Here is a 57,671-nt window from a genome sequence, read left to right as displayed (position 1 = left end):
ATTAGGTCAGCTTTTTTGATGTGCGACACATCAACCTCACCAAATGTGGGTAAAAGTCTCTTATCAAGAATGTGACGGATGGAATCTATATAACTTATCCGCCAACTCCCCTTCATCTCACTGAACCATTGTTCAGTAAAGTCTTTGAACAATGGGGTGTCAGTTTGAAGTTGCCGCCGCTTATTCTGAATTGATTCAAACTTAGATAGCATTGTGCTACTCGGAAACGTTGCTCGGTAATCAAACTGATTCAATAAAATTTCAGCCTCGATGCGATCTAGCATTTTCTCAAGCTTCTTTCTGTTGGGCGCCGTGTCTAAGAGGTTGGTTTGCTCACGGCAACGAATGTTTTGATACTTAAAATCAAAATACAATTTGCCAGTTTCTTTGCGCGCTCTAATATGCCCCATTGCTTACGCCTCCATTCGCCATCGGAATTGCAAAAGCACTTGCGGAATATGACTTCATGTCTTTTTGGATCGGCTCCCATAGGTAGAGAATTTTGCGGCCGCCGAATGGCCGTATGTAGTGGATACCTTCGAGAAGGACTGAGTCTTTCAGTCTTTCTCGAATGGTGCGTGAATCGTATTTGATGAGTTTGGATAACTCTTCTGTTGTTAAATAAGTTTGTGACGTATTCATCGATCTGATCCTATTTTAGTGATAATCTAAAATGACTGAATTTGATATGTGAACTCAATTTGTCATCTTGGATAACATAATAACATCCAAAATGCATTTTTCAATAGCTTTTTGTCATTTAAAATGACATTAATTTGTTTAAGGTGGATTTACGTGTGATTAAATGTCATCTCGCTCGTTTAATGGGCGAACGAAAAATGAAGATAATGGATGTAGCAAGGGAAACTGGGTTGAATAGGAATACTGTGACTTTGTTGTATAAAGAAACTGCTCAGCGAATAGATTTAGAGGCTATTGATAAGCTTTGTGATTTGTTTGAATGTGAGGTTGGGGATTTGTTGGAAAAAATTAAATCTGAATAATACAGAAGTTCGGGATAGCCGTTATGATCTAATAGATATCAAATATGATTAACACAAAGGGCACTCTTTAGTTATGATCGAATTCTTACAAGCTAGCAAGCAAGATGACGATTATAAGCAGTTGGTGGCTTTTAGTTATCTTTGGTTAGGGGTTTATAACAAGTTTTCTAAACGCTGGGACCTTGAAAAGTCTACAGGGGAAGATTTTCAAATATAAAAATCAAAAAACCGTTTTAAATAAAGAAAAAACTTCTTCATAGCCGAGCAATAACTGTTTTAGAAAAAATTGTTGATAGAAAATTAAGCTCAGTTTGTTATAGAAAGATTTGAACTAATGAATGTAAGAGTATTCCAAGAATATTTGAAATAGATATATTAGCAAAACTACCACTAAGCTTTTGGGCCAGTGCTGTAGTTGACAATACTTCAAAAAAAGAAAATTTTAGATGCAGATAGAAGATAATTTGTTGTAATAGTGCTAGCAATCGTTCTTTTTTATCGTAACTAGCGCGCTCTTGAACGTGCCGCTTTATCTTCAAAATCAGAGAAGCTTATTATTCTCTAAAAACTCATTTATTTGCTTTTGCGAGATGGTGTTGATCATTTCTCTTATAGAATTATGCGCGACCGAGAGTCCTAACTCCTCTTTAAGCATATTAATAACCTCTTGCTTACAACCGTTATGATTAGTTTCCAGCGTAAGTATTAACTTAACCAAAAATTGTTTTTGCTTTAATTCCATAATCTTGCCTAGTTAAATATTTTGATAATCGTAAAAAGTATTTTTATGAAAATAGGTACTGTTTGCCACTAGCTGTCTATGTAAATTTTGATTACAATAACAGAATGCGGCGGAATAATAAGAATAGATTTTAATGAAAACTCAAATTTATAAAGACTTCACATTTGAAGCGGCACACAAATTGCCAAATGTACCGTCGGGTCATAAATGTGGAAGACTGCACGGCCACTCGTACAAAGTGCGTATCCATATGAAAGGAGAAGTCGATGAGACAAGTGGTTGGTTTATCGATTTCGGGGATATTAAAAGAATTTTTAATCCTATCTACACTCAATTGGATCATCACTACCTAAATGATATCAAAGGTTTAGAGAACCCTACCGCAGAAAATATCGCAAAATGGATTTGGGTCCAGCTAAAACCCTTACTTCCCATGCTATCTGCGATCGAGTTAATGGAAACATGCACTTGCGGTGTTATTTATAAAGGTAAATAAGCATTGAAAGTTCATCTAATAACGAATTGCACAAGCAAGAAAACCAATTCACTAAACAGTTGCGTTAGCGTTTCCGAAATCGGTTCTACCGAGGAACTAGCCGCACATGACTGGGCTAACCGACTCAACCAAGAAACGACCAAACTTAAAGCCAAGGATGTATATTTAGGTGACCACTGGTCTCGTGTCCTAGAACTAATAAATTCAGAAACTGTTGTTAATATAATATCAGCCGGATATGGCTTCATAGAGTCAAACACTCCAATATGTCGATATGACGCAACATTCAGTTCTCAGAATGCGAATTCTGTTTCGAACCTGTATAACTTTTCATCTACCACAGCGTGTAATCAGAAATGGTGGAAGGATATTAACAGTTTCCTAAACGGATACGAAAACCCTATTGAAGTTCTTTACAATGCGAACCCTGAAGATAAATTTATAATTGCAACTTCTCCGACATACTTAAAAGTAATTCAGCCTGAATTAACATATCTAGCTCAAATTGGGCGCTTGAATAAAGAGAACACTGTTATCTTATCCACTCGACAATCAGTGCCACAAGAGTTGAACTCTGTTTTTTTAACGGTTAAAGATGAATTTACTGCATTAGTTGGAGGGAGTCATGTTTCACTCAATATAAGAGTTGCTGCTTTTATTATCGAACACGCTCAGAAGGGAATCGATTTTTTAACGCAAGTTAACACTGCATATAATATTCTTTTGAAAGAGGGAAGACCAACCTTAAAATATAAGAGGAAGAAGCTCACAGACGATGACGTTAAAGAATTTATAAATAACTTTCTAAAATCTACAAAACAAGCCTTACCGACAGCATCGCCGATCTTGAGAGAACTTAGAAACCAAGGGATGGCTTGCGAACAAAAAAGATTTAAGAAAATTTTTGAGTCTGTTTTACAAACTGCTCCGCAATAGAAGGGCATTAAAGTGGTAAGCGTAAAATTCTTCTTCCCAGATAGTCATGATTTTGTAGACCCAAGTTTCGATTTTGAAACAGAAAAAAATAATGAACACCGAGTAATTCAGCGTGATGACCAATATGCACATGAAATTTTCACAACGCCAGTTTACGATGGAATATTAGTATCAAAAGCAATCGTAGATGGCATCACTGGTGTCAAAGGGCGCTATTCTATTGCACAAAGACAGCGTTTTTTCAGAGAGGGAATTTATCGTTTTTTCAGACTTCCGAAAAGTTACCAAACAATGGGAGATTGCGGGGCATTCAGTTATGCTCGAGAGTATGAACCAATTTACAGCATTGATGAAGTCAATGAATTCTATGAGAACTCGGGTTTTACGTATGGCATTTCCTTAGACCACATAATTTTCGATTTCGAAACGCCAAAGAAAAAAGTAACGGGGGAGCAATTAATCGAATGTGAGAGAAGGCAGGAAATAACTCTAGACCTGGCAAACAAGTTTTTGAAGTCAAACAAAGGGCTAAATTTCACACCGTATGGTGTAGCCCATGGCTGGAATCCAGACTCATATACTGAGTCGGTTATTAAACTGCAAAAAATGGGTTATAAACGTATCGCGCTTGGTGGGATGATCCCTCTAAAAAGCCATGAAATTATGTCCGTACTTGAGAAAGTCAATGAAATACGTTCGGCTGAAAGCCAATTTCATTTATTAGGAGTAAATCGACTAGATCATATCGCAGAGTTTTCTAAATTCGGTGTTACATCTTTTGACAGCACATCGCCCCTTATGCAGGGCATAAAGGATGACAAAGACAACTACCATACTCGAAATGGAAATTATACATCAATTGGAGTGCCCCAAGTTGACGCTAACAATACGATGAGAAAACTAGTAGCAAGCGGAAGCATAGACCAAAATGAGGCATTTGATTTAGAAAGAGAATGTATGGATGCAGTGATAAATTTTGATAAAGGGATATCTTCTAAAGAAGCAACTTTAGATTGTTTACTAAGGTACGAACGGCTGTTCAATCCCACAAAGACGAGATTAGAGGCTATTGAAAAGGTATTAACTGATCAACCTTGGAAGGGCTGCAAGTGTGATATTTGCACTGATATTGGTATTCACGTTCTCTTAAAGCGAGGTGCTGCAAGGAATAGAAGACGTGGATTTCATAACCTGTATATCGCTTATGAAAGACTGAAACAAGAACTAAAAAACATTCAATAGGACGAAAATGAACTGTATTAAAGTAGCAGCACTTAAAATTGAACAAGGCCCTGGAAGAGCCTTGTTCAGCTTTGCAATAAGAGGTAAGGACTTACAAAAAGTGGCCTCAATCTCAAGAGTAAAGCGTGACCAAAATCAACTCTTAGGTTATCAAAGACCTGAAGTATCAAATCATATTGGCGAGATTAAACGTTATCTAGAGTCAGATAACCCAATGATCCCAAACTCTTTAGTAATAGCCTTTAATAAAACGGTAACTTTTACTCCATTATCAGAAAATGGAAATCTGGGTGAATTGACGATTCCCATCGTTTCGGAAGGTGAGGAAAAACCAGGGTTGATTGTTGATGGTCAGCAAAGAGCAGCAGCGCTGAGAGAAGCTGCCATCGATACTTTTCAAATGCCGATAAATGCCTTTATTACAGATGATGATCAAGAACAACGAGAACAATTTATTTTAGTAAACTCTACAAAACCCTTACCTAAAGGACTGATATACGAATTACTACCCTATACAGAAACGAGACTTGCAGCAGGACTACAAAAAAGACGTTTCCCAGCTACGATTTTGGATGAGTTGAATCAGCGCAAAAGTTCTCCGTTTTATCAAATGGTAAAAACAGCGACTAATCCTGCAGGCTTAGTTAAAGATAATTCTATTTTGAAACTAATTGAGGCCAGCATTACAGAAGGTGCATTGTATAACTTCAGAGACCCTGTGACAGGTAAAGGGGATATCGAAAAGATGATCGTGCTCTTATGTAACTACTGGAAAGCTGTGAGTGAAGTTTTTCCTGAAGCTTGGGGCGTTAACCCGAAAAATTCAAGGCTCATGCATGGCGCGGGTATGACAGCATTAGGTCATTTAATGGATGCTATTTTTGATAGATATTACGATACGGAAAGTGAGCGAATAGTATCGTATGAGCAATTCAAACAAGACTTAGAACAGATAAAGCCATTTTGTAAATGGACTAACGGATACTGGGACTTCGGAGCAGACGATAAGGTAAAATGGAATGAATTGCAGAACATTACAAGAGATATACAAAAACTATCTAATCACCTGCTCCGCAAATATCGCAATGAAGTTTGGAGATAAGAATTGAAAAAACTAGTAGTAATATACTCAGGCGGAATGGACTCTTTTACAGTACTAAACAAAGCCATTAAAGAGGGCTATGAAGTGTATGCTTTATCGTTTGATTATGGTCAAAAACATAGTAAAGAGCTGGATTATGCAAAACTAATCTGTGAAGAATTAGGGGTTAATCACAAGATATTGAACATAACAACAATATCAGGTTTATTTACAAGCTCTTCGCTAGTTTCAGATGATATAGATGTTCCTGATGGGCATTATGAAGAAGAAAACATGAAGTCTACCGTGGTCCCGAACCGAAACATGATTTTAATATCTCTTGCAATTGGATATGCCGTGGATATTAAAGCTGAAGGAGTTTGGTATGGAGCACATTCTGGTGACCATATGATATATCCGGATTGCAGACCTGAATTTGTAAAAATAATGGACCAAGCTTCAAAAACAGCAAATTTCCAGCCTGTTTATGTTCACGCTCCTTATCTCGATACTGATAAAATTGGAATTTTGAAAGATGGCATTCTAATGGGCTTGGATTACTCTAAAACTTGGACTTGTTATAAGGGGCGCAAAGAGGCCTGTGGAACGTGTGGCTCTTGCGTAGAAAGACTTGAAGCATTCGAAGAGAATCGCATTAAAGACCCAATTAACTATTACAATACAACTGAACAATAAACCTATCTATTATTGATTAAATCTTTTTATTGTATTGTCGATAAACTGGAGGATTGTCTATACTTAAGTCTAGTGTGAGAAGAATTCACTTAGATTTAAGCAGCAATAAAGAGCAATATCTATTAGAAAAGGAGAATCTATTGAGATTAGTTGTAGGCTCATTGGTAGAAAGCCAAACGCACTTTAAGGGTATAGGGAAAATACTTTCGATTTCAGTCGAAAATAAAACAGCAAAGGTCGGTTTTTTCACCTCTCCAAACAATCCGTATGATGAAATCATTGAAATAGAAGGTTCAGACCTTAGGGGAAAGCAGAGCCTTTTCGAGAAAACAGTTATCTTTTGTAAGTTTGGCGCTAACCAAAATTGGCGGATGGGGTTCTATGACGGAGAACGACCAAATAACAAACATCTGATTTATTTCGATAAATCAGAATCTGATATATTCGATATTGAGGATTTGTTTGTTCCCAATACTCTAAATAGAAAATATTTTTCAGCACTTGACTTTCTTTCATCGAGAGCAACCACCTCAGTAAAACACTACCTGAATAGAACAGAGTTTATTAAAGCATACATAGAACAGAGACGGTCATGTAGGTCTATTTCTTCAATACCTAGTAGTGCCGTCAATTTGGAAGTTCATCAACTTTCAGTAGTAATGCAAGTTCTCAACGATCCAGAACAAAAATATCTCTTAGGTGATGAGGTAGGCTTAGGAAAAACGATAGAGGCAGGCTTTTTAATTAGAGAGCATATTCTAGAAAAAAAGGACGCCTCCGCAGTTTTAGTTATTGCTCCTGATTCTCTTGTAGAACAATGGGGTGTCGAGTTATCTACAAAATTTCATCTTGAAGATGTGATGGAAGACGCGCTCGATGAAGAAGAACAAAAATTATTGATCACCCCATTTTCTAAAATTTCTGCACTGCCAGATTATTTTCAAACGCCTACAATGGTAGTCATAGATGAAGGTCACAATTTAGCAAAATATGCTTGGGCTAGTGATTCCAATATTTATGAACAAATATCTAAGTTATGTCAGATGTCATCCACTACTCTCATCCTTTCTGGAACTCCTATAGCAGGGAATGCCAAGCCATTTCTAGCGATGCTTCACTGCCTTAGCCCAGAAAACTATCATCTCACACCAAAAGGAATAGAAGAATTTGACTTCAAAGTAGAGTCAAGACAAAAACTTGCGGGTATATATGAGGCTTTATCTATTGAAACTGATGACTTCACCTTGGAAGGTATAATCACGGATATTGAAGACTTAGTGCTAGATGATGGCTATCTAATAGAATTACTGGAGAAACTAAAGCCAGAAATAGATTTCTTTAATGAAGAAAAGGACAACGATTTAAGAAATAGCTTAGTTGTTAAGATCAAGCGTCATTTTGGTGAAAAGTATCGATTGTTTCAAAGATTTATCAGGAACCGACGAGGAGCAAAAAATAGCAATATCGAACAGTTGTTTCCGGGCTTAGGAAAAATAGACATTGTGGAATGGGAAGTCAAAAAAGATACACCAAGCCTTGATAAACAATTGGACGACTTCAGAGGAGTTGTTATTGATGAGAACGAACACCTAGACAATCAATTCATCCTCGAACTTCTTGATTCATTGCTAGATTCCCCTGCTTCATTAGCAAATAAGCTTCAAAGCTTCAAAAATACAAAAGAATTTCAAAGGTTTATTGAAATAATAGACTTTGCTCTTGATTGTGTCGGTAATGAACAACTCTCAAAAGACAACTCAACCAAACATTACATAGAAGAGTGGTTGCAAGAAAATCCGAACGGCAAGATAACAGTGTTTTGTGGTGACTCTTATACCGCCGACAACTTTTTTCAAACACTTAATCAATCAAGATCTGACGTTGAACGACACAATCCTGTAAGCACGCCTAAATTTGTTGAAAACGACGAAATAAAAATTCTCGTTCTCGATGAAAGAGGAGAAGATGGTTTAAATCTTCAAGGCCCCAGACGTTTAGCTATTCACTACAGTCTTCCTAGGTCACTTGTAAGGATAGAGCAACGAATTGGAAGATTGAACAGATATAGTGCTACTGACATCGGAATAAAGCCAATAGAAAACATGATTCTCGTTCCTTCTCAAGAAGGCTTTATCAGTAGGTGGGCGAGTTTGTTAAAAAACACTATTAGGGTGTTTTCTGAGACTACCGCTAGTATTCAACTAGTTTTAGAAGACGTTCTTAAAAAAGAAGAGCCTTCCCTGCTTCTTAATGGGTTTCAGCAACTAGAAAAAATAGAAAACATGCTAGGGGGTGATGGAATCATAGCTAAAGAAAAGAAGAAAGTAGCTGACCAAGAAGTCTGGCAAGAAATGAAATATGGTATCGCCGAAATAAAAGAATTCTCCTCAAATCTGCAAGCGAGCGACTCTGCTGCAGAAGAAAATCATCACCAAATTCAGAAATGGATTAAAGAAAGTCTAAAATTTGGAGCGAAAAAAACTGAAGATGCGACCTTTGTTTACCAATATGTTTTGGGTAGAACACGTTTAAACATTGATGAATTTTTAAAGCATTGTATTTTAGGTATGGATTTTAATAGTGGACTGAGGAATCCATCAACTAAGCCGATGACTCCAGATAGGCAAACAACTTCAAAAACAGGTGCTTATCCATTGAGGTTTGGGCAACCATTCTTGGATACTATATTTAATTTCACTTTAGCCACCCCAATGGGTTTATCTAGTGCGGTAATAAGAAAAATTAATATAAAATTTGGAGAACCTAAGACATTTGTGAAACTAAACTGGTTATGCTCGCTTGAATCAACATTTTCAGTAGAGCAAAGAAATTTAGATAGTATATTTGGTCCAACAATAAAAAGTGAATGGATAGATTCTCGTGGTAATGTCGTGGAAAACACAGCATTACTAAATTTATTGGAAAAACCGATCAAACTGTCACCCAAGGGTACTGATAATTCTTATCAGGATTTTGAGATTCTCGTTTCTAGTCAACAAGATGTATGGACTTTAGTTGATCAGTTCATTGACGCAAATGAATGGATGGAATTAATTGAAAAAAACATAGGAGACAGGGAAGCGGAAGTTATTGAAGAACTAATAACTGAAAATCAGAATAAAGACTACCTTTCCAAACTGTCAGTCGTTTTAGTATCTGCAATATCAGTTACTTTAATTGGGGAATGAGAAATATATGGATTCTCTAGCGACTACACCTTTCTCTGTTCATGAGTATGAAAATATACTCAACGAACTGCGCCCACTACAAAGAGACTTTGATGAAAACTTATTCTTCAATCGTTTAATTGCATCTGTTGAAAATAAAGCAACTACAAGTATTGAGTTTTTGTGGCTTTTAAAAGACTTCATGATTTCGATACAAAACCAAGTAGGGCTTCAATACACGACTTTTAATTTTTGTAGAAAGCTGAATGAATCTGAACTTAATATTGCTGAGATCTTGGGTATTGCTCAAAAAGAAGTGGGAAATCAATTATATTTACTCGAAAGCACTGTGCTAGAAGCAGACTTAGATGTTTATCATTTTAAGAACACTAGAAATACAATACCAAAGCACATGGATGTATGTTTAAAACAAAAAGTAAAAAAAAACGGGTATTCAACATACAAAACAGAAGGTCAACAACTAGCAGTAAGGGCTTGCCTTACTGCTAAAAAAGGGTCAACTATTTTTGTAAACCTCCCAACTGGATGTGGCAAAACCCTAATTGTCCACTCGTTAGTTCTCTTTCAAAGAAAGTTTTCCAACACGATAGTTTTAATGCCTACTGTAGGATTGGCGATAGAGCAGGCTCAGAGAATGAGTGAGTTATTACCTAATTCTTCACAAGAGAGTTTCTGTTGGCATAGTGGTTTAGACGAGAATGAACGCAAGAAAATACGGAGTGACCTACTAGCGGGGACCCAAAACGTTCTATTCACATCTCCTGAAGCCCTCACAACTAGCTTATTAAATACCTTGTTTATACTTGCTAAAAAAGGGCAGTTGTCAGACTTAATTATAGATGAAGCGCATCTCATAGACTCTTGGGGTGCCAACTTCAGACCAGAATTTCAAAAGTTCGGAGCGCTAGTTTCTTCTCTCCGAAAAGTAACGACTACTCCCTTTAATCTAATATTTCTATCGGCCACCTTTACACAAAACAATATAGAGAAAATACATAAAATCTACGGTGAACCAAGTTCCTTGCCAACTATAATTAATGGTAACTTTTTGCGACCCGAAATCAAAACCTCATTTGAAAAGGTTCGTTTACAAGATCACTTTTCAACGATATTCACAAAAGCTTTGAAATTTCCAAAGCCCTTAATTATCTATACAACTAAAAAAGAAGATTCAAATCATATATTTAAGTATTTCAAAAGTCTGAAAATTAAGAGGATCGCACTATTCACAGGCGAAACTTCTTACAAAAATAGAATGGAAGTGATCAGTGGATGGCAGAGTGATGAGTACGACATCATTGTTGCAACATCAGCTTTTGGTGTAGGGATGGACAAAGATGATGTTAAATCTGTTTTGCATGTATCAATGCCAGAAAACATTGATAGGTACTATCAAGAAATTGGCAGGGCCGGGCGAGATGGAAAAGCAGCAACAGCTCATCTGATTTATCATGAGCAGCAACTAGATACCGCTCAAAGTTTAAATAGTGACAAAATCATTACTATAGAAAAAGGGTTGAGTCGATGGACAGATATGTGGAGACAAAATCAAGAGCCACGCCATTCATTTTTTAATGATAAGGGTTTTTACGAACTAAATGTCGGTCTCTTTGGAAATAATTTAGCGAAAAAAACCGCAACAAATGCAGATTGGAATTGGGCTACTTTGTTATTTTTGCAAAGGAATGGTGTAATCAGAATTTATTACGATATCCCTGAAACAACTACAATTAACGAAGATGGTTCTGTAACTCAAGCTGATTCAGACTATTGGAAACATTATCAAGAAAAGATAATTGTGGAATTAGTCGATCCTAGAGTTAGCAACAAGACTTTTTGGGAGAATGAACTTAAGGCATCAAGAAGCAAAGAACTCGATATGCAACATAAAAGGTTCGATGAGTTACGAAACTTATTTACATCTTCTGGCATTCCACTGTGCGAGCGTTTAGCTAGTTATTACTCAATTTTTAATCAGCGGCCAGAGAGAGCATGTCGCGGATGTCCTGGTTGTATTGGCTTTTTACCAACATTGGGAACAGCCCCGACTATACAGAATTTTGAGCCCGAAGTGACCGCTAATGACGATATAGAAAAACTCCTTTCAATCGATAATGTCTGCGCCGTATTTTTTGAAAAATCGGAACCGTACAATACTAGTTGGCATTGGGCACAGCTAGTGAAATCGCTCGTTGAAAAAAAGTTAATTACACGGATTGTTAGTGATGAAAGCACCCTTTTAGAAATACAAGAAAATCTTCCTCCTGGTTTTACACACTTTTGGATCTCTGAATCAAACGCAGATAATCAAAGCGACTGGCCCTCTCTCTTTTTATATAAAGATAAAAGCATCGTGCATCTGCCTAAACTGCAAGAACATTTAACAGTTGTAGTCGCAGATAAGAATGCAAAAGAGAATTCATCAAGCCTCAGAAATTGGTATCAAAACAATCATGATTCAATATCCCTGAATAACTTCAAACTACTAGTGGGTATATAACGATGTCGGTTATCAACAACGCCAATCCCGGAAGCCATATTGCTTCACTTATTTTTATTGACCGTTTATTAATCAGAAGAATAAAAAAAGGGGTGCCTGAATATCTAACTTTTGAAGATATACTTGATAAGTATAGACCCGATTATCTATTTAGAGCTGAAACAAAAGAAGACAATGGTGACTTTAAATTTATGGAGAATCCATACAAAAAACTCAGAGAATCTTTGAATTTTTGGTCAGATTTAGGGTTATGGGAACGAAGTAACGACAAAATTCGAGCCAAGGATACTAATGCTTCAGAGCTAAATCTACCTACTCGATTATGTGAATGTATATTTGATAAAAAAGTGGATGTTATTGATGGCAATGGTATCGAACCTCTTATTCGTTCAATGGCGCTCTTTCTATCGCTCGGTCAATATACGCTTGTTGGAAATAAACCCTTTAAATCAACAGATATAAGTAGTATCGCTTCAAAATATTTTCCAAGCGTTTCAGAAAATCAAACTCGTTTAAGTATAAACAACTCAGACAGTCCAGTATTGACCGGTTATGGATTATTTTTGGGTTTTTTTGAAAGGCTTGATAAATCTCATTTCACTGTTGACCCAACGCGTCTTTTAAAGCCATTTATTCAGAAAGTGCTTTCGAAAGAGACCGCAAGAGATTGGCTTTCAATAAATGAATTCTTGATCGCGTTAAGTGAAGAAATACCTGTAGTTGATGGTGGCGAATATAGAATAACCGTAGAAAAACTAATAGAAAAAAAACAAAGTGAATGGACTAAACAACAAAGTCACCAAATTTCAGCAAGCCTTTCAATTGCGCTTCATAGACTAAAAGTAGATAGAACGATAAAACTAGATAATAAATCTGACTCCGAATCAGCAATGGATATGGTTTTACCAGGGAATACAGTAGAGCCGATAAGTCACATTAAATTGGGAGATATGTAATGGGACTAGAGTATTACTGGCCTAAAAAAGACAACGTATTAGCCTGCATAAAAACAGAAGCAGAAGAGTTATCTGAAGAGACTTTACTTGCAGTTCATGAGCCAATGCAGTTAGTGAAGTTTAGCCCAAGTACTGATGATGAAATCGCTTCAGAAAACGATTTACTGAAACACTTTTTGCAAATTGACCGCCCGATTCCAATTGTTGCTGATGCGGGCTTAGGTAAATCTCATTTAGTCAGATGGTTACATGCGAAATTAAAAACACAAGAAATCGTAAAAGAACAAAAATGGCAGATTGTCCGAATACCGAAAAACGCTAGTCTTCGGCAAACCCTTCATCTTCTCCTAAAAGGCTTAGAAGGCGATGTTTTTGAAAGTGCAAGAAAAAAAATTGACGAGGTAGGAAGCAGCCTAGTAGCCAAAGAAGTAGCAGACCTTTTTGTTACTTTCTTAAAACATCGCATAGAAGAAATAGGTGAAGAATCAAAAAATACTATGCGCAGTATTGGAAGAGATGGGGACCCGGAACAATTAAATAAGCTGAGGGAAAGAGCAAGCATTGCGGGTATGCTTCCTTTACTGGTAGACGACGTAGAATTTAAAAGGCACTTAATACATCCCGAAAGCTATGTTTATAAAATTGCTACTAGGTGGATAAAAGGAGTTTCTGAAAAAGAGTTAGAGTCTAAGGAGTTTGAACTATCTATCGCAGAATTCGAAAAAATCATCAATAGCTTTAGTATTGACGACCTATCTATCACTAGTAGAAAAGCCATTAAATCGCTTCAATTGGACACTGTCGCAGATAAGAGAATTAAAGCGCTCCAAGTAATAAATGATGGAATTATCAAAGCAACGCAAACAACTTTCCAACAATTGTTTCAGTTTAACAATGGTAATTTTCAAGACCTTTTCAAGGAAATTAGAAGGCATTTAAAATCTTTGGGTAGAACTCTAGTAATCTTAGTCGAAGACCTTGCTGCTGTATCAGCGATTGAAGATGTATTAATAGACTGCTTACTTGAAGAGGCACAAGATGAACTATGTACTCTGAAGTCTGTACTTGCTGTCACAAGCGGTTACTCTGGTTACACCAAGCGTCAAGCAACTATCAGAACACGGGCAAGATTTGAGTGGCAGATACGTAATAATAATGGTACTCAAGAAAGTATACAAAACAGAATTGTAGACTTCTGCAGTAGATATTTAAACGCAGCAAGGCATGGGAATGCTGAATTAAAAAATATAGTGCAAGACAATTTGCAATCAGACACTGTAGCCATTTGGAATACCCAGCTTGATGAAGTAGAAGCGAATCAACTTGAAGCCTTTGGTCAATCTTCTATTGGTATTCCGCTATTTCCATACAACAGACAATCAATAATCAGGCTTTCATCTTGGTACTGTCGAGATAATACAAATGAAATAGTGTTTAATCCTAGGGATATACTAAATGACATTTTACTTAATATATTAAGGGATCATCGAGAAGACTTTCTAAATGGTAAATTTCCCTTAAATGTAGAGTTAAAGGAAAGACGGCCTTCCTTAATCGATGGTATAAATCAACTTGCATTAAATTCTCCGGAACAAGCAACAAAGCTTGCTATGATTTGGTCTGATGTGAGGTCTGTGGGCGAACTTTCCTCTTCAACTCCTAAAGAAATTGCACAAGCCTTTAACTTAGAAGACTTCGCAGAACGCTTTGGAACAAATATAAATATTGAACCTAACCCTAAACCTGATTCACCTAAAAGAAAGGGTAATACGCCAACACCATTTGAAAATAAACAAGACGACTTAGAAGCTGAATTATCTGCTTGGTTTAATAACGAAACAAAATTGTCGCAAAAATATGCAAATCACTTCAGGACACAGTTGTATGAAATGATAAAAGAGCATTCACCGACTGATTGGTTTGGATTTAAGAACAGCAAAATTTTTGGAAAAGGTAATACTAAAAACGATGTATTCGAATCTACGCTTAAATCTGGCTCGCGATACTTAATTTATATTCCCGGTTCGAATACAAACGAAAAAACAAACATTATTGAATTTTGTACCGAAGATGCTTTTTTTGGCGGAAACGAGAATTCCGCAATGTTACAACGAACTGCTCTATCAATCCTTAGATATAGACTTAATAACTCAGTAGATGACCAGAAGAGTGGATGGAAGTACCAACAAGGATTTGAAGATTATACATATTATAAAAACTTTGAATCCAATTGGGTTTCATCCCAAATAAGAAAAATCGTCAAAACTGTACAAAAAAATTATTTAGTAGAAGCAGTTGCAAAACATACCGCCTTGCAGGAAGGGCTTGGCTTAAAAGTTAAAAAGGATATTCTCGATACTTTTTTAATGAAAAGTGTTCACATTGAAACCGCAAGCGGAGAACCCTTGAATGAAAGCTTCAGAGAATATAGAACTGCACTACTTGAAGAGTGGAATGCAAACCAAAGTGTGTGGAAAGATCTTCTGTCCATAAGTAACGTTGCAATAGATCGAGATAACTTTGACATTGCCTTAAAACAAGCGAAGAAAAAAGAAAACAATCTACTACCGAGTAATCTTCGAAGACTAAAAGATACTGCGATGAAAGAACTGAAGCCTATTCTTTCAACAATCAAGGAATACTTAAGCGAAACAGAAAGTATAGAAGAACTAAATGGTATTCTCGATGATATCTTAGACTCATATAAGGTGTCTGAAAAACTAGGTTTGTATCCTCAGAATTTGCTTACTTTCAAAACGACGAAGCAGCATATCACCAAGCTAAAAGAGAATCTAAAATGGGCACAGTTGAAAGACATTATACAATTGCAATCAACAAGTGAAGACAGGAGGGAAATGGAGGTATTGTCTAATATCGATGGTTCAATGATTGACAATATTTACAATGTGCTTACCCAGTGGTCAGATTTTATAAAGGCGATAAGTCCAACTATAAAACAACGATTAAGTTCGATTGATGAGCAGCACATAGAAGAGTTAAATACCGCTGTCCTACAAAGCAATATAAAAATCGAACATGCATTCAGCGAACTTAAAAAGTTCAAAGGTGAGGAGTCATGAGTAACCTTTCAGTTCAGGTCAGCAACTTCAAAAGACAACTAAATAGAATTAGAGACGATCAAAAACATGAGATAATTATCGAAAGCACTAACATCATTGTTCGAGAACTAAAAAAGTTATCCTCAACTTTAAGTTCACAGTTGCAATTTTTAAATGCTATTAGCTTTATAAATCGCCGATACGAAAACTCACCGTCACACAGCGAGATTTTCGACAATAATAGTGACTACAATGCTTATGTCGGAATGTTATCGTTTAAAGAAGAGCTTTCATCAAAATTAGAGTTAGTTATTTCTAAATTCGAAACGTTTCGTAAAGACTGGGAAGCACTTGAGTATAAAGTTCAGCAGCAAGAGTCATATACTGATGCGAGAGATATGTTAAGTTCACTAATTAGTACTCTTTCAGACAACAACAGCGAACACTGGAACAAGTGGTTAGCAATAATAGATGCAGAAATTAAAATAGAAGATGAATTTTTAGAAAAACAAAAATACAACCCTAGTCAATTAGTAAATTACAACGAGTTTCACTCTAAGTCCTCCTCATTTAAAAATAAGCTTAAAGAGCGGGAGAAAACCCAAGAACTGGCTCAAGATATTCAGCGCCTGGCGAATGAATTAGCTGATATTAAGGCCAATTTTGATCTTTCTGACTTTCCAAAAGAGGTAGAAAGATTTTTTAAATCTGTAGATAGCAGGTACGAAACTGCAACGCTTGAGCATCTAACTCCAGAGGTTTTGAAGTGGATGACTGAACACAACTACTTAAAAAACTTTAAGATAGAGCGCAAATAGGAGCGCTTTTTCAAACATGATAGATAAACAAGAAATACAAAAATGCTTAGATGCAATTGAGGAGAAGGAATATAAACTCCTTGCATGGGGCGATACAAACGTTCAGCACACCGAATCTGAATTAATAAACCTATTTAATAATGTGTCTTCAAATGCTTCTGTCGCTTTATTTCATGAGTTACGAAAGCGAGCCTTGATTGTACCTGTTCCATCTACTATTGGAGAGACCTTTTATCGTAGTCGCATGGCAGAAACGGTAAATCTAAGTAAGAAGCTTCGTCAATGGTTTCATAAACAAAAAATTCAAAACACAAAGACTCTTGTTTCTGACTTTAGATTTGTTCGACGCCCTAGATTTTATCCAAAAAGAGAGCTTGAATCTCATTTTGTTATAAATGAGATAAGCCAAAGAGTTCAATTAGGCGATAGTCAAAAAGAAACGTTACACCAAATTTTGGGTGATAATAAGGAGTTTAAGTTATCAGGATTCCAGGTCAGAGCAACAGAAAGAATATTGAGTGCCTTATTAAATAAGACTCGCAATATGTCCTCTGGAACGATCGTCTGTTCTGGTACTGGTAGCGGTAAAACTCTTTCGTTTTATATGCCCGCAATCTCGAACCTTGCGGAAAATTTGATATCAGACTCTTCTTGCAGAGTGAGAATATTAGCTATTTACCCGCGAAAAGAACTGTTAAAGGATCAATTTAGAGAAACATATCAACAAGTGAGAAAGCTTGACAACTTTTTGCAAAATAATGGCTCACGAAAAATTCGAATTGGAACGTTGTTTGGCGATACTTTTAATGCGGACTATTTGAAGAATGAGATGGCTAAAGGTGGTGCGATTTATGACATTCTAAATTGTAAATGCGGTGGTCAACTCGTATGGCGAAAAGAGAATTACGAAAGAAAGGAAGAGACCCTTGATTGCAAACGATGTAATCGCAGCATTGATCCTACAGAACTTTCAATTACTAGACAGTCAACACCGCCTGATATCTTATTCACTACAACAGAGATGTTGAACCAACACCTTGGTAATTCTAACTACAATCATCTTTTCGGTGCTCGGTATGGCCAATCAATTCCTCTAGTGCTGCTAGACGAAGTCCATACATATGAGGGGTCCACCGGCGCACAAACTGCTTACCTATTAAGGCGGTGGGTGCAAAAAACGAATGCACGACCACACTTTGTTGGCTTGTCGGCCACACTTAGCAATGCATCGAAATTCTTCGCATCTTTTGTTGGTATTCATGAAAATTTAGTAGAGCAAATTGAACCGACCCCCTCCGAAATGATAGAAGAAGGTGCAGAATATATGCTTGCACTGAGGGGTGATCCAGTCTCGCAAACTGCTTTGTTGTCAACTTCAATACAAGCAATAATGCTATTAAGAAGGATGTTGGATAATGAAAACAATGTAGTTTCTGAGGGAACTTACGGAACAAAGTCTTTCGTATTTACCGACGATCTAGACGTAAATAATAGGCTCTTCGAGATGATCGCCGATGCGGAAGGATGGGATCACGGATTTGGTAATCTTAGCCCAAGCAAACCACCACTCGCATTTCTAAGGAGTAGTTCTCATCCCGAATTCAGCCAACAAAAAAACATTCTTCGTCAGCTAGGGCAAGACTGGTCGTCAGCTGAATCTATTGGGCACAGAATGGATGAACATGACAGAGCTATCGTGTCGAGAACATCGAGTCAGGATACCGGGGTCGATACTAACGCCAATGTTATAATTGCTACTGCCTCGCTAGAAGTTGGTTTTAACGATGCAAGTGTTGGTGCAGTGATACAACATAAAGCCCCCCGTGGAATGGCTTCCTATGTTCAAAGAAAAGGAAGAGCAGGAAGGTCAAGAGGTATGCGCCCTTGGATGGTTACTGTTTTATCTGACTACGGTAGAGACAGGGTTGCATTTCAGCGCTATGAAAGCCTTATAGATCCAGAGATAAAACCTAGCAAGTTACCTATAAAGAACAGTCACATTCAAAAAATGCAAGCTTGCCAGGCCACACTTGATTGGTTGAGCAATAAGGTTGGAAAAGGCAATATCTGGTGGAGTCTTAAAAATCCTGAAGGAAAGCAAGATAATCAGCTTTTTATAAAATTGAGGAATGAAGTTAGCAAATTAATTGAAAGTGAGAGTGCAATAAAAGAGTTGAAAAACTACTTGTCTTCATCACTAAAAGTCAGTCTAGATACGGTTGAGCGAATATGTTGGCAAGGGCCAAGATCACTGTTGATGGACTTTATTCCTAGCCTGCATCAGAAACTTTCGACCAACTGGGCTTCAAATGGGCAGGAATGGAATTCAATAAGCAAGCAAGGGTCACCTTTTCCTGAATTCTTTCCTGCTACATTATTTAGTGAGTTAGTTCTACCTACCTTAGGAATTCGAACCTTAAGAGGTCCTCAGGACAATCGAACTGAAGAATGGGAAAGTCTTGGTTTCTTTCAGGGGTTAAAAGAATACGCTCCAGGAAGGATTTCGAAAAGATATGCTTTGAACAATCGGTTTGAAAGCGATTGGCTGGCTCCAAACAACTTCGAAATTGCTCCCGACGTCGAAACTGTTGTTGATTTTGAGGTAGTTGAAGCATTTGGGGAAGATCGTCTTCACTTAAAATCAATTCTTGATGAAAACGGTTCTTATATTGAAGTTTTTAAACCTTCTGAAATTCTAACGTCTCGGGTTTTGAACCCCTCAATAACTGAAACATCGAATGCCTTTTTACTTTGGTTTTCTGACTTTGCAACTATAAATAGCGGAGTTACTCATCAAACTCCAACCAGTTCAGAATGGAATGGGATTCTTCGCGACGTTACTTTTTTCAAGCATGACCAGACCTCTCCGATTGAATTAACTCGATACACTAAAGGCTCAAATGCCGTTATAAACTTTAAGACTGGCGCTAGTTCAAAAGTTAAATTTTCTTGGAAGGATAATGGAAAAGATGTTGGCATAGGAACAATACTTTATGTAGATGGTATTAAATGGGGTTTTAATATTCCTAAGGAAAATCTTCTTACTATCTTGCAAGATAAAAATGTTGCTGACAGTCTTCGACTTACCTATACAGAATGGGGCTTCAAACATTCACCTTTATTTAAGAACGAATTTATCGGTTCTTGGATATTTGAATGCATCTTGAGTTCAATACTTCTTATTGCAAAGAGTAATCGTCAATCGATAAAAGAAGTAGTGTCGAATATTCATTGTGACGAGAGCATGGAGATAGTTTTGCAGGCTCCAGTAGAATTATTTCAACTCAAACAAATTGATGAGGACGCGTCGGAAGAACAAGCTCTCCAAACAGAAATATATGAATTTTTAAGTTTTACTGAAAACCTAGAAAAAATTAAACATCTACTTGAGCCTCTCTATTCTGACATGAAAGGTGATTCCTTCTATTCCTGGGCATCAGAGGTTCTCTCATCGACGCTCTCAGGTGGAATATCAAGCTTGGTTAACACCCTTTTACCTGACGTCGCAGAAGGTGATATAAACGTAGATAGTAAATGGGACAACGACGAGTTAACTATTTGGCTAACGGAAAGTGAGGCCGGCGGTGTAGGAATAATTGACAGATTAGAGGAAATCTTCATCGCAGATCCATTGAATGTTCTAAATCATCTGACTCATTGTTTTGAAATGAGTGAATATGAGCAAGTTAATTATGATATTCACCAATTGTTGAAACAACTATCAAGCAGTTATGATTTAAAGGCTAAGGTAAGAGAATTTAGAGAATCTGCCAAGTTTAATTCACGCCTAAAATCTCTGAAGTCCTTAAGAGAATCTATTTCCCAACTAGGTATCACACAAACTCATAGTTTCAACAGTATTCTACACACTAGAATTCTTAAAGCAGGTAGTCGAGAAGCCGACGATCTTAAGTCTTTGAAATGGTTAGATGAATGGGAAGAGTTAGAAAAAAGAGTAGCATTCGAAGTTCCGCTCGTATCGATAGCCTACATACTAGCTAGAGACTCTGACGATCCTGTTGAAATCAATAGAAATAAAAACCTAGTCATTGGTCAACTTTGGCCTCGTGGAAATATAGTAAGAAACTCTTCATTGCAGTTTTATAATAGGTTTGCGGCCAATAAACAACTCTTTGAACGTAAAATTATTTATCAAATGGTTTCTAATAAAGTTGAGCATGTTGAATATACAGAATCTTGGTTGGATGATATTTCCACCATATTGTCGTCATCGACTCAAGGAAAAGCTGAACTTCGTCTGCATATGGATAAAGTTGCAGATATAAATCAAATTCTTTGCCAAACAAACCTTAAAACCATCGACTACCACGGTTTACTTTTTCATATGAGAGTTTCTAAAATCAAACGACAAGAAAACTATATATCTATTTTTGTAGAGATGGCGGAAACTATTCAATGATTGTTTCAAAAACACGCGATATCGTAACAAAGACACCTCTCGGAAAACGCCAACTTAGAGAGGTACTAAGTAGTACGTTTGCGGGCCTAATAGTTGCGCCAGAAGAAATTTGGTTGGTTACGGCTTGGCTCACAGATTTTGATGTTTTAGACAATCGCTCGGGCAATTGGAACTTTTTGAATCCAGAATGGGGGCCCAAGGTCGTTACATTTTTGGATTTATTAGAATATAGCGCTGAACGAGGCTGTAAACTCAACGTCGTTGTTAAAAAGGATAAGATTAACGAGAAATCTGTCTTTAGACTTAAAACAAATTTAAAAGCGATTAGTGACTTTCAAATTTTAGAAACCGACAATTTGCATAAAAAAGGCTTCTTAACTCAAACATGCTTTTTAAAAGGGTCGATGAATTTCACATATAGCGGTGCAAATTTAAATGATGAATTAATATCACTCACGTCCGACCGAAATGAAATATCAAACATGAGGATCGAGTTTAAAAATGATTATATTTTTACATACGCCTCAAACAACAATTCAAGCCACGGAAAATCAGTTGTAGAAGAGCCTCCAGTTGATGATGAGGATGACTATGAATTCCTCTAACTACCCTCAATGGTTTTATTCTTTCTTTAGTGCCGAGAATGAGATCTCATTTGATAAACCTAATACACACGGAATATTAAACTCTATTTCGCCATTGTTTTTAAAGGCGACAGACAACTTAAACACACACTATCCTTTTTTCTTAGCTTCTTACTCGAATAGCAAACTCTACTTCTATGGATTTGCGCACTCGAAAAAAGATTTGTTGGAATTAAAAAATAGTCTTCATTTTGCTTTAGGTACATCGCATACGTCAGCAACCCGAGTCATAAATTCACCGGAACTGAATTTTGAAGAAGAAGCTATTGATAATTTTATAGATGGAATACTCAAGTTTGAGTTTAATTTTTCCAATAACAACGCAAAAAACCAATCAAGTATAAACTACGTCGTTACAACGCTTGGTCAAGTTCAAAAGAGATTTGAGCACCGCCCTGTCTTCAATATTAAGTCGAAGAGACCTGTAGGTAGGATTCTCCGAGACTTTTTCATATCCCTGGACCAGAAAGAACACTATTTAATCGATGAGTATAAAGAAGAGTTGAGGAGCGCTCAGGGATTAAGCCATCGTAATTTCGTGGGTATTGAATTACAAACATTTGCTGCCAAAGAGGAGTGGGAAAAAGTATTTCAACACCCCTCTTTTTCTGATTATGTCAATGGTATTATACCAAGCAAAATTTACCTGGTAATCATAGAGGCACTTGCTAAAAGCTGTGAATTGGATTTGGGAAATCTGTCTGATTTTAATTTTGAAAATTTACTTACGAAATTAGACCCATACGCACCTTTGTTAATAAATAAAGCTTCGCTGCCAAAGAATCAATCGTTTGAACCTCAATGGAAGTCTTGGATAATTTTCAATCTCGTACTGGGCTCAAAGAATCTAAGTAGCAATCTTCCTGACTTTATCGATAAAGAATGGTTTGATGTTACATATCAGCAGATAAAAGCTTCTCGCATCGAGATGGAAGTAAGGGAAGGCTTCTCCTCCGAATTAAAAACTTTAATAAAAAATGACAAAACTCTCGAAGCAGCAACAAAGTTGCTTAAATATAGCAATAATGCTCCATCTCTTGAGATCCCTGAGATTGTAGATTGGCTAAACGAATTACCTGCAAAAGTGACAAAGCAAGTAAAGTCCATTGGTCCTCTAAGACAAAAATGGAATCAATTGGAAGACTTCATTTTTGATGCTGGACCAGTGGAACAAATCACTGATGATAGTAAACAAGAAGAAATATCTGCTCAAGTTACATGGGATGCCTGGTTTAGTAGCCACACAGAAATCAGCACAGATGTGCTGCTAGAGAGTGATGAGTCTGGATTTGACATTAAGCATATTACCGAGAACATAAAGAAAAGTAGTAATGCAGAAAAAATAAGGGATATCACCCCAACCCTTATGGAATGGATTCAAAATAAAAATAAAAAAACAAACGCTGCATTTTGGTTATCACTTATTGAAATAATTTCAATTGATGACCAAACTTCATCAGGTACTATCCTGCTATTAAAAGAATTGATCTTTAAATTACTTGAGGTTCCTCATTCTTCTGATGAATATAACGAGGCCTTATGTGGATTTGAGCTTGGAATAGAGGCTGAATTAAGCATCCGATCACTTCCTCATATCGTCGAATTCCTAGAGCGACTGCACGACTTTTCAATCAAGGATGAAAATAAGTTAACGTTTGAGATTTGGCCAAAAGTTCGAGGTTTTGCAGAACGAAACTGGGTAGACATCGATATTGATCAGATATCTGTATTATTGTGGCTTGAGAAAAGACTTTCCGCTGATACACAGATACTAAAAGGCTTAGAGCCAACTAATTCACATAAGGAACTAGCGGGTAAAAGAGAATTGAAAGGAATCAAAGTTGCAATTTCAACGCTGACAGAGAAAGCAGGAATAAGAGCCGCTGAAATATTGAGAAGTCAGTTTGAAGGTGTAGAATTTATCTTAAATCATGACAAAGTAGCGACTGATAAATTAACAAATCTTGCCAAGACCTCAGACTACTTCATTTTTTGCAATAAAAGCGCTGCTCACCAAGCATATTATGCGGTTAAAGATATTACTAAAAATATTATATATGTTGATGGAAAAGGAAGTTCTTCCATTGTAAGGGCTTTTTTAAAAGGAATTATCACTTAACAGTAAATATTAATCAGAAAGGCTAACTCAAAAGGCCTGTGCTCAACAATTAAATCGAACCGAAAGTTATAGCTGAACTAGATAAAAGCAGGATTGTGAATATGAATGTTGATGAAATCAATGTTAGAAGGTATATAGATAATAAAAGATGCTTCAACGATACAGTTTGTGATAACCCAATGATGATATTCCATGGGACATCTAATATTTTTGAAGAGAGCATAGAGAAATTAGGATTAAACGCCAGTACCGATAAGGTAATAAACCTATCTGAAATCCAAACTATAATAGATTTATTCAAAAGGCTAAAATGGTATGGGGAAAGTCCCGCAGGGTTTAGCGTGTTGAGTGCATATTCACAAAAAGATTATGAGACTATCACGGTAGAACAGGCCCCAATCTTCTTTGCAGAATCCTCTTATCGGGCGTCTTTGTATGCTACCAAAGACTTTGCTGGTGGGGAGTCGGTGAGAGCAGCATTTTATGCATTAGAAGACTTGAAAAAATTCATTTCAAATAAAAGTTTGCGAGACAATCATTTTGAGGATTTAAAAAAAGACAGGAACAAATGGGGAAAAACAGCGCACCCTTCATTTCTGAAACAATTTGAACCAGAAATCGGGTTGGACGAATTGAACGAGTCATTTAAGCTTCTTCAAGAACTAAAGGACCGAATTGCTGACCTACGGGCTCAATATGAATATGGTATTATTTATGCGGTTGACGCCTCAATCGACTCGCAGTTAATTAAGTCTTTAGAGTTGCTTAGAGGAAATGGAATTCGAACATTCAGCAAAGTAAGTAAGGCATCCCTAGCAGCGAAGTGTATTTTTAACAAACCTTTAAAAATAGCAGATTACGAAGAAGATCCAGATCGTCTTTCGTTTATTTCAAAACCTAATGGATTATTTCAAATCATTAGACCAAAAATGTAGCTGTTTCATTTCGCCGAATAAATTTTGACACTGTTTTGTCACGCTCCTGTCACAAACTTCAAAACACGAAATTGAACGAAAGCAAAAAGTACTCATCTGCTAAGCGATGTAAATGACTAATTTAGCGAACTATGCGTTAAATTAAGTCCGCGCATGAATTTTTCAATAGGATTTAAAAACCTAGGAAGTGGCGCTCCCGGCGCGATTCGAACGCGCGACCTACGGCTTCGGAGGCCGTCACTCTATCCAGCTGAGCTACGGGAGCATAAACTTTTGTTGTGGCGTTTTTGACTGTTACCCTCAGTTGTCACCGTTGCCATGAGTACTGCCTTCGGAGGCCGGTACTCTATCCAGCTGAGCTACGGGTGCTTTTTTAACGACGCGAATGTTACCACACCAATCCATTAAATTTTAGTATTATCCAACTCTGTCGATACCTTATTATTAAACAATCGATGAAAGCGAAAGCAAAGTACATAACTGTGCTTTTTTATCGATGCAAACAATATAAATGAAGAAGCATAGGCCGATATTTAACGCCATATATTATCTCCGAGCGTTACCGCTGTCATCCTAGCTAAACAGGTAAACTGTTAATCATCTTCAACATTTTGTTGTGATGCATGACGATGTCGTTATAATCAGGCGTTAAATTTATAGTATTGCTTGTTTGCAGGAGATATTTGTGAAAGTAAGAGCTTTTATAGCATTAGTAGCAACCGGTCTATTTTTAACCGGCGCCGTCGCTCAGACTCTGAACGAAGACGAAATTAAAGAACGCATCATGCCCGTTGGCAAGGTGAAAATAGCGGGCGCAGTAGACGCAACTGCTGCGGTAGCGGGTCCCCGTACCGGTGAACAGATTTATCAAGCAGCTTGTACAGCCTGCCATGCGGTTGGTGTATTAGGTGCTCCAAAAACAAAAGTAGCAGCTGATTGGCAACCACGTTTAGACGAAAAAGGTTACGACCTAGTTTGGAAAAACGCGATAAATGGAATTAATGCAATGCCGGCTATGGGTGCATGTGGCGACTGTACTGATGACGATATCAAGTCAGCCATTGATTACATGATCGAAGGTATTTAACACATATACCCTTGTACCTTTGATCACCAACTTAAGAGAAACATTCTCGATGCAGAGACTTGAAGTTGTTGGTGAGCTAAGCGAAACAGAGCTCCGCGCTATTGTGCCGGAGCTCCAAAGTTTGACCGAAAGGTACAAACGCGCTGAAAGGATACAAAAAGCCCTGTTTCGCATCAGCGAACTGTCTAGCTCTGCGGTTAACTTAGATAGCCTGTATTTGTCAGTACATGACATCGTGCGCGACTTTATGACTGCCGACAACTTCTTTGTTGCCTTCCACGAAAAACAAGACGAACGACTCCGATTTGCCTATTTTGTTGATGAACGCGATGAACAGACTGTGCAGTCGATTTCTTATGAAAAAATAAAAAACGGCGTTACTGCACATATTTTGCGCAGCGGTGAGCCTTTTGTAATGACCCAAGAGAACTTTAGAGAGCTTGAGGCCAAGCACAACTTCGAAATATTAGGCACTCCACCGGTTGACCTTATAGGCGTCCCCCTAAAACGCGACAATGATGTAATCGGTGCGATGGTCGTGCAAAGCTACAACGAAAACGTGCGCTACAGTGCAGACGATCTCGAAATTTTGGTATTCATTTCCCAACATATTGTTACAACCGTCGACCGAGTAAAACACCGAGAACTCACTGAGTCTTTGATTCAAGAGCGCACCCACCAACTTCGAGAGGCCAATAAAGTTCTTGAAGATGAAATAAAAGAGCGTAAGCGCATTGAGGCATTACAAAATGCGCTGTTTGAAATCTCTGAGATATCTGCAACATCTGGCGTCGATATCGTCAAATTTTACAAGCGTATTCACGACATCTTACAGCGCCTGATAAAGGCACCAAACTGCTACATTGCAACGCTTGATCGCGAAACAGATATCTTGAGTTTTCCGTATTTTCTAGGTTTAAGCAGCGATTCAGCGGGCTCCCGTAAAATGGGTGACGGCCTCACCGAATACGTCCTTAATACCGGTGATGCATGTTTGTTCAATAGCGACAGGATCAATGACGCCAGAGCCAAACAAGAGATTGGCGCCGACGTCGCAAAAAGGATGATATCAGAAGGCAATTGCTGGATGGGCGCACCTTTATTTTTAAATCATCAAGTTGAAGGCGTGATTGCCGTGCAAACCTACGGTAACAGTGACGATTACGATGAAGACGATCTCGCTATTTTGCGCTTTGTGTCCCAACACATTGCGGTCTCTATGGAGCGCTTGCGCACCGCCGAAGACCTTAAAAACTATAACCGCCAGCTTGCTATCAAAGTCAAAAAGCGCACCGCGGAACTTAACCTCACCAATGAGTCACTGAAACGACAGATTGATCAACGTAAAGAAATCGAGTTAAAGCTGATACACGATGCGCACCACGACGCCCTTACCAGCCTACCCAACAGAGTGATGTTCAATAATCGCCTTGAACTGGCTATTTCAAGCAAGCGCAGACACGCACAACATAACTATGCCCTGCTGTTTATAGACTTAGACCGCTTCAAAAACATTAATGACACCATCGGTCATCACGCTGGTGACGAGTTTTTAATTGAAGTGGCAAAGCGCATCGATAAATGCAAACGCAGTCATGATTTACTAGCACGTTTAGGCGGCGATGAATTTGTAGTGCTAGTCGACAGCTATATCAATATGCGTGACGTTGAAATAGTCGCACAGCGCATTGTTGATAGTATTAGTCAGCCTTTTATAATCGAAAATAAAGAAGTCTTTTCTGGTGCAAGTATCGGCATTACTGAACTGTCAGAAGACTATATTAGTGCAGACGACGCGCTGCGCGACGCTGATGCAGCGATGTATCAAGCTAAGCATCTTGGACGCAACCGCTTTGTATTGTTTGATGTCAGTATGCGCAATCAGCTGGTTGAAGAAATTGAACAAGAAACTGAATTTAGAAGAGCCTTCAACTTAGGCAACTTTAGCTGCTATTTACAGCCCGTAGCAAACCTTCAAACCGATGAAGTGCTTTACTATCAAAGCACTATGCAGTGGCAAACCGACACCGGTCATGTAGTCAAAGATCATGCGTTTTGGAGTTTGGCGGAAAAGTGTGGACTGTCTTACAGTGTCAATCAGTTGCTTATGGATCTCAGCTTTAAACAGTTGCATAAATGGCGATTAGACCCTGAATGGAAAAATCAAAAAGTGGGGATGAGTCTTTCAGTTGAGCATTTACTGCATCAACAGTCTTTACAAAGTTTAGTCCAGCTTATTGAATGGGCCGAAGTTGATAGCGAGCTCCTAGTCATCGAGCTCTCTGAAAGCTCGTTAGGAAAATACAATAAATACCTCCCTGACATTTTAGAGCAGCTTCATGACATGGGCGTGAGCCTGGTGTTAGACAACTTTGGTAGCGAAACCGCTTCACTTTCTTATTTGTTTAAATATGACTTTGACTACCTAAAGTTAAATGAAAATTTAACCAATACCATCGTAATGTCAGATAAGTACCATAAGCTGGTTCAGTCAATCATCATGACCGCGAATAATGCAGGTATGGAAGTGATCGGCGACGGTGTTTATGACGAAGACACCAAAGAAGAGCTAAATGCTATTGGTTGTCATTATATTCAGGGCAGTTTAGTGGGCAAAGCTCGCCAAATGTAGCAAACAGCTTCAATCGTTAAATATATTTTTCAAATTTGAGATACCTTTTTGCGCCTTTTGTTTTCGCTGCGCATCGGAATCTTGGCGTTTTTGCCACTCCCATTCTACGTCGTCATGCGGCAGCTCATACAAAAAACGACTAGGCTCAGGCTCAATTAGTTCGCCCATTTGCCGACGCTCTTTGGCAATCGTAAAGAACAGTCGTTCTTGAGCCCTGGTTAAGCCCACATAAGCAAGACGACGCTCTTCTTCGATATTGTCTTCATCGATACTGCTTTGATGCGGTAATAGGCCCTCCTCCATACCCACCATAAATACAAAAGGGAACTCTAGGCCTTTAGATGCATGCAGGGTCATCAATTGCACTTGGTCGGCATCGTCACCATCTTCACCTCTTTCCATCATGTCTCTTAGCGTCAATCGCTGCACAATTTCTGGTAGAGTCATGGCTGCCTGCAAGGCATCGCCTTTGAGCATATCCTGCACCCAACCAAATAGTGTAGATACATTGGCCATCGCCATTTCGGCGGCCTTAGGACTATTGCTTTGCGCGTATAGCCACTCTTCAAAGCCAAGCTTCTTAATGAAGTCTCTAAGAACTGCTACCGCATCGCCGCGGCTCATGTTGTCTTCTGTTTCTACCAACAAGCGCACAAATGCCTGAATACTTTGGTATACGTTTGATGGCAACGCGGTGCTTAGGCCCTTATGACACATTGCATCAAACAAACAGCACTGCTCTAAGTTAGCAAACTCACCTAGCTTCGCTAAGGTCGCTCGGCCAATGCCTCGATGGGGCGTATTCACGACACGAAGCAATGCGTTATCGTCGGCATGATTGGTCAATAGGCGTAAATAAGACATAATATCTTTGACTTCGGTGCGTCCAAAAAATGAAGTGCCGCCGCTGATTTTATAGGGGATGCGGTTTTTCATTAGCACTTTTTCAAAGACCCTCGACTGATGATTGCCTCGATATAAGATAGCGTACTGCTTATATTCAGTATCTTCCATAAAGCGATGGGCAAGCATCTCGGCAATGACCTTCTCCGCTTCATGCTCATCATTTTTAGCCACCAGTACTTTTAAGGCTTCGCCATACTGCAGATTTGAGAACAAACGCTTTTCAAACACGTGTGGATTATTTTGAATTAGAATATTTGCAGCATGCAAAATACGTCCTGAGGAGCGATAGTTTTGCTCTAGCTTGACCAATTTTAGGCTCGGAAAATCTTTTTGCAGCAAGAGTAAGTTTTTAGGCTGTGCCCCGCGCCACGAATAAATAGACTGATCGTCATCGCCCACCACAGTAAAGCGCCCACGCTCACCCACCAGCAGTTTTACCAACTGATATTGACTAGTATTGGTATCTTGATATTCGTCGACTAATAAATAACGAATTTTGTCTTGCCAGCTTTCAAGCACGCTCTCGTTACCTAAAAACAACAGAGTCGGAAGCAGAATTAGGTCATCAAAGTCTAGCGCATTATAGGCTTTGAGATGACGCGCATACTCCTGATAATATCCTGCCTGCTGCTGAGCATTTTCATCAGATGCATGTTTGAGTGCCAACTCGGGTAAGATCAGCTCGTTTTTCCATGCCGAAATGCGATTCAACAGTGCCTTTAGGGCGTCTTTGTCACCATCGTATTCATCTGCGGTCAGATCGGTCAATAACGACAGTGTATCTTTGTCGTCAAACAATGAAAATCCCGCCTTATACCCTAGCGTGGTGACATGTTTTTTAATGATATTCAGGCCGAGCGTATGAAATGTCGAGACCTTGAGGCCGCGGGAAGCCTTTTTACCCAATGTTTGCGCCACCCGCTCTTTCATCTCGCGAGCGGCTTTATTGGTAAAAGTCACTGCCGCAATTTGCGAAGGTTTATATCCGCAAACGTTCACCAAATAAGCGATTTTATTGGTGATCACCCGCGTTTTTCCACTGCCTGCTCCGGCCAACACTAAACACGGGCCAGATACATATTCTACCGCCGATTCTTGGGCCGGATTTAAACGCATGCAAGGTTACAACTTAAAAGAAAGCAAAACAGAGGACGATTATAACAAAAGAACGCGTATTTGAGACTGCATTATTTGTAAGTTCAGACTACAATGAAGATCGCAACGGCATTTAAGGAGCAGATATGTTAGATCCAAAGAAACTCGAAGAAATTGCAAAGAATATTTCAGCCGCGATCCCGCCTGGCGTAAAAAGCATGGCAGACGAAGCTGAAGGCCGGATTAAACAAGTCCTGCAGGCGCAGTTAAGTAAGCTCGATTTTGTTAGTCGTGAAGAGTTCGATATTCAAAGTCAGGTGCTTATTCGCACGCGCGAAAAACTTGAAGCATTAGAAGCGCGTTTAACGCAACTAGAGGGAGGCACTAACAGCGCAAGCGATGCCAAAGATGCGCCAAGCGAGTGATAGTGTTGCTCAGCAGACAGCGAACAGCCCTATTTTAGGGCTGTAAATTAGGTAGGTTACATCCCCACTCCCTTATAGCCATAGCCCCGCGAATATACCCAGGGCAACCGCTAATCCCACCCAATGATTATTTAAAAATGCTGTAAAGCATGCGGCTTCGTCGCGATCTTTAGTCTTTGTATATTGCAAAGCAAATAACACAACGGCAACGTTGACGCCTAAGTAAGCAAATAAACTTAGGTTGAGATGATGAAATACATAGCACAGCATTATAACCGCGGCCCCTTGCAGCAGCGCAATAGCGGTCAGGTCGTATTTTCCGAACAAGATGGCGGTAGATTTTATACCCACCTGCAGATCATCTTGACGATCAACCATCGCATATTGGGTATCGTAGGCAACGGTCCAACACAGATTGGCGGCATAAAGTACCCATATCCAAGCCGGAATGTGCTCAAGAATGGCCATTGCTGCCATTGGCATGGACCAGCTAAAAGCCGCGCCTAGCACCACTTGAGGCAAGTGAGTATAGCGTTTCATAAAGGGATAAACTGCGGCCAATAGCAGCGCGACAACAGATAGCGCAATAGTTTGCCAGTTTAAAGTGAGCACCAGTAAAAAGGCTAATATGATCAGCACGGCGAACAACTGTTTGGCTTCTTGCTCAGTTGCCTCGCCAGAGGCAAGCGGGCGTTGCTGAGTGCGCGTCACAGCGCCATCAACATGTCGGTCCGCATAGTCGTTGATCACGCAACCAGCGCTGCGCATTAGCACCACACCCGCTAAAAACACAATAGTAATATGCCAATCAGGTAGGCCATTGGCTGATAGCAGGAGCGCCCATACAGTGGGCCACATCAACAGATAAATCCCAATTGGCTTGTCAGCGCGCATCAATTGCCAATAGGCTCGTCGATTTTGCCAACTCAGAGCAATCATCTTAAGTCCGCATAACAGGGGCAATCTGGCAGAAACGCCTCGGCTACCAAAAGGGTATCTTGGTTAATGCTAAATACCGACCGACGCGCCCAGCGCTGGGGCATCGATGTTGTCGTTTGAAACTTCTGGTGAGTAAGGGGATGTTGCTGCAGGTAACCAATTTCAAAATCGCTGCGAATAAAGTTCGGATCGTTAAAAATGCGCTGCCCAAGAGGCTGATTGCCCAAGCTTGCCCAAGTGGATTGACACATATGATCGGGCAAAACCGAGCGTGCAAACACCCAAGGTTTGCCATCACCATATAAGATGACCTCTCTAATTTGCCACTCTTGGCTTTGGTGATTAGGTAAGGCTTGTTTTTCGGAAGGCTCCAACGGCAGTCGACTCTGTCCAAGCACTTCAAGCGTAAACTCAGTGCATAAGGCTTGTAAACGTTCGGTGAGCGAGCCGGTATTCAAGAGCCAGCTTTGCATATTGGCACTTAGTGGCTCAAATTGTTGGGCTTGCGCCCAATTTACCGCTAGCCCAAATGGGAAAATAGATTTGACTAACAAAGGTGAAGATTTCTTATTAGTTACCGATAACCTAAGTCTAACATAGTGAAAAACACAACCGTATGATCACATAGCAAAATATGGTTATTTGTCTCAGAGGATTTCAAAACAATGGCGAATACTTGGCAAAATGCACAGCGCTGGTGCTTAATATATATGACTGTACTGGCATTTATGCTGGTGTTAAGTAAAACAGCCAATGCACAAAGTGGCGAAGCTGGCGCACCGAGTATTGCCTACATTGCTTTAGAGCCCGACATTGTAACTAACTATGCTGGCGATAATAGTGAGCGCTTAGGGTTTTTGCGCATTACGATTGAAATGATGCTCGACCAGCCCTCTATGATCCCAGATTTAGAACATCACATGCCTTTGCTGAGAGCCACTGCCATTGAAGTGATTGGCGCTCAGCCAGAGCAGAAAGTCAGATCGCTCACCGGCAGAGAAGAAATGCGTCGTCTTATTTTAAAGCGCTTTAGAGACATTATGGTCAAAGAAACCGGCGAAGAGACCGTCAAAGATATTATCTTTACTAAATATCTTCGCCAAGGTGGCTAAAGTTGCTTATGCCAATAAGACGGCGCCCGCTGTCTTATTGTGACGATTATGTTTTGGTTTTAGGCACAAAAATATGCAAACAAAAAGCTAACAAACAGCCAGAAATCAACCCAAAGGTGTGCGCCTGATTAGCCATATCCACAAACAAAATATCGGTATAACCGAGTGCCAACCATATTAATAAGAACACGACAAAACCATTGGGAATACTAATCCCCCAGCGTGGGCGCAGCCAGCCAATCCACCACACAAAACCAAACAGTGCATAAACCACACCCGACATACCACCAAAATTAGGGCCGGAAACCAGCAGTTGCGAAATGTTTGCAAATAGGCTCGAGACCACAAACAGCACAATTAACCAAAAGCTACCAAATACGCGCTCTAACTGGCTGCCAAATATCCACCACCAAATCAGATTAAATACAATGTGTGTGACTGAAAAGTGAAGGAAGTTCGGCCCAAATAGTCGCCACCACTGATGAGTCTGTGACATCTGCTCAAAGTATTGAATGCTTAAAAGACCTCTGAAAAAATCAAAGTAACCCGCCATGCTTCCGATATACACCGCTACACTAATGATCAGCACCACCACTGTAAAAGGCGTTTTGAGAATGTCTTGAAGGCTCGGCATGGTGTCTTTGCCAAGCATGCTTTGTTTGCTACTCGATACCTCACCGGTTTGCCAAGCCGCCTGTTGAAATTTAGGGGCCGATGGCTCCGCCAAAAATTCCTCTGCAATTTTCATTGCCGTATCTTTTTGACTCTGATCTTCTAGGCCGAGTTGAAAGGCGGTTCCTTGTTCAACTTTAACGGCATTAACCTTACACGCTATGCCTTGTCCTCTAAGGTAAGCCGCAAGCAGTTGCGCGCCCTGCTCCTGAGAAAACCGAATAAATGGGATAAAATCGGTCACCCAAATTATTCCGCTTGGCCGGTGTTGAATTCGTAAACACCTCGCCATGCTTCAAAGCCACCGTCCATGCTATACACCTCTTCAAAGCCCTGATGCAGCATATACTGGGCTGCCTGCTGCGAACTGATGCCGTGGTAACAACAAACCACTACCGGTACCTTAAAGTCATTGTCTTGCATAAATTGCTGAATGCTGGCGTTAGTAAGATGAAAGGCGCCGGGTATGTGGCCTAATGCGAAAGACTGCTCGTCGCGAATATCAACAATTTTAATTTCGTTGTTGTCTAAGCGGGCTTTCGTTTGCTCAGCAGAAATGTGTCCAAACTGTTCCATAATATTCCTATTGATTAGAGACAAATCTGCCACCGCGGACAATGCTATTGTGTGAACGCTGTGGCAGATTTAGACTGTTTAGCTCGCCCAATTTAGCAATACTTTACCCGACTGGCCTGAACCCATTATTTCAAATCCTTTTTGAAAGTCATCCACCGGCATTTGATGAGTAATGATTGGACTCAAATCCAAGCCACTTTGCAACAAACTAACCATCTTATACCATGTTTCGAACATTTCCCGCCCGTAGATACCCTTAATTGTTAGCCCTTTGAAAATCACTTTATTCCAATCTATAGATACATCCCTTGGCGGAATGCCCAACATGGCAACTTTGCCGCCATGATTCATTTTGTCGAGCATGTCTCTGAAAGCTGAGGGAACACCCGACATTTCAAGCGCCACGTCAAAACCTTCGGTCATACCAAGGCTGTCCATAACATCTTTTAAGTTTTCAGAGTTAACGTTTACAGCCCGCGTCACACCCATCTTTCTGGCCAAATCCAAGCGGTATTCATTGACGTCGGTGATCACCACGTGCCGAGCGCCTACATGCCTTGCAACCGCTGCCGCCATAATGCCGATTGGCCCTGCACCAGTAACCAATACATCTTCACCTACCAAGTCAAACGACAGGGCGGTGTGCACCGCGTTGCCAAAGGGGTCAAAAATAGCAGCCATGTCATCGCTGATATTGGCAGGGATTTTAAACGCGTTAAATGCCGGTATCACCAAAAACTCAGCAAACGCACCCTGACGATTGACGCCAACACCGGTTGTATTGCGGCACAAATGACGGCGTCCAGCGCGACAGTTTCGACAGTGCCCGCAGGTTATGTGGCCTTCACCGCTGACTCTATCGCCAATTTTAAAACCGGCCACTTCACTGCCAATTTCAACGACTTGACCTACATATTCATGGCCAACTACCATGGGCACGGGAATGGTGTTTTGCGACCATTCATCCCAATTGTAGATGTGCATATCGGTGCCGCAAATCGCAGTCTTACGAATTTTGATCATAAGATCGTTAGGGCCCATTTCAGGTAGGGGGTTATCAACCATCCAAATCCCAGGCTGACGCTCTTGTTTTGCTAAAGTTTTCATGCAATTACTCCCATTTCACGACCCACCTCAATAAATGCTTCTACCGCGGTGTCAATTTGCGCAATAGAATGCGCTGCAGACATCTGCGTACGAATTCTCGCCTTGCCTTTAGGCACGACCGGAAAGGAGAAACCCACTACATATATGCCTTTTTCAAGCATTTTATCAGCCATTGCGCTGGCAATTTTTGCATCACCTAACATTACAGGGATGATCGCATGGTCTTTGCCCGACAGAGTAAAACCGGCATCTTCCATACGCGTTCGAAAATGCATAGCATTTGCTTTGAGCTTATCGCGTAAGTCTTGACCCTGCTCCATCATCTCAAATACTTTTAGCGATGCAGCCACAATCGGTGGCGCCACAGAGTTCGAAAATAAATATGGACGTGAACGTTGACGTAGCCAGTCGATAACCGCTTTTTTACCTGAAGTAAAACCACCCGACGCGCCGCCTAAAGCCTTACCCAAGGTACCAGTAATAATATCCACTCGACCCATTACATCACAGTACTCATGAGAGCCCTTACCCAATTTACCCACAAAGCCAGTAGCGTGGCAGTCATCGACCATTACCATAGCATCATACTTGTCGGCTAAGTCACATACGCCTTTTAAGTTAGCAATGACACCGTCCATTGAAAATACACCGTCAGTGGCAATAAGCTTAAAGCGCGCACCGTCAGCGCAGGCTTGTTTTAACTGCTCTTCAAGAGCCTGCATATTATTGCTGTCGTAGCGATAGCGTTTGGCTTTTGATAAGCGCACACCATCAATAATACTGGCATGGTTAAGCGAATCGGAAATCACTGCATCCTCGGCAGATAAAATGGTTTCAAATAAACCGCCATTAGCATCAAAGCATGAGGGATATAAAATTGTTTCATCCATACCCAAAAAGCCACTGATCTTCTTTTCGAGCTGTTTATGGATATCTTGGGTGCCGCAAATAAAGCGCACTGAAGCGACGCCAAAACCGTGGCTGTCTAGTCCGTCTTTCGCCGCTGCGATCAAACTTGGGTGATTGGCCAAACCCAAATAGTTGTTTGCGCAAAAATTGAGTACTTGCTGGCCTGACTCTACCTCAATGTTGGAAAACTGTTGAGAAGTGATCACGCGTTCTGTCTTATATAAGCCCTGCTCTCGGGTTTCTTCTAACTGAGCGTTGAGGTGGTCAACAAATGCTTGCGACATGCTGTGCATCCTTATAAGGAAAATATGTGGTGGATTCTAACGAACAAATGCCTAGCTGCAAATGTTTGTCATAAAATAGTTTTAAGAAGGCGCGCTTGCTTTACGTGAAAAGATTGACACCTTATACCGCAGTTGAGCCCATCGAAGTATAAATTAACGCTGTTGAAGAAAAATTAGTGGCTCGTAAGTAATACGTTTAACACATGATATGCATTATTCTAGCGAGCGCGGAGTCTGATTTTTTGCTATCTTACTCGACCATAAAATAACAATAAATGTTTACAAGCAGGACTTTCAGCAATGAGTATTGACGTACAAACCGCACCTAATCAGGTGAGTTTATTGCGCAGTGACTTAGGACAACGCTTAAACCTCGGTCTAAAACACTTCGATGTGGATTATCTTGAAGGTAAAAAAGCCATTACCCAAACTGCCGAAGGACGCGATACCGTGTACTTTTTTACCCATCGCGATAAAACCTTAGTATTGAGGCATTATTGCCGCGGGGGCTTATATGCAAAAGCCAATAAAGATCGCTTTTTATACACCGGCATATACAAAACGCGAGGTTTCCAAGAGCTCGAAATTTTAGATTACTTGCAGCTTCACAATATCGGCGCACCAAAACCGGTGGCGGCCAGAATTTCGCGTAAAGGCATGTTCTATCGCGCTGACATTATTACCGAAGCAGTAAGCGATTCACAAGAACTCCACGAAATGCTCAAACTTCACGAGATTGACGACAGCCTGTGGATGGAGATTGGCAGGGCATTAGGACGTTTGCATCAATTAAATATTCGCCATGACGACATTAATGTGAAAAACATTCTGGTGCGCAAAGGCAGTGAAGTGGTCATCATCGATTTTGATAAGTGCAAAAAGCAAGATATTGGGAATTGGCAGTCGGCTAATCTAGCGCGTTTTTATCGCTCTTTAATCAAGCAAAGCGGCAAATTTACACCCTATCATTTTGTGCAATCAAACTGGGAGTCGGTGCTGGCTGGATATGCTGAAATCATTCCGTAAACGGTAATTTTGCTTAAAATGCGTACTGTGCTTTTAAATACAGTAGCGCATCGACTTCATCATCACGAACGTCAAACTCTCGATTTGCAATACTGCCACCGGCTTTGAGCAACCAATTCCCATAGGGTCGTTGATAAAAGCCGGATAATTCAAGTACATCCTCAGATGCGGCGCCAGTCAATACCGGGGGAGGAAGCTGACCATCGGGGTTTAGTTCGGCAGAGCGTATATACATCTCGGCAATCGCGCCGTCGTCAAAGCGAATATTTGCTCCTAATGTAATTTGTTTCGCATCTGAATCAAATGTACTGCCCATGCTACGGTTATACATACGATAACCACTAGTATACAAAGCGTCTTCGTAAAAACAATTATTCACGGTGCTATTATCTGAGCCACAAGCAATACCAGTGTCACTGGTCTCAATAAAAACTTTTGTCGAATCTATATAGGTTGAGAAACCGATTAGCTTGGCGTTATCGGTAATGGTGTAGGTATTTTGTGAATCTTCACCGATACGCTGCGCGTAGATAGTCATAGGGCGCGACAACAGATTAAAAGTATAAGTGAAATCAAATCCAGCTAGATGATTCCCGAGTTGATTGCGCTGTTCGTCTGTGCAAGAAGGCCGGCCAACACATTCACTTTGCAGTGTGAGCACATCCCAAAAATCGCCGATGTTGCCATCTTGCCCTTCACCGCCCCACATTGCAGACCATGACAAGCCAAACTCAAAGCCCTTAAACGGACGCATAGTAAAGCGAGAAATAAACAGATTGGTATCTGGCACCGCTCGGTCTTCTTCCATCTGCCCTAATTGCGTCGTGAAGTACCATGGGCCTATCCATGCAAGCATTGGGCTATTTGATTCGGTGGTCACTGAGCGAGAAAATGCGAGGGACTTCAAGGGGCGAGTGTTGTTCGAGAGTATTAAACTTGAAGACTGCCCCGGTCCCCAAAACTGATCGAGAGAACCAACACGTAGATTCCAATCGCCAAATTGATATGCCAAAAACGAGTTATCGAAATTACTTCGCCCACCAGAGGCATAATTTACCGCAAGCTGACCAGACCAACGCTGGTGGTAAAATTCACTGGTCAAGGTCAGTTTAGCAGTCTCTTCGGCGCCGTCATCTAAACTCCGAAAACGCACATCATCGGTGGCACCCTGCAAGGTGGCGAACTGTCGATATTCTTGACGCTTTTGGATTGCTAAGTAATGACTTAAGCGCGCTAGAGCCTGAGCTGGCATGGGCGCCATACCTTCGCCACTTAGCATCGTTATTTGCTCAGCTATACCTTTCCACGGGATCGGGTAAGTAGTAACCGCAGAGTTTAGGTATCCCCATTCGGCGAGGGTTTGCACGTCGTAATGCAGTTGTTTGTCTTGGGTACCGATCCACGGCGAGCCTATTGCCTTTGACGAACAAATAGCAAGGACACAAAAAGCAGCAGCAATGAGTACTTTCAAACGAATAACCTTAAGACCTAAAAGCTGAAAAACTAACAACGCAATGCGTTGAATTAGCAGGTGATAATAACGGATTTTACCTCTTTGGACTATTTTTATTGCGGCCTTTAATCAGGATTACCCGAATAAACCCTCGCTTTTTCGATTAGGTTTACTTTATGGCCGAGTCATTCGCCGGTGTTGGCTAAGCTAGCGCTTATTCACGATAAAGCTATTCATCTTGCGCTTGGGTGGCTTTAGATTTAATTTGCAAATCACCATTAAACTTCGTTATGGTGTCGGGCACCAATAGGTACCGAACATAAGGTCTTTTTTGAGAATGACATTTAACGCGGCAAACAACAAAGCGATTTACCCCGGTACTTTCGATCCGATTACAAACGGTCATGCAGATTTAATTGAGCGCGCTGCCAATATGTTCTCTCAGGTGATTGTGGCAATTGCAGCAAATCCAAGTAAACAGCCCTTGTTTTCGCTCGCCGAACGTGTCGATATGATCAGTAAAGTGACGGCGCATTTACCGAATGTAACGGTGAAAGGATTTACTGGATTGTTGGCGGAGTACGCCAGGCAAGAAGGTTCGAATATTTTGATCAGAGGTCTACGTGCAGTATCTGATTTTGAATATGAATTTCAGCTAGCGAATATGAATCGGCGCCTAAACCCCGACTTAGAAAGTGTGTTTTTAACACCGTCTGAAGAAAACTCTTTCATATCATCTACCTTGGTTAAAGAGGTCGCGATGCACAACGGTAACGTATCTGAGTTTTGTCATCCAGTGGTATTAAATGCCTTGACGGCGCGCCTCAAACAGCAAAAACAAAACGCACCAACTTAAATCAACCGTTCAATGTCGTTAGACACATCAGCATCGCTAAGATTGCTGATGTGCGAAACACTACTTTTGGCATTTGATACAAAAAAACGTGTTGCGTTGGCCTATTACTTTATTTCGAATCGGTGTATTACACACATCACATGGCTCACCAGTGCGACCATACACATTTAGATGCTGTGCAAAATAGCCTGGATTACCGTCGGCTTGCGCAAAGTCGCGTAAAGTCGTTCCGCCCTGCTCTATCGCCTTTGCCAATACAATTTTAATATTGTCGGTCAGCGTTGCATATCTTGCTTTACTGACCTTTCCCGCGGCTCGCCGTGGATCGATACCCGAACGAAACAAAGATTCGTTCGCGTAAATATTACCGACCCCTACTACAACCGAATTATCCATAATAAAGGCTTTTACCGGTACTTGCCGCCCGCGCGACATATCGAACATGCGCTCTGGCCCAAAGGCATCGGTGAGCGGCTCTGGTCCTAATCTTCTTAGCAGCATTAAAGGTTCGTCGTTAAGCCCTTGCCACAAACAACTGCCAAATCTGCGAGCGTCGTTGAGCACTAACTTTTTGCCCGAATTTAATTCAATCTCAAGATGATCGTGCTTTTTACGCGCAAGATCAGCGTCTACCACACGCATTTTACCCGACATACCCAGATGCAAAACTAAGGCGCCTACATCGGTATTTACAAATAAATACTTTGCGCGACGCGTAACGCTGAGCACTGTTTTTCCTTGAGCCAGATGAACGTCATCAGGAATTGGCCAACGCATTTGTTTTTGATACACATGTATTTTTTTGATGCTTTGCCCTTCAAGATATGGGGCAATGCCCAAACGGGTCACTTCGACTTCAGGTAACTCTGGCATAGTATTAGGTATCGCTTGTATAAATTATTGGCGCTCAGGGGGCAACAGTTGATTAAGATTAGGAAAATCTAGCAGGTAAAGATCACCATCGTAGATCACATAAGCGGTGTTTTCAGACTGCAACAAGCCAAGTACTTTGGCGTTTTTTTGCCCTGCAACCCAAATGCTGACAATATACTCAGGTGAGGCCGTGACCTCCGCGGGTAAAAAACTGCTCGACGGTCTTAATGAAGCGCGCTGCCACTGGTTAACTAAGGCATCAATGTCTTCACTTTGCATATTGGGAATATCATCTGCACTTGGCGCACTTACTCGCCAACCGGTTCCTATGCGTTCAAAGTTGAGCTGATTGATTTGCATGCTGAGAATAAATTCAGTATCTGCTACCACTGCCTGCACGCCACTTTCGTTGCTAGGAAACAATCGATCATAATTAAAAATGGCAATTAGAATCAGCATAGAAAATATTAAAACATTATTCCAAGCCTTTTGTGACAGCCTTAGCATCTCCCCACCTTTTTATTCAATGGCATAGTAAAACAATATATTAGCGCATATAGACAACAAGGGTCTATGTATCATCTTGCGCTGAGGAATTAATAGCTACATGAAAGGTCGTATCGCTAAAAGCAAAAAACTCAGCCAAAGCTGAGTTTTAATGGAGACATTATCCGCTCAATTACTTGAGCGAAGACCTTAATAGGTCTTACTTGATTTTCGCTTCCTTGAACATAACGTGTTGGCGAATTTTAGGATCGTATTTTTTGATCTCCATTTTGCCAGGCATATTACGCTTGTTCTTGTCTGTGGTGTAGTAAAAACCAGTTCCAGCAGATGATACTAATTTGATTTTATCACGCATGATAACTTTCCTTAAAAGAGGCCTTAGAAAAGGTCTTAGATTTTCTCACCACGGGCACGGATGTCAGTTAATACTGCATCAATTCCCTTCTTATCGATAATACGCATACCTTTAGCGGTAAGACGTAACTTAACAAACCGATTTTCGCTTTCAACCCAAAAACGGTGTGTATGTAGGTTTGGTAAAAAACGACGACGCGTCGCGTTTCTAGCGTGAGAGCGGTTGTTACCCACTGCAGGACGCTTACCTGTAACTGCACATATTTTAGACATGTTTGTCTCCAAAACAACTTGTTTGCCGTTTAACTACAGCAAAGCAAATTGCTGTGTAACGCGATTAATTAAGAGGGCGCATTTTATACAGTAACCACCTTAAAAATACAACTAAAAATCACCTTAAAGGGGATCTTTTTGTGTATTGAAGGGCTTTTGGCTAAAATCGCGTTGAATTTTAACACGCTTATGCATCTACAGCGCTAATAAATATCTCGTCATCTTGCAATATTTCTCACAGCAAACCTCGTTGTGCAAATGACACCGCATTGCCATCACCAATCACAAAATGATCGAGTACCATGACGTCAACTAAGGCCATCGCTTGTTTAATTTTTTGTGTAATGTTGATATCAGACTGACTTGGCTCAGGACGTCCGCTAGGATGGTTGTGGGCTAAAATTACCGCTGCAGCGTTGTCATCCATAGCTTGTTTGACCAACTCTCTTGGGTAGACTGCTGCGCTATTAATAGTGCCTTGAAACATCTCTCGGTAAGCAATTAGCTGATGCTGCGAATCAAGCATTAACATGGAAAACACCTCACGCTGCTTATCACGCAGCTGAGAAATTAGATAAGACGAAGCATCATCGGCATGCAAAAAACTGCGCTCACGTACCATCAACTCAGTTAAATTCCGCTTTTGTAACTCGATACTGGCTTGCAACATTGCATATTTTGCGGCACCAAAACCGGCAGTTGCGAGCAGCTTGCGGCGAGGCGCCTGTAACAACGCTCTAAGCGAACCGTGAGTTTGCAAGGCCGCAGTAGCAAGCTGCACTGCATTTTGCCCTTTGAGGCCCGTTTGCAAAAAAATGGCCAACAGTTCAGCGTCACTTAGGGTATGCGCACCAAAATGAAGAAGCTTTTCTCTGGGGCGCTCTTGTTCCGGCCAGTCTAATATTTTCATGTTCCCATCCTTGGATAACAATGTTTTAATAACAGCACAGATATATGTCAACAACGCGAATGTATCTGCAAACGTATGACCCTATTTTGTACCCGATTAGGACCAATATGCAACTTGAACAAAAGAATGTATTAGTAGGTATTAGTGGCGGTATTGCTGCTTACAAAACACCCGATTTGGTGCGCAAACTCAAAGCGCAAGGCGCCAATGTTAGGGTCGTATTAACGGCATCGGCTACCCATTTTGTATCGAGTCTATCTTTGCAGGCAGTGTCTGGAGAAAAGGTAAGCAGCCATTTGCTCGATGAAGATGCTGAAGCCGGCATGGGTCATATCGAACTCGCACGTTGGGCGGATATTTTTGTAATTGCACCTGCCACAGCAAACTGTATGGCAAAGTTGGCCCATGGTCTTGCGGATGACTTATTATCTACCTTAGCGCTGGCAACACCAGCGCCGATTTTAATTGCGCCAGCCATGAATCAACAAATGTGGGCAGCCCAAGCTACCTTAGCAAACTTACAGACATTGCTCGATCGCGGCGTAGTCCAACTAGGCCCAGCAGCAGGCGAACAAGCCTGTGGTGATGTGGGTTATGGTCGCATGCTGGAGCCAGAAGAAATTGTAGAGGCTATTTGTAGCTTTGTTGCGATCAATATGGAGTCTGCTGGCTCTCCTAAGCCTTTCGCCGGTAAACGTATCATGATCACCGCAGGCCCCACTCGCGAGGCGATCGATCCAGTAAGATATATCTCTAATCACAGCTCAGGGAAAATGGGCTTTGCAATCGCTAGAGCAGCGCAATCATTAGGTGCAAAAGTGACCTTAATCGCAGGGCCAGTCAACCAAGATACACCTGTAAATATAACCCGTCATGACGTGGTAAGTGCGCAAGATATGCTTGACGCGGTTGAACAAGACATTGCGACTCAAGATATTTTTATTGCATGCGCGGCTGTGGCCGATTACCGTATTGCAAGTGAGAATACGCACAAATTAAAAAAGCACGGGGCTGAACTTTCACTTACATTTATGCAAAACCCTGATATTCTTAAGACCGTTGCGCAAAGAGATAATCCCCCGTTTACCGTCGGATTTGCTGCTGAAACTCACGATGTAGAAGCCTACGCACGCGCAAAACTAGAAAAAAAACAGCTTAATATGATTGCTGCAAATGATGTGTCGGTGCCTGGCCTAGGCTTTAATTCCGATCGAAATGCATTAATCGTAATTACAAAAGAACATACTCAGAAACTAGCACCGGCTAGTAAGAACTCACTCGCACTTGAGCTACTAACGGTTGTGCATGCTGAGTATACCCGAACACAGAATAAGTAAGATGAAAACAAAATGCCTGCAGCGAAAAAACCAAATAGAAAAGCACAGATTTTGCAATCATTGGCTGGAATGCTTGAAACGCATCACGGCCAGCGCATTACGACCGCAAAACTAGCAGAAGAAGTTGGCGTATCAGAAGCCGCTCTTTATCGACACTTTCCCTCTAAGGCGAGAATGTTCGAAGGGCTAATCGAATTTATTGAAGAAACCTTGTTTTCGCGCATCAATAAAATTATTAGCGAAGAAAAAGACGCCGCTAATCGCTGTCAGTTGATATTGCATCTACTATTGGGTTTTGCAGAAAAAAACCCGGGCATAACACGTATTTTGAACGGTGATGCCTTAATGGGAGAGCAAGAAAGATTGCGCGAACGCATTGCACAACTGTTTGATCGTCTTGAAGTGCAGTTAAAGCAAGTTTTACGTGAGCGAAAACTCCGCGAATCTAAGTCTTTGCAGGTAGACGAAGCATTAGTCGCCAATATGTTAATTTGTTTTGTTGACGGAAAAATTAACCAATACGTTCGCAGTCAGTTTCAACGCCGTCCGACTCAGCAGTTTAATGAGCACTGGGCGCATATCAAAGCCTCTTATTTGTAGCTTAATTTAAGCTAGCTTGGCTAGCTATGCTAATTTGCTGTTGAGCCATCTACTAAAGACGCCGGTAAATCAAATTATCGGCGTTTTGCTATGTAGGCAATAGCGTCTTAATTTGCCTCTCAGTTAAAAAGAACCCGCTAATGTGTTGATCAAATACAGATAACGGTTCAGCCCAGCCCTTGAGCTCTTGCCATAATCAACAACATACGTTATAAGAACATATATTCTCAATATATTAGACTGCTTTTACATGCCACAACAACCCAAATATCAACTAGAGCGTGTACTAGAACGAGCCTTACCACTGGTGATTAAGCAAGGATATCGCGGTTGCTCTATGGCGAATCTAATTGCAAAAACGCAGTTTAATCGACGTGCCTTCTATATGCACTTTAACAATAAAGAAGACTTCTTCGAGGCACTACTCAATCATTATTTACAAGCGCATTTACTGCCACTAAATCAATATTTACATGAGTCTGAAAACGCGCAAACTTGTATTCAGGAATACTTTAAACGTTATCAGCAGTTAATTCATACAAAAGGCTGCCTGCTTACCAAGCTCATCATCGAGATGGGCAGTGAAAACAGCGCAATCCAACATCACGCTCGCTGGTTTTACGATCAGCTACAGTTGGAGTTTATTGGTCTATTAGAGCGTGCACAGCAACATCGACTAATACCAATGACCATCAAAGTTGAACAGCAGGCTTTAAAATTAACCTGCCTAGCGCAAGGTTTTGCTGTGTCTAATCATATCGTGCAGGGCAATGAAGACGTTTCGCTTTTGATTGAATCTATATTTGACCTATCTGCGTAAACAAACCATGGACATTAGCCAAGCGCGCTAATGCTAATAGATAAAGAGACAGCGATGCGGCTACTAATATTAGTTATGATAATGGGAGTGTTTAGCTGCACCTCGAGCTCTGTTAAGCCTGTTTCAAATAATAAGGCGCATCATACCGAAGGTGGTTTTCGAAATTTATACATAGAAGATAGCGAAAAAAGCTTTTTCGACTTCTTAAGAATGCGCTTTTTAGGTGAAGATGACTGGGCCGATCACGCACAATTTGCCGATGATGTTCCTATCCAAGACGTGGATATAGACGCCTTACTGACTCATGAAGATGGACTGCAGGTGACGTGGCTCGGTCACTCTATGTTTTTATTGCAGTACGAGGGATTAGCAATATTGACTGACCCTATTTTCACCGATCGAGCTTCACCGATACCTTTTGCTGGACCAAAACGCTATGTACGCCATGCCATGGATTATGCCGACTTACCTCACATCGACATTGTTATCATAAGTCATAATCACTATGACCACCTAGACACCGAAACCTTAGAGCGTTTAGCGCTAAAGTCCGCTGAACAGTCGGATCCAATAAGGTTTTATATTCCCCTCGGTTTAATTCCCATTCTCTCAGATAGTGGAGTACAGGAGCAAAACATCCATGAGATGGACTGGTGGGACACCTCAGAGCATGCCAAGCGATATAAAATTCATGCACTGCCGAGCCAACATTGGTCTGCGAGAGGCACCTCAGATAGACGCGAAACACTGTGGTCAAGTTGGGCTATTGAGATTAACCAACGCAAAATTTGGTTTGCCGGAGATACCGGTTACAACGATGTGCAGTTCAAGCAAATTGGACGATATTTAGAGAAAGTTGATTTAGCCATTATTCCGATTGGCGCCTATGAGCCGCGGTGGTTCATGCAGCAATATCACGTCAATCCTGAGGAAGCCTTACAAGTGCATAAAGATGTCAACAGTCAGTATTCTATTGGCATGCATTGGGGTACATTCCCGATGACTGCAGAAATGCCATTGGCGCCGGTAAATGAACTGCGTCTGCAAAGCGCAAGATACGACATTGATAAAGAAGAGTTTGATATTATGGCAATTGGTGAAAGCCGAACCTTGAAATTTGAATAATTCGCCTTACTTATGGGCTATCTGTATCCGGCTAGCAAATCAAGCGTTAGCATATTATTATTGTGGAAAGTATGAGTAATCAACAGGCTATTTATCGCATTCAATTTATCAGTAGCGGTGAGCGTTACGAACTGTATGTACGTGAATTGGTATCGAGCCAGGTATTTGGCTTTGTAGAAATTGCCGATTTTGTATGGGATAAACATACTGAATTGGTGCTTGATCCGACTCATGAAAAACTCAAAGATGAATTTTCGAAAGTGAAACGAACCTATATTCCGATGCACAACGTGCTTCGAATTGACTTAGTAGAGAAACAGGGCAGCGCCAAAATAAGCCAGCTGTCTGAAAAGGTGACCGCGCTTCATTCACCTATTTATACGCCAAAAAAGTAAAGTTTTATATTGGCGTGACCATAAAATAATAACGACAGGTAGAGACGATGAAAAGATGGTTGACGCTAATATTACTTACCTTAACAAGCAGTTTGGCATTCTCACAGCAAGCTGAAAATGAGAGCTCTAAAACCCTAAACACTTTGCTCGACTCTATTTGGCAATATGAAGTCTCTCAATTTCCTAGTCTGGCTCGCTCTGAAGGTAAAACTCCGTCTTCAAGCCTTACCGATATTAGCATGCCGGCAATGCAGGCTCGCTTTGATACCTTTAGTGAATATCTAGCGCAATTGAAGCAAATTGATATGGGCAGCTTGAGCGATGCCGAGCAAATTAGCTATTTAATGCAAGAATATCGTCTACGCAATTATGTGGATAACTTTGCCTTCAAAGAGTACCGAGTACCAATCACCTCTGAATATGGTTTCCATAGCAGCCTTGGACGCATTCCTGAAAATACAAGACTCAATACTGCTGAGGACCTTACTCGCTACTTTGACTTACTCGACGCCATCCCAGAAAACATGCGTTTAAACATGCAGTACATGAAAGAAGGACTATCGGTAGGGCATTCACAACCACAAGTGGTATTGATTGGATATGAAGACACGATCACGCCTTATACTGTTGAGAATATTCAAGAACATCCATTCTATGCCCCAATAGCTAAGGCTAAAGAAGGTTTAGTCAGTGATGAGCAACGCGCCAATGCCGAACAAAAAGTCAAAGCGGTGAGAGATACTTACCAAGCCTTCTATGACTTTTTTGTGAACGATTATAAAGTAAATACCAAAACTGATATTGCCGCCACCAACTGGCCTGATGGTGAAGCTTTTTATAATAATCGAATGAAGCACTACACTACTACCGATTTAAGCGCTAAAGAAATTCATGATATTGGTTTAAGCGAAGTTGCTCGCATTCGAGCCGAAATGCAAACCATTGTGGATGACCTAGAATTTGATGGCGACATCAACGCTTTTATCCAGTTTCTTCGTACTGACGAGCGCTTTTATGCGAAAAGCGCTAAAGAGCTTATCATGGTGGCCTCGTACATCTCAAAGCAAATGGATGCGCGCCTGCCACAGTTATTTTATAAAATGCCGCGTATTCCCTATGGCGTCGCGCCGGTACCCGACAGCATTGCTCCTAAATACACTACCGGTCGCTATATCTCGCCGCGCAGCGATGACCAGCCTGGCTACTATTGGGTCAATACCTATGCACTAGATAAACGTCCACTTTACGCCCTTCCAGCTTTAACGCTGCACGAGGCAGTGCCAGGTCATCACTTCCAAATTTCTTTGGCAGCAGAGCTTGAAGGCTTACCAAACGTGCGCCGCAAAACTTATATTTCAGCCTTTGGCGAAGGCTGGGGTTTGTATTCAGAGTTTTTGGGCTTAGAAGTGGGTATTTATGAAGACCCATATGATAATTTTGGGCGTCTAAGCTATGAAATGTGGCGCGCCTGTCGGCTCGTCGTGGATACCGGCATGCATGTATTTGGCTGGAGTCGTGACAAAGCCATGAACTACATGCTTGAAAATACCGCACTCAGCGAGCACAACGTACGCACTGAAATTGATCGCTACATCTCCTGGCCAGCACAAGCGCTGTCTTATAAAATCGGGGAAATAAAAATCAAAGAATTACGCAAAAGAGCTGAAGACGCACTCGGCGATAAGTTTGATTTACGCGCCTTTCATGATGCTGTACTCGCGCACGGCTCAGTACCACTATTTATATTAGAGCGTAATATCGACGACTTTATTGCTAGCGAGCAAGCAAAATCATAGGGCTCGGTATTTAAGCACCGACATTTTCGTTATTACGCATTACTTACTTTAACCATATCCACCATAATTGCTTGATGCTGACCATGATAAGCATCAAGCGGCTTATTTTTTAACAAGGACGTTTTCATGAAAAAACTTCTCTTTATCATCGTTATCTTACTGTTAAGTGTGGCATTGATTGGGCCTAAATTTGCCGGAAATACTTTCAATCAAGGATTGGATAATTACATAGCAGCGGTAAACGAAACCGGTGTTTATCAAGCAAGTATTGTTAACCGCGAACAATCATGGTTTTCTACAGTCGCTGATATCCAAGTAATGCTCAAATTTCAGGGTTTAGCTGGTGCCTCGCAGTTACCTGAATGGAAAATCAACTTACAAGCGCAAGCTCAGCATGGGCCGGTATTGACTAAAAACGGTATGGGCTTGGGATGGTTAGACTGGGCCGTCACCCTTGTAGTAGATGAACTGCCACCCTCACTTAAGGTGCTAGAAGATGGCCCCGTATACCAGGCACTTGGTAAAATGGGCTTATTTGGTGGTACCAGCTATCAAGATCGCATCGCAGCGATGACCTATACCGACGAATCAATCAACCTGACTGCGTCGACAGAAGGCTGGCAAGGCAAGGGTTACTTGTCGGATGATTCAGTGATATATGCAGGCGGTCCGGGCAACATACGTATGAATTTGCCGAATGTATACCGTTTTGAGCTGAATGATTTGGCTGTTTCTTTTGATGCGCAAAGCTCTATCACTGAGATGATCAAAGGCAGCTTTTATGACGGCGCTGCATTAATGACGCTTAAAGAAGTGAAAATTGAAAATTTGATCGACAATACAAATTCGCTACTCGAGCAGCTGTCTTTAAGCAGCACCATCGATTTTGATCAAGATGCAGGCTTAGCCGATTCTAGCCTAGAAGTGAAGCTAGCAACACTGACTACAGCAGATTTCACTTTAAGCGATGCAAATATGGTGATGGAGGTAAATAACTTGCACGAACCATTCTTTATGGCATACCAGCAGATGAATAAAGACATTATGCAGACGCCACAACGCGCCCAAGAAATCATGCAACAAACCATACAAACCCACCTTTTAGGTCAGCTTCAAGTTGAGCCTGAGCTGAACGTTAGCAAACTTAATGCCGTGCTAAACAACGGCAACATAGAGCTCACATCGAGCAACAAACTTGCAGGTGTTAATAGCTTACCGGACACCATGGAAAATAATGATTTTTGGGTTCAGCATATGCAGTCTACTACGCAACTAAACATAGATGATAGTGCAGCCAAATTTATTGCCGCCATGGTAGTTAAACAGCAGCTTGCCGGCAACCCACAAATTGCAGAGATGGATCCTATTGAACTAGAGCAACTCATCGCACAGCAAAGTGAAATGACTTTAGATGGCTTGCTGCAGCAGGGCTTATTTACAGAAACAGAAAATGGCTACAGCATGTCATTTACTTTGCAAGACGGCAAAGCAACTTTAAACAACAGCGCCATACCGCTACCGATGTAATTGTATTTACTTGATAGTCAAAAAATTATCAAATAATAGACACTATTACCCATAAATACGCTAAGCCACTATTTTTTAGTAGATATAAAACCAGCCTACGTGCTGGTTTTGTGTTTTAGCAATATCCAAAAGCTAGGTAAACGAAGTCTAAGATAAGTGCTCGTAAAACCTAGCCAATACATATTACCTCGTAACAAGCCTTATAAAGCGGATGCTGATCAGCATCCTAATACTCTGTTTATGTGCTGATTAATAAGAACATCCATGTTCCGTTATCTTTTATATTAAGACCTCCTTTCAACAATAATCCTTGTTAAATAAATCACTTAAGCTCGTTTAGCCTTATAAATTTGAGAAACGGTTGATCACTTAAACAAAGTATTTATACTGTACATATATACAGTATTTTAGAGTGTCATATGAATCCACTTTTACACGAACTAGAAAGTAAGCAATGGATATGGACAGCTGCAAAAGCCAAGCAAACATCTGCACAAAGCACGCGACTCGAAACCGGTTATGAGGCCTTAGATAAAGCATTATCAGGTGGTTTTCCAAGCGCTGGCATGATCCATATCAACAGCTACTTAGGCTGTGGCGAGCTGCGCTTAATGCTGGAAGTACTGCAAAAAAAAATCAGCCGCACTCGTGATAAACTCTGGATATTTATTGCACCACCGTTTCAATTAAATGCAGAGTTTTTGTTAAGCGAAAATATATCCTTAGAACAACTGGTAGTCATTTATCCCGATACTGACGACGAAGCACTTTGGAGCGCTGAGCAATGCGCTAAAAGCGGGGTATGTGAAGGCATCTTTATATGGCAAAAAAAGCTCTTACATACACAAATACGTAAACTCGAACTAGCGACTTTGCACGGTGCAAGTCACTGTTTTTGGTTTGACAATAGCGAACACGCCACAAGCAATTTGCCCCTTAGTCTATCGCTATCACTGCGGCGAGAAAACGAGCAACTACAGGTTAAAATTAACAAGCAAAAAGTCGGTTGGGCAAAACCTTCTGTCAGTATAAAGCTTCCTTTTAAGTGTCGCACAGGTCCGGCTTTTCGACCTAAGCCCATACCTATAGGCAGCGTAGTTAATATCCATGCTAAGCGTTAACCGAGCTGATCTAAGATGCAATTTGACACTCGCTCCTTGTGGATTTATCTACACTTTACCCGACTCCAACTAAATGTGATTGAGCACAGTCAAATTAGCGATCCTAAAGTGATCTCCGAGCCCCGCGCAATTTATGAAGTAAAACACAATCAGCTCGTACAAATAAATGCTGCAGCACAGGCTCGCGGCATCCAAATAGGTATGGGCTTGGCTAGTGCAAGTTTGCTTTACCCTGATTTAGCCTTGCATGAATACCGCCCTGAAGTTGAAAACAACACCCTTGAACACTTGGCTAATGCCTTGTATTTACTCACCTCTGATATTGTACTGGCACCGCCTCAAGGCTTAATTTTGCGAGCACAGAATATGCTGTCGCTATACGGTGGGATAAAACCTTACTGGCAAGTCATACAGCAATGCCTAAGCAAGCAAGGTTACGAATACCAAAGTGCAGCGGCTTTTTCTATTCAGGCAGCCAAGCTTATGGCGAAACACGGAACGGGAGTCATCACCGAAGAGCGCAGCACAATCAACGACGCATTACAGATATGTGCGCTGAGCTTATCTGACATCGAGCTAAAAGATCTTGAAAAACTCAAACGCATTGGTATTCATAGCATGGCCGAACTCAATCGTGTGCCTTTATCCGAGCTGGCTAATCGACTTAGTCGCGTATCATTAGATGTGGTGTCAGAGCTACGTGGCCAAGCTCCGTCTCGCGTGAGCTTTTTTAAGCCTTTGAGCCAATACGACGATTATATCGAGCTACTCTACGACATCTCTTTAGCTGACAAGCTCCGACCGGTTATTATCCATGCCCTGAATAAGCTCAGCGATTTTTTATATGTGCGCAATGCGCGATGCTTACAAATACACATCGATTTTTATCAGCGCGAACATGCGCCTCTACCGGTAACCTTTGACAGCGCAATGCCTATTTACCGAAGCGCAGACTGGCTCAGTATTATTGAGCTCAAATTAGAGCAACTGAGTTTTCAATCACCCGTATATGCACTCAAGCTACGTTGCCATCGACACGAAGTGGCTGAACTTACCCATGATGATTTCTTTGCAAGTAAGTCGACACACGTAGCTGCCATGTCTTTGCTTTCTCGCTTAATGAGTAAACTGGGTGAACATAAAATATGCGGCCTCAAATTTGTTGAAGACTTTCGCCCCGAGCAAGGTACGCTCACATCTGCGCATCTCAATACTGTTCATGAAAAAAGCGAGCAGAGCATCTTTGCCGACAGACCAGGCTTATTATTGCGACAACCTCAACCCCTAGACAAAAAGGTAAAAGTACTTAAAGGGCCTGAGCGCATCGTATGCGGTTGGTGGGACGACAACAGTATTAGCCGCGATTATTACATTGGGCAAAGCGAGCAAGGTCAGCAAATATGGATGTTCAAAACGCCTGAGCAACAGTGGTATTTGCATGGCTACTTTGTCTAAACCTATAAATAAAAGTATTCATACGCCCTTTGCTGAGCTTGTTTGTCAGTCAAACTTCTCGTTTTTGTATGGTGCCTCACACCCAGAGGAGTACGTGCGTCAGGCGTATTTTTTAAACTACCAGGCAATTGCCATTACCGATGAATGCTCAATGGCTGGGGTTGTGCGGGCATACACCGAAATTAAAAATAACCATATTCCAATTAAGTTGATTGTTGGCAGTTTATTTAAACTCAATAAGCAAAGCATGGTGTTATTGTGCCCGAATAAACAGGCTTATTCAGAGTGCTGTCGTATCATTACCAATGCTCGAAGGCGCGCAAGCAAGGGTCAATACAGTCTGTCAGAGTGGGACTTAAAAAGTATTAAGCACTGCCTATGTTTGTGGCTTCCTAGCGGGCAATCAGCAGAAGATGAAAAATGGGCTACGTGGTTACAAAAACACTTTAAAGAACGCTTATTCTTAGCTTTAAAAAGATGGCTTACCGCCAACGAAGAAGGCTATCTTGAAGACTGCCAACACCTTGCAGAAAAACATCACCTTGAAATTATCGCAACCTCAGCAGCATGCATGCACGACGCATCTCGCCTAGCCCTGCAGCAGTGCTTACAAGCTATTGAAAACGGCACTACGGTTAAACAACTTGGTCGGCACATGCATGCAAACGCTGAAAGCAGCCTGCGCCCATTAGCTAAACTACAGCAGCTATATCCAAAACAATGGCTAGAGAATGCAGCCACACTTGCAAAGAGCTGCCACTTTAATATGTCGGAGCTCGCCTACCAATACCCTGCAGAAGTGGTCGCAAAAGGGATGACTCCTAGTGAGTATTTACGTTATTTAGTCGAAAAGGGCATTAAGCTTCGGTTTACCGAAGGGCTCAGCGACGACATTCGCAACATTATCGAAAAAGAGTTAACGCTGATTAAAGAGCAATCTTATGAGCACTTTTTTTTAACCATCTATGACATTGTACAGTTTGCAAAAAAGCAAAATATTCTCTATCAAGGCAGAGGCTCAGCCGCCAATTCGGTGGTGTGCTATTGCTTAGAAATTACTGCCGTAGATCCTAGGCAAATTAGCGTACTGTTCGAACGCTTTATTTCAAAAGAACGCAACGAGCCGCCCGATATCGACGTAGATTTTGAACATGAGCGCCGTGAGGAAGTGATTCAGTATATTTACCAAAAATATGGTCGAGAGCGCACCGCACTTGCCGCAACCGTAGTTTGCTATCGCTTTAAAAGTGCTCTGCGAGAGGTGGGTAAGGTGTTTGGCATCAACGCCACCGATTTAGATTTTTTCATTAAGAATGTCAATCGCAGAGACCGAGCCTTGAGCTGGCAATCGCAATTAGGTGAGCTCGGTATAGAGCCAGAATCGGCTTTTGCTACCCGCTTTATCACTCTAGTAGAGCAGCTTATTGGCTTTCCTCGGCATTTATCACAACATGTTGGTGGATTTGTGATTTCATCAGGGCCCTTATACAAATTAGTACCAATAGAAAATGCAGCAATGGCTGATCGTACGGTTATTCAATGGGACAAAGACGACTTAGAGAGTTTGAAACTACTTAAAGTAGATGTATTAGCCTTGGGCATGTTAACCGCTATTCGTAAATGTTTTGATTTGCTTAAGACTCACTACCATCAAGACTGCAGTATCCCCTTTATTACTAAGCTTGGCGATGACCAACAGGTTTTTGCACAAATCCAGCAGGCCGACACGGTTGGTATTTTTCAAATAGAGTCTCGGGCACAAATGTCGATGCTACCAAGATTAAAACCTCGTTGTTATTATGATTTAGTCGTGCAAATAGCCATTGTTAGACCCGGTCCAATACAGGGTGATATGGTGCACCCTTATTTACGCCGCCGTGAAGGTATAGAGCCGGTTAGCTATCCGTCACCCGAAATCGAAGCGGTACTATCAAGAACGATGGGGGTGCCGATATTCCAAGAGCAGGTAATTCAACTAGCTATGGTGGCTGCAGGCTTTAGCGGTGGTGAAGCTGATCAACTGCGAAGAGCAATGGCAAGCTGGAAAAAGAACGGCGCACTACACAAGTTCCGCAGTAAGCTTATCGAAGGCATGACCTCTCGCAATTACAGTGCTCAATACGCTGAACGTTTATTTGAGCAAATATGCGGCTTTGGTGAATATGGCTTTCCTGAATCCCATTCGGCATCGTTTGCAGTATTGGCCTATGTTTCTGCTTGGCTAAAACATTACTATCCGGAAATATTTTACATCGGTTTACTTAATTCTTTGCCTATGGGATTTTACACACCGTCACAAATTGTCCAGGATGCCAAGCATCATCAGATTGAAGTACTTCCGTGTTGCGTGCAAAATTCAGTGCATGATCACAGTTTAGTATACTTACATGGTCAGTATTCAATTCGTTTGGGACTGCGCCTAATTAAAGGTTTAAAACACAGTTCCATTACTGCACTGCTTAAGTATCGCAACCAAAGCAAGCTTGATTCTATACACCAGTTAAGGCAGCTAAACCTGCCTACTTCGTGTGTACAAGCATTGGCAAGCGCTAATGCCTTCGCATGCTTATCAAAAAACCGATTTGAGGCGCGATGGGAACTGATGAATCAAAGCGAAACGCTGCCACTTTTTGCGCAAGCTACACCTGCGATAGACAATGTCGCTTATATTCGTCAACCTAATTTATTTGATGATCTGGTCGAAGACTATTCAAGCACCGGTTTATCTGTCAAGCAGCATCCTATTGCCATGCTGCAAGAAGCTAATTTACTACCAAAATTTATTACCGCTAACGCATTACATCACCTAACTCACAGGAGCCTTGTAACAGTCATTGGCGTCGTAACCTGCAAACAAAGTCCTGGTACCGCAGCAGGAGTGACTTTTATTACCTTAGAGGATCATACTGGGAATACAAATGTCATTATTTGGCAAAATTCTGCACGTGCTCAAAAAAAAGCTTATCTAAATGCTAAAATACTTCAAGTGAATGGGATTTTAGAGCGCGGAGATGGTAATGTGATCCACGTGATCGCTGGAAAATTAGTTGATCAAACGCGGTTATTAACAAAATTAGATTTAAGCTGTCGTGAATTTAGGTAATTCGTTAACATGCTAAAGCCTACCATTTTAATGATTCAACTTAATAAAATACTAATTAAACCGATAACTTATATACTAGGTTTAGAGATCCTCTTTGATAATGAGCAAACTGTTGCCCCAATTGCGTAATGTGTTTTGTATAATTCTACTATTTTTTAGTTTGAATGGTCTCAACGCATCTGCAAATCAGCCTGTTACTTCAAGTGATTTACTTGGAAAAAACACCGTGCTAAAAATTGGGGTGTCTAGCCTAAACCATTATCCTAGCTTTAATTTTCAAAGCCCAACAGACAAGGGCGTAAGTTGGGCGATTTTACAAGCATTTGCCAAACAATATAATTACTCATTTGAGTACATTGTTCTTCCTCCTGTACGCCTGCAAACCGCATTAGAGAGTGGCGCGATTGATTTTGTCTATCCTGACCATCCAAGTTGGACGGCTCATAAGCCAGTTAAAGACAACAACATTTATAGTAAAGCAATCGTTGAAGCCATAAGTGCGACTTTTGTAGACAGCTTTAATCAAGAAATTTTACTGTCGGAAGTAACATCAGTTAGCATACCGTTTGGATATAGCGCCGCGACGTGGATGACACCTATTGAGGAATATGGAATATACTCTATGCCAGCCAGAGACTTAGAGATGGCGTTACATAGTGTAAAGACGGGTACTGCAACTGCTGCTGATGTTGAATACAATGCTGGTCAATATATAATCTCAAATAACCCATCTCTATCGAGTTTAGTCATCAATAAAAACCTTCCAAATTCGCGTGTTACCTATCATCTTTCGACACAAAAACACGTGCTTGTCTTAGAGCAGATAAGCCAGTTTTCGATGGAAAATACACAGTTAATTAAAGATTTGAAAGAAAAGTATGGTTTACAAAAACATCAGGACATTTACACTTCAGTAAACGAGTAACATAAAGCTTTGATAAAAAGCGGAAGCCTCAAACTTCCGCTTTGTTATTGCTTTGTTTTACTCTTCTAGGCCTGCGGCAATAAATTCGGCATATGTGATTTCACCATCACCATCTACGTCGATTTCATTAAACATATTGCTCAGCCCCGAGTGAGCATTCGCCTCTGCTTTTGATATTGAACCACTTTGGTCAACGTCAAGCGCATTAAAGAGATCGTCTGACGCAGTAGCATTTACCGATAAACTAGCCACAAAAATTATGGATAACACACTAGCAATTAACTTAGTTGAGAATGACATATTAGTCTCCTTTCTATCAACGTTTTGAATTGCATCAACAATGATGCTTCATCCTAGCTATTACATTTATTGTGCCAATTAAATTTTCTTATTCTTTATTAGTAACTTAGAGCATCTTTAGAGAAATGCTGCTTACTTCAGTACTAAGATCTGTCTCGTGGTTCATACATAAACAAACACAAACCATCAATGCTCAACCATCCTATTGATTTTTATGGTTTTATGTTGCAATAGAAAAGTCGTTCAAAAGTAACATAACTGAATTGCCAACCCATTTGGCTTCAATATCGATATTCAAGCATGTAATTACAGGCATAAAAAAAGCCCCAGCATAT

At 40.8% G+C, this 57,671-nt stretch carries 50 protein-coding genes and 1 tRNA gene (1 of these 51 running past the window's edge); 33 read left to right on the top strand and 18 right to left on the bottom strand.

Annotation, left to right across the window (positions count from 1 at the left end; genetic code table 11):
- Together AB9H30_RS17840 and AB9H30_RS17835 are read right to left on the bottom strand one after the other, a co-directional pair.
- On the bottom strand, positions 1–410 hold the 5' end (the start) of the coding sequence (locus tag AB9H30_RS17840; RefSeq protein WP_371196090.1) for an Arm DNA-binding domain-containing protein. 769 nt of this gene lie to the left of the window's left edge; the window shows 410 of its 1,179 coding nt (coding positions 1–410); it begins with the start codon at positions 408–410; the stop codon falls past the left edge of the window.
- Entirely contained in the window at positions 397–642 is a 246-nt protein-coding gene (locus tag AB9H30_RS17835) for a hypothetical protein (RefSeq protein WP_371196089.1), read from the bottom strand. Before AB9H30_RS17835 ends, AB9H30_RS17840 begins: the two co-directional genes overlap by 14 nt.
- Positions 643–797: 155 nt before the next feature.
- Between AB9H30_RS17835 and AB9H30_RS17830 the strand changes: the two genes are divergently transcribed.
- Together AB9H30_RS17830 and AB9H30_RS17825 are read left to right on the top strand one after the other, a co-directional pair.
- Entirely contained in the window at positions 798–1,004 is a 207-nt protein-coding gene (locus AB9H30_RS17830) for a helix-turn-helix domain-containing protein (RefSeq protein ID WP_371196088.1), read from the top strand.
- 73 nt (positions 1,005–1,077) lie between these two features.
- Positions 1,078–1,221, top strand: a complete 144-nt coding sequence (locus AB9H30_RS17825) for a hypothetical protein (protein WP_371196087.1) — start codon at positions 1,078–1,080, stop codon at positions 1,219–1,221.
- A gap of 324 nt (positions 1,222–1,545) precedes the next feature.
- On the opposite strand, the gene AB9H30_RS17820 is transcribed toward AB9H30_RS17825, so the two are convergent.
- Entirely contained in the window at positions 1,546–1,746 is a 201-nt protein-coding gene (locus tag AB9H30_RS17820) for a hypothetical protein (protein WP_371196086.1), read from the bottom strand.
- Between the two features lie 133 nt (positions 1,747–1,879).
- On the opposite strand from AB9H30_RS17820, the gene queD reads away from it, so the two are divergent.
- The 14 genes from queD (at position 1,880) to AB9H30_RS17750 (ending at position 24,836) form a co-directional block, all read left to right on the top strand.
- Positions 1,880–2,242: a 6-carboxytetrahydropterin synthase QueD gene (gene queD / locus AB9H30_RS17815; RefSeq protein WP_371196085.1), complete on the top strand. Its 363-nt coding sequence runs from the start codon at positions 1,880–1,882 to the stop codon at positions 2,240–2,242.
- Between the two features lie 3 nt (positions 2,243–2,245).
- Entirely contained in the window at positions 2,246–3,178 is a 933-nt protein-coding gene (locus tag AB9H30_RS17810) for a hypothetical protein (RefSeq protein WP_371196084.1), read from the top strand.
- A gap of 12 nt (positions 3,179–3,190) precedes the next feature.
- Positions 3,191–4,420 carry a tRNA-guanine transglycosylase DpdA gene (gene dpdA / locus AB9H30_RS17805; RefSeq protein ID WP_371196083.1) on the top strand — a complete coding sequence of 410 codons (1,230 nt, stop codon included), beginning with the start codon at positions 3,191–3,193 and terminating at the stop codon, positions 4,418–4,420.
- A gap of 7 nt (positions 4,421–4,427) precedes the next feature.
- Positions 4,428–5,522 (top strand): DGQHR domain-containing protein DpdB, encoded by a 1,095-nt coding sequence (gene dbpB / locus AB9H30_RS17800; RefSeq protein ID WP_371196082.1) that lies wholly within the window; start codon positions 4,428–4,430, stop codon positions 5,520–5,522.
- Between the two features lie 3 nt (positions 5,523–5,525).
- Complete coding sequence (gene queC, locus AB9H30_RS17795) at positions 5,526–6,197, top strand: 7-cyano-7-deazaguanine synthase QueC (protein ID WP_371196081.1); 672 nt, start codon at positions 5,526–5,528, stop codon at positions 6,195–6,197.
- A 140-nt stretch (positions 6,198–6,337) separates the two neighbouring features.
- A complete protein-coding gene (gene dpdE, locus AB9H30_RS17790) occupies positions 6,338–9,385 on the top strand; it encodes a protein DpdE (protein ID WP_371196080.1) in 3,048 nt (1,015 codons plus the stop codon).
- Between the two features lie 7 nt (positions 9,386–9,392).
- Positions 9,393–11,885, top strand: coding sequence for a protein DpdF (gene dpdF, locus AB9H30_RS17785; RefSeq protein WP_371196079.1), 2,493 nt, complete (start codon positions 9,393–9,395; stop codon positions 11,883–11,885).
- A 2-nt stretch (positions 11,886–11,887) separates the two neighbouring features.
- Positions 11,888–12,841 carry a protein DpdG gene (gene dpdG / locus AB9H30_RS17780; protein WP_371196078.1) on the top strand — a complete coding sequence of 318 codons (954 nt, stop codon included), beginning with the start codon at positions 11,888–11,890 and terminating at the stop codon, positions 12,839–12,841.
- Complete coding sequence (gene dpdH, locus AB9H30_RS17775; protein ID WP_371196077.1) at positions 12,841–15,921, top strand: protein DpdH; 3,081 nt, start codon at positions 12,841–12,843, stop codon at positions 15,919–15,921. Before dpdG ends, dpdH begins: the two co-directional genes overlap by 1 nt.
- A complete protein-coding gene (locus tag AB9H30_RS17770; RefSeq protein ID WP_371196076.1) occupies positions 15,918–16,718 on the top strand; it encodes a hypothetical protein in 801 nt (266 codons plus the stop codon). The genes dpdH and AB9H30_RS17770 overlap by 4 nt, the downstream gene beginning before the upstream one ends.
- 16 nt (positions 16,719–16,734) lie before the next feature.
- Positions 16,735–21,138, top strand: a complete 4,404-nt coding sequence (gene dpdJ, locus AB9H30_RS17765; RefSeq protein WP_371196075.1) for a protein DpdJ — start codon at positions 16,735–16,737, stop codon at positions 21,136–21,138.
- On the top strand, positions 21,135–21,743 hold the full coding sequence (gene dpdK, locus AB9H30_RS17760; protein WP_371196074.1) for a phospholipase D-like domain-containing protein DpdK: 609 nt from the start codon (positions 21,135–21,137) through the stop codon (positions 21,741–21,743). Before dpdJ ends, dpdK begins: the two co-directional genes overlap by 4 nt.
- Positions 21,730–23,901 (top strand): protein DpdD, encoded by a 2,172-nt coding sequence (dpdD, locus tag AB9H30_RS17755; RefSeq protein ID WP_371196073.1) that lies wholly within the window; start codon positions 21,730–21,732, stop codon positions 23,899–23,901. The genes dpdK and dpdD overlap by 14 nt, the downstream gene beginning before the upstream one ends.
- Positions 23,902–24,002: 101 nt before the next feature.
- Complete coding sequence (locus tag AB9H30_RS17750; RefSeq protein WP_371196072.1) at positions 24,003–24,836, top strand: hypothetical protein; 834 nt, start codon at positions 24,003–24,005, stop codon at positions 24,834–24,836.
- 188 nt (positions 24,837–25,024) lie between these two features.
- Here AB9H30_RS17750 and AB9H30_RS17745 read toward each other — a convergent pair.
- Positions 25,025–25,101 (bottom strand) — tRNA-Arg (locus tag AB9H30_RS17745).
- A 420-nt stretch (positions 25,102–25,521) separates the two neighbouring features.
- Between AB9H30_RS17745 and AB9H30_RS17740 the strand changes: the two genes are divergently transcribed.
- Both AB9H30_RS17740 and AB9H30_RS17735 read left to right on the top strand, forming a co-directional pair.
- Positions 25,522–25,923, top strand: coding sequence for a cytochrome c5 family protein (locus AB9H30_RS17740; protein WP_371196071.1), 402 nt, complete (start codon positions 25,522–25,524; stop codon positions 25,921–25,923).
- A 49-nt stretch (positions 25,924–25,972) separates the two neighbouring features.
- Positions 25,973–28,555 carry an EAL domain-containing protein gene (locus AB9H30_RS17735; protein ID WP_371196070.1) on the top strand — a complete coding sequence of 861 codons (2,583 nt, stop codon included), beginning with the start codon at positions 25,973–25,975 and terminating at the stop codon, positions 28,553–28,555.
- 9 nt (positions 28,556–28,564) lie between these two features.
- Here the strand turns inward: AB9H30_RS17735 and rep are convergent, their stop codons facing one another.
- Positions 28,565–30,577, bottom strand: coding sequence for a DNA helicase Rep (rep, locus tag AB9H30_RS17730; RefSeq protein ID WP_371196069.1), 2,013 nt, complete (start codon positions 30,575–30,577; stop codon positions 28,565–28,567).
- Between the two features lie 125 nt (positions 30,578–30,702).
- Here rep and AB9H30_RS17725 point away from each other — a divergent pair, with 125 nt between their 5' ends.
- Positions 30,703–30,981, top strand: a complete 279-nt coding sequence (locus tag AB9H30_RS17725) for an accessory factor UbiK family protein (RefSeq protein WP_371196068.1) — start codon at positions 30,703–30,705, stop codon at positions 30,979–30,981.
- A gap of 72 nt (positions 30,982–31,053) precedes the next feature.
- Here AB9H30_RS17725 and ubiA read toward each other — a convergent pair whose 3' ends face one another.
- Together ubiA and AB9H30_RS17715 are read right to left on the bottom strand one after the other, a co-directional pair.
- Entirely contained in the window at positions 31,054–31,920 is an 867-nt protein-coding gene (ubiA, locus tag AB9H30_RS17720) for a 4-hydroxybenzoate octaprenyltransferase (RefSeq protein ID WP_371196067.1), read from the bottom strand.
- Positions 31,917–32,474, bottom strand: coding sequence for a chorismate lyase (locus tag AB9H30_RS17715; RefSeq protein ID WP_371196066.1), 558 nt, complete (start codon positions 32,472–32,474; stop codon positions 31,917–31,919). Before AB9H30_RS17715 ends, ubiA begins: the two co-directional genes overlap by 4 nt.
- A 111-nt stretch (positions 32,475–32,585) precedes the next feature.
- Here AB9H30_RS17715 and AB9H30_RS17710 point away from each other — a divergent pair, with 111 nt between their 5' ends.
- Positions 32,586–33,032 carry a flagellar basal body-associated FliL family protein gene (locus tag AB9H30_RS17710; RefSeq protein WP_371196065.1) on the top strand — a complete coding sequence of 149 codons (447 nt, stop codon included), beginning with the start codon at positions 32,586–32,588 and terminating at the stop codon, positions 33,030–33,032.
- Positions 33,033–33,078: 46 nt separating this feature from the next.
- On the opposite strand, the gene glpG is transcribed toward AB9H30_RS17710, so the two are convergent.
- The 4 genes from glpG to AB9H30_RS17690 form a co-directional block, all read right to left on the bottom strand.
- Positions 33,079–33,948: a rhomboid family intramembrane serine protease GlpG gene (gene glpG / locus AB9H30_RS17705; protein WP_371196064.1), complete on the bottom strand. Its 870-nt coding sequence runs from the start codon at positions 33,946–33,948 to the stop codon at positions 33,079–33,081.
- A 5-nt stretch (positions 33,949–33,953) separates the two neighbouring features.
- A complete protein-coding gene (gene glpE / locus AB9H30_RS17700) occupies positions 33,954–34,280 on the bottom strand; it encodes a thiosulfate sulfurtransferase GlpE (protein WP_371196063.1) in 327 nt (108 codons plus the stop codon).
- A gap of 78 nt (positions 34,281–34,358) precedes the next feature.
- Positions 34,359–35,387: an L-threonine 3-dehydrogenase gene (gene tdh, locus AB9H30_RS17695; protein ID WP_371196062.1), complete on the bottom strand. Its 1,029-nt coding sequence runs from the start codon at positions 35,385–35,387 to the stop codon at positions 34,359–34,361.
- Entirely contained in the window at positions 35,384–36,580 is a 1,197-nt protein-coding gene (locus tag AB9H30_RS17690) for a glycine C-acetyltransferase (RefSeq protein WP_371196061.1), read from the bottom strand. Before AB9H30_RS17690 ends, tdh begins: the two co-directional genes overlap by 4 nt.
- 300 nt (positions 36,581–36,880) lie before the next feature.
- Here AB9H30_RS17690 and AB9H30_RS17685 point away from each other — a divergent pair, with 300 nt between their 5' ends.
- Positions 36,881–37,606: a 3-deoxy-D-manno-octulosonic acid kinase gene (locus tag AB9H30_RS17685; protein WP_371196060.1), complete on the top strand. Its 726-nt coding sequence runs from the start codon at positions 36,881–36,883 to the stop codon at positions 37,604–37,606.
- 13 nt (positions 37,607–37,619) lie between these two features.
- Here AB9H30_RS17685 and AB9H30_RS17680 read toward each other — a convergent pair whose 3' ends face one another.
- The gene (locus tag AB9H30_RS17680; RefSeq protein WP_371196059.1) at positions 37,620–39,077 is read right to left on the bottom strand and encodes a capsule assembly Wzi family protein; all 1,458 of its coding nucleotides are present in this window, start codon (positions 39,075–39,077) and stop codon (positions 37,620–37,622) included.
- Between the two features lie 319 nt (positions 39,078–39,396).
- Between AB9H30_RS17680 and coaD the strand changes: the two genes are divergently transcribed.
- Entirely contained in the window at positions 39,397–39,915 is a 519-nt protein-coding gene (coaD, locus tag AB9H30_RS17675; RefSeq protein WP_371196058.1) for a pantetheine-phosphate adenylyltransferase, read from the top strand.
- Positions 39,916–39,975: 60 nt separating this feature from the next.
- Here the strand turns inward: coaD and mutM are convergent, their stop codons facing one another.
- The 5 genes from mutM to radC all read right to left on the bottom strand — a co-directional run bounded on the left by mutM (position 39,976) and on the right by radC (position 42,832).
- Positions 39,976–40,788 (bottom strand): bifunctional DNA-formamidopyrimidine glycosylase/DNA-(apurinic or apyrimidinic site) lyase, encoded by an 813-nt coding sequence (mutM, locus tag AB9H30_RS17670; RefSeq protein WP_371196057.1) that lies wholly within the window; start codon positions 40,786–40,788, stop codon positions 39,976–39,978.
- A 24-nt stretch (positions 40,789–40,812) separates the two neighbouring features.
- A complete protein-coding gene (locus tag AB9H30_RS17665) occupies positions 40,813–41,295 on the bottom strand; it encodes a hypothetical protein (protein WP_371196056.1) in 483 nt (160 codons plus the stop codon).
- A 199-nt stretch (positions 41,296–41,494) separates the two neighbouring features.
- Positions 41,495–41,650, bottom strand: a complete 156-nt coding sequence (gene rpmG, locus AB9H30_RS17660) for a 50S ribosomal protein L33 (protein ID WP_311360760.1) — start codon at positions 41,648–41,650, stop codon at positions 41,495–41,497.
- A 35-nt stretch (positions 41,651–41,685) separates the two neighbouring features.
- Positions 41,686–41,922, bottom strand: coding sequence for a 50S ribosomal protein L28 (gene rpmB, locus AB9H30_RS17655; RefSeq protein WP_371196055.1), 237 nt, complete (start codon positions 41,920–41,922; stop codon positions 41,686–41,688).
- Positions 41,923–42,157: 235 nt separating this feature from the next.
- On the bottom strand, positions 42,158–42,832 hold the full coding sequence (radC, locus tag AB9H30_RS17650) for a DNA repair protein RadC (RefSeq protein WP_371196054.1): 675 nt from the start codon (positions 42,830–42,832) through the stop codon (positions 42,158–42,160).
- Between the two features lie 107 nt (positions 42,833–42,939).
- Here radC and coaBC point away from each other — a divergent pair, with 107 nt between their 5' ends.
- From coaBC to AB9H30_RS17595, 11 genes are all read left to right on the top strand, one after another.
- A complete protein-coding gene (coaBC, locus tag AB9H30_RS17645; RefSeq protein WP_371196053.1) occupies positions 42,940–44,169 on the top strand; it encodes a bifunctional phosphopantothenoylcysteine decarboxylase/phosphopantothenate--cysteine ligase CoaBC in 1,230 nt (409 codons plus the stop codon).
- A 12-nt stretch (positions 44,170–44,181) separates the two neighbouring features.
- Positions 44,182–44,769 carry a nucleoid occlusion factor SlmA gene (slmA, locus tag AB9H30_RS17640; RefSeq protein ID WP_371196052.1) on the top strand — a complete coding sequence of 196 codons (588 nt, stop codon included), beginning with the start codon at positions 44,182–44,184 and terminating at the stop codon, positions 44,767–44,769.
- 250 nt (positions 44,770–45,019) lie between these two features.
- Positions 45,020–45,589 carry a TetR/AcrR family transcriptional regulator gene (locus AB9H30_RS17635; protein ID WP_371196051.1) on the top strand — a complete coding sequence of 190 codons (570 nt, stop codon included), beginning with the start codon at positions 45,020–45,022 and terminating at the stop codon, positions 45,587–45,589.
- A 54-nt stretch (positions 45,590–45,643) separates the two neighbouring features.
- The gene (locus AB9H30_RS17630) at positions 45,644–46,714 is read left to right on the top strand and encodes an MBL fold metallo-hydrolase (RefSeq protein WP_371196050.1); all 1,071 of its coding nucleotides are present in this window, start codon (positions 45,644–45,646) and stop codon (positions 46,712–46,714) included.
- A gap of 71 nt (positions 46,715–46,785) precedes the next feature.
- Positions 46,786–47,109, top strand: coding sequence for a DUF1820 family protein (locus AB9H30_RS17625; protein WP_371196049.1), 324 nt, complete (start codon positions 46,786–46,788; stop codon positions 47,107–47,109).
- Between the two features lie 47 nt (positions 47,110–47,156).
- Positions 47,157–48,905, top strand: a complete 1,749-nt coding sequence (locus tag AB9H30_RS17620) for a DUF885 family protein (protein WP_371196048.1) — start codon at positions 47,157–47,159, stop codon at positions 48,903–48,905.
- A gap of 126 nt (positions 48,906–49,031) precedes the next feature.
- Positions 49,032–50,432 (top strand): DUF945 family protein, encoded by a 1,401-nt coding sequence (locus AB9H30_RS17615; protein WP_371196047.1) that lies wholly within the window; start codon positions 49,032–49,034, stop codon positions 50,430–50,432.
- 419 nt (positions 50,433–50,851) lie between these two features.
- Positions 50,852–51,553 carry a translesion DNA synthesis-associated protein ImuA gene (gene imuA / locus AB9H30_RS17610; RefSeq protein WP_371196046.1) on the top strand — a complete coding sequence of 234 codons (702 nt, stop codon included), beginning with the start codon at positions 50,852–50,854 and terminating at the stop codon, positions 51,551–51,553.
- 15 nt (positions 51,554–51,568) lie between these two features.
- Positions 51,569–53,008 carry a DNA polymerase Y family protein gene (locus tag AB9H30_RS17605; protein WP_371196045.1) on the top strand — a complete coding sequence of 480 codons (1,440 nt, stop codon included), beginning with the start codon at positions 51,569–51,571 and terminating at the stop codon, positions 53,006–53,008.
- Positions 52,992–56,111: an error-prone DNA polymerase gene (locus AB9H30_RS17600; protein WP_371196044.1), complete on the top strand. Its 3,120-nt coding sequence runs from the start codon at positions 52,992–52,994 to the stop codon at positions 56,109–56,111. Before AB9H30_RS17605 ends, AB9H30_RS17600 begins: the two co-directional genes overlap by 17 nt.
- Before the next feature lie 100 nt (positions 56,112–56,211).
- Positions 56,212–57,036, top strand: coding sequence for a hypothetical protein (locus AB9H30_RS17595; protein ID WP_371196043.1), 825 nt, complete (start codon positions 56,212–56,214; stop codon positions 57,034–57,036).
- A gap of 57 nt (positions 57,037–57,093) precedes the next feature.
- Here AB9H30_RS17595 and AB9H30_RS17590 read toward each other — a convergent pair whose 3' ends face one another.
- On the bottom strand, positions 57,094–57,336 hold the full coding sequence (locus tag AB9H30_RS17590) for an EF-hand domain-containing protein (RefSeq protein WP_371196042.1): 243 nt from the start codon (positions 57,334–57,336) through the stop codon (positions 57,094–57,096).
- Positions 57,337–57,671 lie beyond the last annotated feature (335 nt).

This window comes from Glaciecola sp. SC05 (assembly GCF_041380235.1).
Taxonomy (GTDB): Bacteria; Pseudomonadota; Gammaproteobacteria; order Enterobacterales; family Alteromonadaceae; genus Glaciecola.
This window is presented reverse-complemented; position numbering and strand designations above follow the sequence as displayed.

Bases quoted from the DNA above. Each gene is read 5' to 3' on its own strand.
- AB9H30_RS17820 (WP_371196086.1), bottom strand. From the start codon at position 1,746: ATGGAATTAAAGCAAAAACAATTTTTGGTTAAGTTAATACTTACGCTG.
- AB9H30_RS17710 (WP_371196065.1), top strand. From the start codon at position 32,586: ATGGCGAATACTTGGCAAAATGCACAGCGCTGGTGCTTAATATATATG.
- coaD (WP_371196058.1), top strand. From the start codon at position 39,397: ATGACATTTAACGCGGCAAACAACAAAGCGATTTACCCCGGTACTTTC.
- AB9H30_RS17615 (WP_371196047.1), top strand. From the start codon at position 49,032: ATGAAAAAACTTCTCTTTATCATCGTTATCTTACTGTTAAGTGTGGCA.
- AB9H30_RS17825 (WP_371196087.1), top strand. From the start codon at position 1,078: ATGATCGAATTCTTACAAGCTAGCAAGCAAGATGACGATTATAAGCAG.
- AB9H30_RS17665 (WP_371196056.1), bottom strand. From the start codon at position 41,295: ATGCTAAGGCTGTCACAAAAGGCTTGGAATAATGTTTTAATATTTTCT.
- mutM (WP_371196057.1), bottom strand. From the start codon at position 40,788: ATGCCAGAGTTACCTGAAGTCGAAGTGACCCGTTTGGGCATTGCCCCA.
- AB9H30_RS17690 (WP_371196061.1), bottom strand. From the start codon at position 36,580: ATGTCGCAAGCATTTGTTGACCACCTCAACGCTCAGTTAGAAGAAACC.
- AB9H30_RS17630 (WP_371196050.1), top strand. From the start codon at position 45,644: ATGCGGCTACTAATATTAGTTATGATAATGGGAGTGTTTAGCTGCACC.
- ubiA (WP_371196067.1), bottom strand. From the start codon at position 31,920: ATGATTGCTCTGAGTTGGCAAAATCGACGAGCCTATTGGCAATTGATG.
- AB9H30_RS17770 (WP_371196076.1), top strand. From the start codon at position 15,918: ATGAGTAACCTTTCAGTTCAGGTCAGCAACTTCAAAAGACAACTAAAT.
- dpdH (WP_371196077.1), top strand. From the start codon at position 12,841: ATGGGACTAGAGTATTACTGGCCTAAAAAAGACAACGTATTAGCCTGC.
- rpmG (WP_311360760.1), bottom strand. From the start codon at position 41,650: ATGCGTGATAAAATCAAATTAGTATCATCTGCTGGAACTGGTTTTTAC.
- AB9H30_RS17595 (WP_371196043.1), top strand. From the start codon at position 56,212: ATGAGCAAACTGTTGCCCCAATTGCGTAATGTGTTTTGTATAATTCTA.
- slmA (WP_371196052.1), top strand. From the start codon at position 44,182: ATGCCTGCAGCGAAAAAACCAAATAGAAAAGCACAGATTTTGCAATCA.
- AB9H30_RS17600 (WP_371196044.1), top strand. From the start codon at position 52,992: ATGGCTACTTTGTCTAAACCTATAAATAAAAGTATTCATACGCCCTTT.
- AB9H30_RS17590 (WP_371196042.1), bottom strand. From the start codon at position 57,336: ATGTCATTCTCAACTAAGTTAATTGCTAGTGTGTTATCCATAATTTTT.
- AB9H30_RS17735 (WP_371196070.1), top strand. From the start codon at position 25,973: ATGCAGAGACTTGAAGTTGTTGGTGAGCTAAGCGAAACAGAGCTCCGC.
- dpdK (WP_371196074.1), top strand. From the start codon at position 21,135: ATGATTGTTTCAAAAACACGCGATATCGTAACAAAGACACCTCTCGGA.
- AB9H30_RS17625 (WP_371196049.1), top strand. From the start codon at position 46,786: ATGAGTAATCAACAGGCTATTTATCGCATTCAATTTATCAGTAGCGGT.
- dpdJ (WP_371196075.1), top strand. From the start codon at position 16,735: ATGATAGATAAACAAGAAATACAAAAATGCTTAGATGCAATTGAGGAG.
- glpE (WP_371196063.1), bottom strand. From the start codon at position 34,280: ATGGAACAGTTTGGACACATTTCTGCTGAGCAAACGAAAGCCCGCTTA.
- rep (WP_371196069.1), bottom strand. From the start codon at position 30,577: ATGCGTTTAAATCCGGCCCAAGAATCGGCGGTAGAATATGTATCTGGC.
- rpmB (WP_371196055.1), bottom strand. From the start codon at position 41,922: ATGTCTAAAATATGTGCAGTTACAGGTAAGCGTCCTGCAGTGGGTAAC.
- AB9H30_RS17605 (WP_371196045.1), top strand. From the start codon at position 51,569: ATGCAATTTGACACTCGCTCCTTGTGGATTTATCTACACTTTACCCGA.
- AB9H30_RS17835 (WP_371196089.1), bottom strand. From the start codon at position 642: ATGAATACGTCACAAACTTATTTAACAACAGAAGAGTTATCCAAACTC.
- dpdD (WP_371196073.1), top strand. From the start codon at position 21,730: ATGAATTCCTCTAACTACCCTCAATGGTTTTATTCTTTCTTTAGTGCC.
- dbpB (WP_371196082.1), top strand. From the start codon at position 4,428: ATGAACTGTATTAAAGTAGCAGCACTTAAAATTGAACAAGGCCCTGGA.
- dpdG (WP_371196078.1), top strand. From the start codon at position 11,888: ATGTCGGTTATCAACAACGCCAATCCCGGAAGCCATATTGCTTCACTT.
- AB9H30_RS17635 (WP_371196051.1), top strand. From the start codon at position 45,020: ATGCCACAACAACCCAAATATCAACTAGAGCGTGTACTAGAACGAGCC.
- coaBC (WP_371196053.1), top strand. From the start codon at position 42,940: ATGCAACTTGAACAAAAGAATGTATTAGTAGGTATTAGTGGCGGTATT.
- dpdF (WP_371196079.1), top strand. From the start codon at position 9,393: ATGGATTCTCTAGCGACTACACCTTTCTCTGTTCATGAGTATGAAAAT.
- AB9H30_RS17685 (WP_371196060.1), top strand. From the start codon at position 36,881: ATGAGTATTGACGTACAAACCGCACCTAATCAGGTGAGTTTATTGCGC.
- radC (WP_371196054.1), bottom strand. From the start codon at position 42,832: ATGAAAATATTAGACTGGCCGGAACAAGAGCGCCCCAGAGAAAAGCTT.
- imuA (WP_371196046.1), top strand. From the start codon at position 50,852: ATGAATCCACTTTTACACGAACTAGAAAGTAAGCAATGGATATGGACA.
- AB9H30_RS17620 (WP_371196048.1), top strand. From the start codon at position 47,157: ATGAAAAGATGGTTGACGCTAATATTACTTACCTTAACAAGCAGTTTG.
- queD (WP_371196085.1), top strand. From the start codon at position 1,880: ATGAAAACTCAAATTTATAAAGACTTCACATTTGAAGCGGCACACAAA.
- AB9H30_RS17725 (WP_371196068.1), top strand. From the start codon at position 30,703: ATGTTAGATCCAAAGAAACTCGAAGAAATTGCAAAGAATATTTCAGCC.
- tdh (WP_371196062.1), bottom strand. From the start codon at position 35,387: ATGAAAACTTTAGCAAAACAAGAGCGTCAGCCTGGGATTTGGATGGTT.
- AB9H30_RS17750 (WP_371196072.1), top strand. From the start codon at position 24,003: ATGAATGTTGATGAAATCAATGTTAGAAGGTATATAGATAATAAAAGA.